Annotated in this window: 40 protein-coding genes and 1 pseudogene (1 of these 41 cut by a window edge); 13 read left to right on the forward strand and 28 right to left on the reverse strand. The window is 69.6% G+C overall.

All coding sequences use genetic code 11. The features are described 5' to 3' along the window. The 7 genes from ACH4TG_RS08330 to ACH4TG_RS08360 form a co-directional block, all read right to left on the reverse strand. Nucleotides 1–1,989, reverse strand: the 5' portion of a protein-coding gene (locus ACH4TG_RS08330) for a polysaccharide lyase family 8 super-sandwich domain-containing protein (RefSeq protein ID WP_398241378.1). It extends 981 nt beyond the left edge of the window; only the first 1,989 of its 2,970 coding nucleotides appear in the window; its start codon is at nt 1,987–1,989; its stop codon lies beyond the left edge, outside the window. Between the two features lie 114 nt (nt 1,990–2,103). Continuing rightward, complete coding sequence (locus ACH4TG_RS08335; RefSeq protein ID WP_398241379.1) at nt 2,104–2,892, reverse strand: sugar phosphate isomerase/epimerase family protein; 789 nt, start codon at nt 2,890–2,892, stop codon at nt 2,104–2,106. A gap of 61 nt (nt 2,893–2,953) precedes the next feature. Beyond that, a complete protein-coding gene (locus tag ACH4TG_RS08340; protein WP_398241680.1) occupies nt 2,954–3,961 on the reverse strand; it encodes a Gfo/Idh/MocA family protein in 1,008 nt (335 codons plus the stop codon). A gap of 5 nt (nt 3,962–3,966) precedes the next feature. Beyond that, entirely contained in the window at nt 3,967–5,073 is a 1,107-nt protein-coding gene (locus tag ACH4TG_RS08345; protein WP_398241380.1) for a LacI family DNA-binding transcriptional regulator, read from the reverse strand. Nucleotides 5,074–5,101: 28 nt separating this feature from the next. Next, complete coding sequence (locus ACH4TG_RS08350; RefSeq protein WP_398241381.1) at nt 5,102–5,983, reverse strand: carbohydrate ABC transporter permease; 882 nt, start codon at nt 5,981–5,983, stop codon at nt 5,102–5,104. A gap of 76 nt (nt 5,984–6,059) precedes the next feature. Next, complete coding sequence (locus ACH4TG_RS08355; RefSeq protein ID WP_398241382.1) at nt 6,060–7,034, reverse strand: carbohydrate ABC transporter permease; 975 nt, start codon at nt 7,032–7,034, stop codon at nt 6,060–6,062. After that, entirely contained in the window at nt 7,031–8,383 is a 1,353-nt protein-coding gene (locus ACH4TG_RS08360) for an ABC transporter substrate-binding protein (RefSeq protein ID WP_398241383.1), read from the reverse strand. Before ACH4TG_RS08360 ends, ACH4TG_RS08355 begins: the two co-directional genes overlap by 4 nt. A gap of 344 nt (nt 8,384–8,727) precedes the next feature. Between ACH4TG_RS08360 and ACH4TG_RS08365 the strand changes: the two genes are divergently transcribed. Next, the gene (locus tag ACH4TG_RS08365) at nt 8,728–10,152 is read left to right on the forward strand and encodes a sulfatase-like hydrolase/transferase (RefSeq protein ID WP_398241384.1); all 1,425 of its coding nucleotides are present in this window, start codon (nt 8,728–8,730) and stop codon (nt 10,150–10,152) included. A gap of 60 nt (nt 10,153–10,212) precedes the next feature. Here the strand turns inward: ACH4TG_RS08365 and ACH4TG_RS08370 are convergent, their stop codons facing one another. Then, entirely contained in the window at nt 10,213–10,653 is a 441-nt protein-coding gene (locus ACH4TG_RS08370; RefSeq protein ID WP_398241385.1) for a MarR family winged helix-turn-helix transcriptional regulator, read from the reverse strand. Nucleotides 10,654–11,332: 679 nt separating this feature from the next. Between ACH4TG_RS08370 and ACH4TG_RS08375 the strand changes: the two genes are divergently transcribed. Beyond that, nucleotides 11,333–12,760: an MFS transporter gene (locus tag ACH4TG_RS08375; RefSeq protein WP_398241386.1), complete on the forward strand. Its 1,428-nt coding sequence runs from the start codon at nt 11,333–11,335 to the stop codon at nt 12,758–12,760. A 37-nt stretch (nt 12,761–12,797) separates the two neighbouring features. Then, nucleotides 12,798–13,352 carry an isochorismatase family protein gene (locus ACH4TG_RS08380; protein WP_398241387.1) on the forward strand — a complete coding sequence of 185 codons (555 nt, stop codon included), beginning with the start codon at nt 12,798–12,800 and terminating at the stop codon, nt 13,350–13,352. A gap of 334 nt (nt 13,353–13,686) precedes the next feature. On the opposite strand, the gene ACH4TG_RS08385 is transcribed toward ACH4TG_RS08380, so the two are convergent. Beyond that, complete coding sequence (locus ACH4TG_RS08385) at nt 13,687–14,565, reverse strand: recombinase family protein (protein ID WP_398241388.1); 879 nt, start codon at nt 14,563–14,565, stop codon at nt 13,687–13,689. Between the two features lie 204 nt (nt 14,566–14,769). On the opposite strand from ACH4TG_RS08385, the gene ACH4TG_RS08390 reads away from it, so the two are divergent. Further along, nucleotides 14,770–15,534 (forward strand): Clp protease N-terminal domain-containing protein, encoded by a 765-nt coding sequence (locus tag ACH4TG_RS08390; protein WP_398241389.1) that lies wholly within the window; start codon nt 14,770–14,772, stop codon nt 15,532–15,534. A gap of 124 nt (nt 15,535–15,658) precedes the next feature. Beyond that, nucleotides 15,659–16,978: a serine hydrolase domain-containing protein gene (locus tag ACH4TG_RS08395; protein WP_398241390.1), complete on the forward strand. Its 1,320-nt coding sequence runs from the start codon at nt 15,659–15,661 to the stop codon at nt 16,976–16,978. A gap of 109 nt (nt 16,979–17,087) precedes the next feature. Here the strand turns inward: ACH4TG_RS08395 and ACH4TG_RS08400 are convergent, their stop codons facing one another. Then, the gene (locus ACH4TG_RS08400; RefSeq protein WP_398241681.1) at nt 17,088–18,395 is read right to left on the reverse strand and encodes a transposase; all 1,308 of its coding nucleotides are present in this window, start codon (nt 18,393–18,395) and stop codon (nt 17,088–17,090) included. A 65-nt stretch (nt 18,396–18,460) separates the two neighbouring features. Next, nucleotides 18,461–20,305 carry a DUF4158 domain-containing protein gene (locus tag ACH4TG_RS08405; protein WP_398241391.1) on the reverse strand — a complete coding sequence of 615 codons (1,845 nt, stop codon included), beginning with the start codon at nt 20,303–20,305 and terminating at the stop codon, nt 18,461–18,463. A 269-nt stretch (nt 20,306–20,574) separates the two neighbouring features. Between ACH4TG_RS08405 and ACH4TG_RS08410 the strand changes: the two are divergent. The 3 genes and pseudogenes from ACH4TG_RS08410 to ACH4TG_RS08420 form a co-directional block, all read left to right on the forward strand. After that, a pseudogene (locus tag ACH4TG_RS08410) lies at nt 20,575–21,005 on the forward strand (IS5 family transposase); the annotation flags it as partial. A 237-nt stretch (nt 21,006–21,242) separates the two neighbouring features. After that, nucleotides 21,243–24,449 carry a glycosyl hydrolase family 95 catalytic domain-containing protein gene (locus ACH4TG_RS08415; protein ID WP_398241392.1) on the forward strand — a complete coding sequence of 1,069 codons (3,207 nt, stop codon included), beginning with the start codon at nt 21,243–21,245 and terminating at the stop codon, nt 24,447–24,449. 322 nt (nt 24,450–24,771) lie between these two features. After that, nucleotides 24,772–27,228, forward strand: coding sequence for an NPCBM/NEW2 domain-containing protein (locus ACH4TG_RS08420; protein ID WP_398241393.1), 2,457 nt, complete (start codon nt 24,772–24,774; stop codon nt 27,226–27,228). Between the two features lie 147 nt (nt 27,229–27,375). Here the strand turns inward: ACH4TG_RS08420 and ACH4TG_RS08425 are convergent, their stop codons facing one another. Both ACH4TG_RS08425 and ACH4TG_RS08430 read right to left on the reverse strand, forming a co-directional pair. Continuing rightward, on the reverse strand, nt 27,376–30,207 hold the full coding sequence (locus ACH4TG_RS08425) for a PQQ-binding-like beta-propeller repeat protein (protein WP_398241394.1): 2,832 nt from the start codon (nt 30,205–30,207) through the stop codon (nt 27,376–27,378). Nucleotides 30,208–30,442: 235 nt separating this feature from the next. After that, on the reverse strand, nt 30,443–31,093 hold the full coding sequence (locus ACH4TG_RS08430; protein ID WP_398241395.1) for a hypothetical protein: 651 nt from the start codon (nt 31,091–31,093) through the stop codon (nt 30,443–30,445). A gap of 808 nt (nt 31,094–31,901) precedes the next feature. On the opposite strand from ACH4TG_RS08430, the gene ACH4TG_RS08435 reads away from it, so the two are divergent. Further along, nucleotides 31,902–33,641, forward strand: coding sequence for an RICIN domain-containing protein (locus ACH4TG_RS08435; RefSeq protein WP_398241396.1), 1,740 nt, complete (start codon nt 31,902–31,904; stop codon nt 33,639–33,641). Between the two features lie 338 nt (nt 33,642–33,979). Here the strand turns inward: ACH4TG_RS08435 and ACH4TG_RS08440 are convergent, their stop codons facing one another. After that, nucleotides 33,980–34,561, reverse strand: a complete 582-nt coding sequence (locus ACH4TG_RS08440) for a TetR family transcriptional regulator (protein ID WP_398241397.1) — start codon at nt 34,559–34,561, stop codon at nt 33,980–33,982. Nucleotides 34,562–34,690: 129 nt separating this feature from the next. Between ACH4TG_RS08440 and ACH4TG_RS08445 the strand changes: the two genes are divergently transcribed. Continuing rightward, nucleotides 34,691–35,041, forward strand: a complete 351-nt coding sequence (locus tag ACH4TG_RS08445) for an antibiotic biosynthesis monooxygenase family protein (RefSeq protein WP_398241398.1) — start codon at nt 34,691–34,693, stop codon at nt 35,039–35,041. A gap of 378 nt (nt 35,042–35,419) precedes the next feature. Here the strand turns inward: ACH4TG_RS08445 and ACH4TG_RS08450 are convergent, their stop codons facing one another. The 10 genes from ACH4TG_RS08450 to ACH4TG_RS08495 form a co-directional block, all read right to left on the reverse strand. Further along, nucleotides 35,420–35,869, reverse strand: a complete 450-nt coding sequence (locus tag ACH4TG_RS08450) for an ester cyclase (protein WP_398241399.1) — start codon at nt 35,867–35,869, stop codon at nt 35,420–35,422. Nucleotides 35,870–36,170: 301 nt separating this feature from the next. Beyond that, nucleotides 36,171–36,644 carry a hypothetical protein gene (locus tag ACH4TG_RS08455; RefSeq protein ID WP_398241400.1) on the reverse strand — a complete coding sequence of 158 codons (474 nt, stop codon included), beginning with the start codon at nt 36,642–36,644 and terminating at the stop codon, nt 36,171–36,173. Nucleotides 36,645–36,795: 151 nt separating this feature from the next. Then, entirely contained in the window at nt 36,796–37,419 is a 624-nt protein-coding gene (locus tag ACH4TG_RS08460) for a DNA-3-methyladenine glycosylase I (protein WP_398241401.1), read from the reverse strand. A gap of 4 nt (nt 37,420–37,423) precedes the next feature. Continuing rightward, complete coding sequence (locus ACH4TG_RS08465) at nt 37,424–38,095, reverse strand: alpha-ketoglutarate-dependent dioxygenase AlkB family protein (protein WP_398241402.1); 672 nt, start codon at nt 38,093–38,095, stop codon at nt 37,424–37,426. Then, the gene (locus tag ACH4TG_RS08470) at nt 38,092–38,622 is read right to left on the reverse strand and encodes a hypothetical protein (RefSeq protein WP_398241403.1); all 531 of its coding nucleotides are present in this window, start codon (nt 38,620–38,622) and stop codon (nt 38,092–38,094) included. Before ACH4TG_RS08470 ends, ACH4TG_RS08465 begins: the two co-directional genes overlap by 4 nt. Continuing rightward, nucleotides 38,610–38,900 carry an Ada metal-binding domain-containing protein gene (locus ACH4TG_RS08475; protein WP_398241404.1) on the reverse strand — a complete coding sequence of 97 codons (291 nt, stop codon included), beginning with the start codon at nt 38,898–38,900 and terminating at the stop codon, nt 38,610–38,612. Before ACH4TG_RS08475 ends, ACH4TG_RS08470 begins: the two co-directional genes overlap by 13 nt. Then, on the reverse strand, nt 38,897–39,637 hold the full coding sequence (locus ACH4TG_RS08480) for a 2OG-Fe(II) oxygenase (protein ID WP_398241405.1): 741 nt from the start codon (nt 39,635–39,637) through the stop codon (nt 38,897–38,899). The genes ACH4TG_RS08475 and ACH4TG_RS08480 overlap by 4 nt, the downstream gene beginning before the upstream one ends. Beyond that, entirely contained in the window at nt 39,634–40,242 is a 609-nt protein-coding gene (locus ACH4TG_RS08485; protein ID WP_398241682.1) for a methylated-DNA--[protein]-cysteine S-methyltransferase, read from the reverse strand. The genes ACH4TG_RS08480 and ACH4TG_RS08485 overlap by 4 nt, the downstream gene beginning before the upstream one ends. A 5-nt stretch (nt 40,243–40,247) precedes the next feature. Next, nucleotides 40,248–40,739 (reverse strand): RNA polymerase sigma factor, encoded by a 492-nt coding sequence (locus ACH4TG_RS08490; RefSeq protein WP_398241406.1) that lies wholly within the window; start codon nt 40,737–40,739, stop codon nt 40,248–40,250. Nucleotides 40,740–40,788: 49 nt separating this feature from the next. After that, nucleotides 40,789–41,301: a methylated-DNA--[protein]-cysteine S-methyltransferase gene (locus ACH4TG_RS08495; protein ID WP_398241407.1), complete on the reverse strand. Its 513-nt coding sequence runs from the start codon at nt 41,299–41,301 to the stop codon at nt 40,789–40,791. A gap of 280 nt (nt 41,302–41,581) precedes the next feature. Here ACH4TG_RS08495 and ACH4TG_RS08500 point away from each other — a divergent pair, with 280 nt between their 5' ends. Both ACH4TG_RS08500 and ACH4TG_RS08505 read left to right on the forward strand, forming a co-directional pair. Further along, nucleotides 41,582–43,108, forward strand: a complete 1,527-nt coding sequence (locus ACH4TG_RS08500) for a hypothetical protein (protein WP_398241408.1) — start codon at nt 41,582–41,584, stop codon at nt 43,106–43,108. Between the two features lie 140 nt (nt 43,109–43,248). Continuing rightward, the gene (locus ACH4TG_RS08505) at nt 43,249–44,481 is read left to right on the forward strand and encodes a M20 family metallopeptidase (protein WP_398241409.1); all 1,233 of its coding nucleotides are present in this window, start codon (nt 43,249–43,251) and stop codon (nt 44,479–44,481) included. Between the two features lie 49 nt (nt 44,482–44,530). Here ACH4TG_RS08505 and ACH4TG_RS08510 read toward each other — a convergent pair whose 3' ends face one another. Beyond that, complete coding sequence (locus ACH4TG_RS08510; protein ID WP_398241410.1) at nt 44,531–44,689, reverse strand: hypothetical protein; 159 nt, start codon at nt 44,687–44,689, stop codon at nt 44,531–44,533. A 58-nt stretch (nt 44,690–44,747) separates the two neighbouring features. Next, entirely contained in the window at nt 44,748–47,138 is a 2,391-nt protein-coding gene (locus tag ACH4TG_RS08515; protein ID WP_398241411.1) for a DNAJC11 domain-containing protein, read from the reverse strand. Between the two features lie 682 nt (nt 47,139–47,820). Between ACH4TG_RS08515 and ACH4TG_RS08520 the strand changes: the two genes are divergently transcribed. Continuing rightward, the gene (locus ACH4TG_RS08520) at nt 47,821–49,107 is read left to right on the forward strand and encodes a PucR family transcriptional regulator (RefSeq protein WP_398241412.1); all 1,287 of its coding nucleotides are present in this window, start codon (nt 47,821–47,823) and stop codon (nt 49,105–49,107) included. 138 nt (nt 49,108–49,245) lie between these two features. On the opposite strand, the gene ACH4TG_RS08525 is transcribed toward ACH4TG_RS08520, so the two are convergent. Further along, the gene (locus ACH4TG_RS08525; RefSeq protein ID WP_398241413.1) at nt 49,246–53,202 is read right to left on the reverse strand and encodes a carboxypeptidase regulatory-like domain-containing protein; all 3,957 of its coding nucleotides are present in this window, start codon (nt 53,200–53,202) and stop codon (nt 49,246–49,248) included. Nucleotides 53,203–53,618: 416 nt separating this feature from the next. Next, on the reverse strand, nt 53,619–57,548 hold the full coding sequence (locus ACH4TG_RS08530; protein WP_398241414.1) for a carboxypeptidase regulatory-like domain-containing protein: 3,930 nt from the start codon (nt 57,546–57,548) through the stop codon (nt 53,619–53,621). Nucleotides 57,549–57,671 lie beyond the last annotated feature (123 nt).

The raw sequence follows: 57,671 nt of genomic DNA on the forward strand, positions 1-57,671 counted from the left end.
GGGCGCGGTGCCGTGGGACAGGCACAGGGAGACGTAGTGCCGGGCGAGCGTGTCGGTGGTGCCGGATACCGTGTTGATGTCCCTCCAGGCGCCGGTGCGGGCGGTGCGGGCGGCCTGCACAGTTGCGCCGCCGGGGAAGAGGTAGCCGCCGACTTCCGCCAGGTGGGCCCAGGACGCCCCGGTGAGGGTGTCTGTCCAGCCGAGCGTGCCCGGTTGGGCGGTGCCGTCCACGGTGAGGGTGTTGCCGCCGTCCGCGTGCAGGTTGCGGTTCTCCAGGGTGGTGACGACCTCGCCGCCGCTGCCCCCGCTGATGCCCGCGCCGAGGCAGGCGATCGAGTCGTCCAGGAAGAACCAGGACTTCCGCGCGGTCAGGGTGGAGCCGTACTGCTGGAAGTCCATGCCCGCGCAGCCGTACGTGCCCGACAGGCTCGCCCCGCCGACCCAGGTCGCGGTGGGGAGGGTGCCGGCGCCGGCGGCGTCGGCGAGGGTGCGGGTCTCCACGGTGGTGCCGGGCAGGCGGTGCGGGTCGGCGGTCGGCCAGTAGGCGTCGGTGAAGTGCGCCGGGTCGGCGGCGAGGTAGAGGTAGCCCATGCCGTCGCCGGTGTGCCAGCCGTGCAGGTTCTCGCCGTTCATCGACTCGTAGCGGGCGATGCGGGCCGAGGACATCGCAAGGGCGTAGGCCCAGCCGTCACCGCGGTGCACGACGCGGTCCATGGCGGGGAACTGGACGTGCCCGGCGGCTTCCGCGGCGGCCGTCACCGAGGCGTCGTCGAGGACCGGCCGCGCCAGGGCGATCGCCGGGACGGACGCGGTGTCGGCGTACGGTGCGTATGCCTCGCCCCGGGTGATCCAGCCCTTCGCCAGGCTCCTGAAGTGGTCGGCCTGCGCGGTGGTCGGGGCGGACGCGGCGGCCCGCAGCACGGCCTGGATGACGAAGTTGCCGTCCTCGAAGTCGGTTTCGCCCGGGCGGCTGACAGCCCTGCCACGTACCGCGTCCATGCACAGCCCGTTCCATATCCACGGCCGGAACGCGGTGTCGACCGAGGTGTACACGTGGGCGGACAGCGGGTCGGTGATGGCCCAGTCGGAGCCGGCCAGGAGTTGGAAGAGCGCGGCGAGGTCGCGTAGCAGGACCATGCCGTAGGTGCCGGTGTAGGGGATGGTGGTGTGCTGGACGAACGACCCGTCGGCGTACAGCCCGTCGCCGGAGGTGACGTACGGGAAGGCGTCGGACAGTGCGGTGACGGCCGTGGCGATGCGCTCGCTGCTGCCGCCGAGGATGCCCCGCACGGCGACGACCTGGCACAGGTCCACGCGGTTGGCGCCGGTGGACGTCGACCGGGCCGAGCCGTACTTGTTGAAGGCCGGGTCGGGGACGAAGTGGTCGACCGCGGCGAGGTAGCCGTCCAGCTGGTCCGACGAGAGCAGCGGGTGGACGAGGACGGCCGCGCTGGTCAGCGCTGCGGGCGAACCGATCTCCCACTCCCACCAGTTGCCGGATTCGGCGGTGTCGGTGTTGTACACCTGGGCGTGGAGGAAGTCGAGGCCGGTGACGACGGCCGCGCCGAGCGCGGGGTTGCCGTACAGGGCGCGCGCGGTGCCGTCGGTGGCGGTGGTGCCGGGGGTGGCGTACGCGGTCGCCATGGTCGCCAACTGCTTGTAGCTGCTGGTCATGTTGGCCGGGGTGGTGAGGGTGAGGCCCGGCCACAGGCTGTTCGCGGCGGCGTCGGCGGACAGGGAGTTCCACTGGCCGGTGGCGCTGGTGGACAGGTCCTTCAGGGCGGTGGTGTAGGCGTCGTCGGTGGGGTCGATGGCACCGCCGGTGACGATCTCGGCCCACAGGGCGCGCAGGGCGGCGTACGCGTCGTCCGCCCGGGCGGGTGCGGCGCCCGGGCCGAGCTGGACCGCACCCGCCAGACCGCCGAGGGCGAGGGCGGCCGCCGCCAGGAATCCGCGCCGGCCGAGGTGTCCTGCAGGGGTGTCGTGCATGGTGTGCCTCCACGGTGAAAGGGGGTTTCCAGGGGCTCGTGCAGGAGGGTCCGCAGGGTGCGGCGTGGTGCTGTGCGGCGTGGCGTGGCGTGGTGTGGTGCGGCGTGGTGCGCCCTACGAAGGGGTGGCGTACGGCTGGGGCGCGGCCTCGTTCGCCGGTTCGCCGGGAGCCGGTTCGCCGAAGGCGTGGCGGAGGGCTTCGGAGAGCGCGGGTGCCTGCGGGAACCACCGCTTCTCCCACTCCAGGCAGAGCCAGCCGCGGTAGTCCTCGGCCGCGAGCGCGGCGTGCACCTCGGTCAGCGGGACCGCCCCGGTGCCGGGCAGTACGGGGCGGGGGTCGTCGCTGGTGGCCGCGTCCTTGATCTGTACGTGGTGCAGCCAGGGCGCCAGTACGGTGACCGACTCGGCCGGGCTCTCCCCCGCACGCCAGGTGTGCAGCACGTCCCAGACCGCGCCCACGGCGTGGTGGTCCACGGCTTCGAGGACCCGCGCCACGTCCGCGGCTGCGGGGTGCGAGTCGTGGGTCTCCAGCAGCAGCCGCGTGCCGGCGTCGGCTGCCCGCCCCGCTGCCGCACGCAACCGCCGTACCGCGCGGGCGTCCGCCTCCGGCCCGGGGCGCGCCGCACCGGCGAACACGCGCACGCCCGCCGCTCCCACGTCGGCGGCCAGGTTCAGCAGTGCGTCCAGCCGCTCCGCGCACTCCTCGTCCCGGCTCGCCTCCTCCGCGACCCGCACGTACGTGGACAGCCACAGGGCGCGCACCCCGGCCGCACGCAACCGGGCGGCCACCCGGACCCGTTCGGCCGGCGGCGATGCGGGGGTGAGCAGCCCCTCGGGCGGCGCGCAGCGCAGTTCCACGCCGGTGCAGCCGTACGCGGCGGCCAGCCGGGCCACTTCGCCCACGTCCGCGTCCGGGCAGCCGAGTGTGCTGAACGCCCGCCGTCCGCACGGCACTTCATGCCGCTCAGGCAACGGACGCCTCTACCGTGGGCAGCGGGACGACCCGGCCGCCCGCGGCGCAGGAGGCGTAGACGGACTCGACGGTCTCGATGACCTGGAGGCCGTAGGAGGCGGGTACGGCGGGGGGCTGCTCGCCGCGGACCGCCGCGGCGAACGCGGCGAGTTGGTCGAGGAACGCGGTGGGGACGTCGGCGGCGGTCTCCTCGGCCAGGACGACAGGTCCGGTGCCGTCGTCCGGGTGGAGCACCGCGCCGCTACCGCGGGACACGCGGATGGTGCCGCGTTCGCCGATCACGGTGAGTTCGTCGCGGGCGGGCAGTCGGGTGCTGGTGACCGTGATGTGCCCGGCGATCCCGCCCTCCAGTTCGATGCGGGCCAGGACGTCGGTCTCCACGGCCAGGTCCCCGCGGTGGACCGCGGTGGCCGCCACCGCGACGGGGCGCCGGCCGGTCAGCCACAGAAGCCGGTCCACGCAGTGGGTGCCGATGTTGATGAACACGCCGCCGCCGGAGACGGCGGGGTCGAAGAACCACGCAGGACGCGTGCCGGGCCCGTAGTCGGTGCTGCGCCAGTCGTGGACGGCGCGCACGGCACCGACGGCGCCCGCGTCGATCGCGGCCTTGGCGGCGGCGACCGGGGGCAGGAAGTGCTGGATGTGGCCGACGAACAGGACCACCCCGGCGTCCGCGCAGGCGCTCGCCATGAGGGCGCAGTCCGCGGCGCGCGTGGCCATGGGCTTCTCGACCAGCACGTGCAGGCCCGCGGCCGCGGCGGCGGTGACGATGCCGGTGTGCAGGGCGTGCGGGGTGTTGACGACGACGGCGTCCACCGCGCCGGAGGCGACGAGTTCGCGGTGGTCGGTGAAGACCGCGGCGTCCAGCGGCCCGGCGACGCGGCGCGCGGTGTCGGCGACGATGTCGCAGACCGCCGTCACCCGCACGCCGGGGGTGGCGGCGGCGGCTTCGGCGTGCAGCACGCCCACGGCGCCGGCGCCGATCAGGCCGAGCCTCATGTCGGTCACGTGGTGCTCTCCTCGGAGGTCGTGGTCCCGGTGTGCTGCGTGGCTCCGCAGGACTGCCGGACGATGATGGCCGGGCGCAGCAGGACCCGGCTGAGGGCGAGTTGCGGGTCGTCGAGGCGGCGCAGCAGGGTGCGTGCCGCGGCCTGGCCGAGCTGCCGTTTGGGGGGTGCGACGGCGGTCAGCGGGATGTCGGCGACTTCGGCGATCTCGTCGTCGTAGGCGACCAGGGCGAGGTCGCCGGGCACGGTGAGGCCGGCGCGGCGGGCGGCGCCGAGCAGCAGTGCGGCCTGCCGGTCGCCGAAGCAGACGGCGGCGGTCACCTCGGCTTCGCGCAGTGCCGCCAGGCATCGGTCGGCTGCCGCGGGGCTCCACTCCTGGCGGGCGGCGCGGAACTCCACGGTGGCCAGGCCCCGTTCGCCCGCCGCCTGGTGGAAGCCCTCGGCGACCGGGCCTGAGGTGGGGCTGGGGTCGCGCAGGACCAGGCCGATCGCCTGGTGGCCGAGGCCGGCGAGGTGGCGGACCGCGTCGTAGGCACCGGCTTCGTGGTGGGTGCAGACGTATTCGTTGGTGCTTTCCAGGGAGGCGTCGCGCCGCTCGACCAGCACGGTCGGCACGGGCAGTGCCGCGAGCCGCGCGAGGTAGTCCCTGGCCGGCTCTGGCCCGTTGAGGGTGGGGACGAGGAGCAGGCCGTCGACCCCGGCCTCCAGCATGTCGCGTACGTCCTTGTCCTCGCGCTTCTGGTCGTAGTCGGAGCAGGCGAACAGCAGCCGGGCGCCCGCGGCGGACAGGGTCTCCTCGATGCCGCGCAGGACCTTCGGGTAGTAGAAGGCGGTGTCGGGGACGCTCACGCCGACCAGGGCGCGGCCGGGGCCGGGGGCGCTGGGCGGGACGACGAAGGTGCCCGAGCCCTGCCGCCGGACCACCAGGCCCTCGGCGACGAGTTCGTCGACGGCGCGGCGCACCGTGCTCACCGAGGTACCGCTGCTCGCGGCGAGTTCCTTCTCGGTGGGCAGCCGTCCGTCGGCCGGCCAGACGCCTTGGCGCATCTGCTGCCGCAGCTCGGCGGCCAGTTGACGGAATTTCAGCTCGTGGGCTGCGGTCATGGTGTCCTCAATCCCCCTGTGGCTCGGCTCACTTGACGGAGCCGACGGTCATTCCCTCGATGATCCGACGGCCCAGCCATACGTAGCAGGCGAGCACGGGAAGGACGACGAGAGCCACGCCGGCGAACAGACCTCCCCAGTCGGCGCCGTTGTACTGCATCTGCTGGAGGAAGCCGAGCAGCGCCAGCGACAGGGTCTGGTGGTCGGTGGTCTGGATGAAGACGAGGGCGAAGACCGTCTCACCCCAGTGCTGGATGATGTTGAGGATCAGTACGGTGACCAGTCCGCCGCGCGCCATCGGCAGCATGATCTGCCAGAAGGTCCGCAGCGGTGTGGCGCCGTCCAGCGCGGCGGCCTCCTCCAGTTCGACCGGGAGGGTGGCGAAGAAGCCGGTGAGGAAGAACACGGCGAACGGCAGGGAGGTCGCCACGTACACGACGACCAGGCCGAACAGGCTGTTGACCAGTTGGAGCCGGTTCATGAACACGAACAGCGGCAGCATCGCCATCTGGGCGGGGATGCCCAGGCCCAGGGCGAAGGACAGGGTGAGCACGGAGTTGATCCGGGTGGTGATGCGGCTGAGGGCGTAGGCGGCGGGTGCGGCCAGCAGGACGGTGATCGCGGCGGTGCCGCCCACGACCACGACGGTGTTGAGCGCGGCGTGCCCGAACTGCCCGCCGGTCCAGGCCCGTGCGTAGTTCCCCCAGCTGAGGGTGTGCGGGAGCCGCCAGGGCGAGCTGAAGATCGCGTCGGAGGTCTTCACGGACGACAGCAGCAGCCACAGGGCGACGAAGACGTTGAAGGCGGCGAACAGCCAGACCAGGGGGACGCCGAACAGCCGGCCGGCGGTGAGCCGGCGCAGCCGGCGGGCGAGCGGGCCGGGTGAGCGGCCGGGACTGGCGACAGCCATCGGGAATGCCTCCGTGACGAGGGGGTGCGGAACGGTCGGGGTCGGGTCGGGGCCGCCCGGGACTGCTGGGGGCGGCTCAGTACTGCACGGAGTCGCGGCGCATGAGCCGGCGGATCAGGACGACGAGCACGCCGACGAGGGCGAGCATGACGACGGCGCTGGCGGCGGCGGAGCCGTAGCGGGGGACGCCGCCGGACGCGAACGCCTCGCCGTAGGTGTACAGCGCGGTGTTCCACACGCCGGTGTCGGGCATCTGGCCCGCGGCGCCGGCGAAGGCGTAGATGAACTCGAAGACCTTCACCGCGGAGATGGTCCACAGCACCGCGCACACGCCGACCACGTCCCACATCAGCGGCAGGGTGACGTGCCGGAACTTCTGCAGGGCGTTGGCGCCGGCCAGGTCGCAGTCCTCGTAGAGCTCCGGCGGGATCTGGTCGACGGCGGCCATCAGGATGGTGGTGTAGAAGCCGGTGGAGGTCCACACCAGGCCGATCATGATGACCTTGAAGAGGTTCTCCTGGCCGAGCCAGTTGACGGCGGGCAGGCCGGTGGCCTTCGTGACGGAGTCGACCGGGCCGCCCTGCTGGAAGAGGAATCCCCACAGGATCGCGATGACGACGCTGGGCACGATGTTGGGGAAGAAGAGGATGGAGCGGGCGGCCTTGCGGCCCTTCATGTCGCGCAGGACCATGGTCAGCCCGAAGGAGACCAGGAAGGTCAGCCCGCCCGCGCCGAAGATGATCCAGAGGGTGTTGGTGAAGGAGTGCCGGAACGTCGGGTCCTGGAAGAGCCTTCGGTAGTTGTCCAGGCCCGTGAAGGTCATGGGGCCGGCCCCGGCCCACTTGTTGAGGCTCAGCCAGAGGGTGAACAGCGACGGGCCGGCGAAGAAGACGACGTACACGGCGGCGGCGGGCAGCACCAGCGGCCAGAACAGCTTCCGGCGGCGGGCGGTGAGCGGGCTGTGCCGGATGCCGCCCGGCCCGGCGGTGGAGCGCCGCCGGGCTGCGGCGGGTGCGGCCCGGCCCGGGCGCAGCGTGTCGGTGGCCGTCACGAGGCCGTCTTCCAGTAGGAGGCGGAGTTGGCGGCGAGCTTGTCCGCGAAGGACTGAGCGGTGAGGTGGCCGGTGAGGAAGCTGGTGTTCAGCGGGAGGAACACCTTGGTGTACCACTCGGCGGCGGTCTCCTTCACACCGTCCAGGGTCTTGACGACGTTCCCGGCGGTGAGCGCCTTCTGCGCGTCGGCGAGTTCGACGGGGGCGGCGATGTCCGCGCGGGGGGTGATGTTCTTGGCCTGGGTGGCGATGCCCTGGAGGCGTTCCTTGGCGAGGAAGTAGGCGATGAACTTCTGTGCGGCCGCGGCGTGCCGGGCCTTCTTCGGGATGGAGAACCCGATGAGGGAGATGTCCTGGGAGGTGTCGCCGCCGGAGGTGAAGGCCGGGAACGGGAAGGAGCGGTAGGCGAAGGCGGAGGAGGCGAACGTCGAGGTCTCGCTGGGCGCGAAGGTGCCCAGGAGCAGGAAGTCGGACTTGCCCTTGGCCCACTTCTGCTGGACTGCGGGCCACTTGGAGCCGTCGTACCCCTTGGTGAAGTCGTCGGCCTTGACGAGTGCCTCGACGTGGCGCAGCGCGTCGACGAAGCCGTCCGCCTTCAGCAGTGCGCCGCTCTTGTCGGTGGCGGCCTTGCCGAAGGCGCCGGGGCCGAGGTCGCGCAGCACCGCGTAGTACGTCCAGTAAGCGGCGTAGTCGGGGACGTCGGCGTCCAGCGCGAGCGGGCCGTCGCCGCGGGACGCCTTGCGCGAGGCCAGCAGGTCACTGAACTCCGCCCAGGTGGCGGGGGGTTGGGCGGCGACGTCGGGGAGGGCGTGGCCGTCGTACCAGATCTGGGTGGTGATGATCTCGTAGGGGATCTGCCACAGGGTGCCGGCGGTGGTGCTGAGGGAGTGGTACTTGGCGGGGACGACGCTGCCGACGGTGCTGCCGCTCTCCCCCGGGATCGGCAGTTTCAGTACCGGGGTGAGGTCGAGGGCCTGACCGGTGGCCTGGAGCTGGGCGTAGGCGAAGCGGTCGGCGGAGTCGACCAGGTCGGCGGGGACGTTCCCGGTGTTGAGGGTGGGTGCCAGTTGCTGGATGACCTGGCGGCCCTTCCACTGGACGCTGACCTTGATGCCGGTGTCCTTGGTGAACTGCGCGATCGCCGCCTGGAGCACCTTGGCCTGGGGTTCGTCCTGCTTCCACATCGACCAGTAGGTGAACGAGTCGGCGCCGCCCCCGCCCGAGGCCGAGCCGGAGCCGCAGGCGGCGGTGAGCCCGGCGGCCGTGGCGAGGACCGCGCCGAGGACGGCACGGCGGGAGAAGGGACGGCCGGTCTTCGCGGCGTCCGTGGACTGTCTGGCAGCGGACATACCTGCACTCCTCGGGTGACGGTGACCCTGGGTCGGGGAAGGCGTGGCCATATGATTGCCTCAGGACATTGACGAGAACAAGCGGTGTCCGAGGGTATGAATTGCAGATGACTCGCGCGTTGCATGGATCGTTGCAGGAATGTTTCCGGCGCCAGAGTGAGCCGCACCATGATTCATTAGCGATTCATACGCTCGCAGCGATTGACTGCTCCCGCCGTCGGCACTGAGCATGTGAGGCGTCCAGGGGGCCGAACGTCCAGGGCCCGGCGGCCGTCGATCCGGCGCCCGCCCGGCGTCCGGCGCCCCTGTGTCCGACGCGTCACGCCCACGCCACAGGGAGAGCCATGGCCAGCCACGATCCGGACCGCCCCAACGTCCTGCTGATCCTCTCCGACGACCAGGGCCCGTGGGCCATGGGCTGCGCGGGCAACCACGAGATCCGCACCCCCCGGCTGGACGCGCTGGCGGCCGGCGGCGTACTCCTCAGCCGCTTCTTCTGCACCTCGCCGGTCTGCTCACCGGCCCGCGCCTCGCTGTTCACCGGCCAACTGCCCTCCCAGCACGGCGTCCACGACTGGCTCTCCTACCACCACGCGGGCCGCACCGGCGTCGACTTCCTCGCCGGCCGGACCCTCTTCACCGACCTGCTCGCCACCGCCGGCTACCGCCTCGGCCTCAGCGGCAAGTGGCACCTGGGGGCCAACGACCGGCCCCGCCCCGGCTTCGTCCACTGGTACGCCCACGAGAGCGGCGGCGGCCCGTACCGCGGCGCGCCGATGTACCGCGACGGGGAGCGTACCGAGGAACCCGACTACCTCACCGACGCCCTCGCCGCGGACGCCGAGCGGTTCCTCGCCGCCGAGGCCGAGCGCCCCGAACCCTTCCACCTCTCCCTGCACTTCACCGCGCCCCACAAGCCCTGGAAGGGCCAGCACCCCAGCCGCTACACCGAGTTGTACGAGGACTGCGCCTTCGAGACCTGCCCGCAGGGCCCGCCGCACCCCTGGCAGCCCTTCGCCGACGACGGCTCCCCGGTCGGTGGCGAACTCGACACCCGGCAGGCCCTCATCGGCTACTTCGCGGCGACCACCGCGATGGACGCCGCCATCGGCCGCGTCCTGGACCGGCTCGACGCGCTCGGCCTGACCGAATCGACCCTGGTCGTCTTCACCAGCGACAACGGCTTCAACGCCGGCCACCACGGCATCTGGGGCAAGGGCAACGGCACCTTCCCGCAGAACATGTACGACAGCTCGGTACTGGTGCCGTTCATCGCCGCGCAGCCGGGCCGCATCCCCGGCGGGCGCGTCTGCGACGCCCTGCTGTCGCAGTACGACGTGCTGCCCACCCTGGTCGACCACCTCGGCCTGGACCACGTCCCCGACCCCGAACTGCCGGGCCGCTCCTTCGCCCCCCTGCTCGCGGACGCCGACCACGCCTCCGGCCACGACCGCGTCGTCGTCTACGACGAGTACGGCCCCGTCCGCATGATCCGCACCCGCGACTGGAAGTACGTCCACCGCTACCCCCACGGCCCGCACGAGCTGTACAACCTCGCCGCGGACCCCGGCGAGGACCGCAACCTGGCCGACTCCCCCGAGCACTCCCGCACCCGCGCCGACCTGGCCGCCCGCCTCGACGAATGGTTCGCCCGCTACGTCGACCCCGCCCTCGACGGCGCCCGCCTGCCCGTCTCCGGCGCCGGCCAGCGCACCCCGGTCACCCCGGGTTCACTCGCGACCGCCTTCGACCCGCCGCCTGGAACGTGAGAGGGACCGGTTGCCGGCGACGCACCGCGAGGGCTGAGTCGGTCAGCCGTGGTGCACCTGTCAGAAAGACTGTGCGAGGCGTTCGAGGAGCGGGGCGGCGGCGGCGAGGGTGGCGACCTCGTCGTCCGTGAACGACTCGCCGAGCGCGGCTGCCATGAGGCCGGAGACCGCGTCCCGGCTGGAGTGCAGCATGTCGCTGCCCGTGCCGCTCACCGTCAGCAACGATCGGCGACGGTCATGGGGGTCCGGGGCCCGGCTCACGAGTCCGTGCTTCTCCAGTGACGCGACGGTCGAGCCCATCGCCTGCGGGGTGATCTGCTGCAGGCGGGCGAGATCGGCGATCGTGATCGGACCGCTGCGGTCGATCTGCGCCAGCACGGTCAGCTCGGGAGTCGTCACATCACCGTCCATGTGGGCCTCGCGGGTACGCCGCTTGAGCATCCCGAGCGCCACCTGAATCGCGGTGGCGGTGGAGAGATTCAGGGCGTCACGCGAGTCCATGGAGAGAACCGTAATCTCAGAAGGTGGGCCTTGCAACGTTGACCTTCCTCAGCGGGACGAGGGCGGGATCCTCGACCACCGGGCCCGCGCCCTCGAGCGAAACTAGGAAGCTCAAGCTTGCAAACATGAGTTTCGAAGGTTAACCTTCTATTCATGGGAGTCCGCGATGCCTTGACCCGCTCCACGGTGACGCCGATCCGTGGGGCGCTGGGAATGCCCAAGCGGCGCTCCCACGAGACTGCCGCCATCGCGCTCCTGACGGCTCCGGAGCTGACCGTCCTGGCGCAGATCGACCGCGAGAGACCGATCACCCCCGCCGGCCCGGCCCGCTCACAGCGGCTCACCCCGCAGGCGATGGTTCGGCCATCGCCTCCCTGAAGACGTACGGATCCGTGAGCCGGGCTCCGGGACCCCGCCGACCGGCGGCGCTCGCTGCTCACCATCAACGAGGCGGGCAGCGACGTGCCGCACTCCGGCCGCGCGGCGGTCTCCGATCGCCCGGCCGTCACTCTCGGCGAGTCGTTCAGCGATGGCGAAGCCGTCGTCCTGGCCGCCGAGGCCACGCTGCCGGAGCCTCCCGCCCGGCGTTTCCGACTCCGTATCCACATCCGAACCAGCCCACACGCCGAGCGTGCGGGGCCGATGGCGTGCGGCCTCGACCGCGAATGAAGGAGTGCGCATGTCACTCACCGAAGAGCAGTCAACGGCCGTTCCCGCGCCCGGCGGCAACCCGTTCTCCTGGCGCTTCACCACGCCTTTGTTCCTGGGCTCGGCCCTCAATCCCGTCAACAGCTCGCTGATCGCGACGGCGCTGCTGCCGATCGCCCGCGACATGGGCATCCAGATCGGCCAGACCGCGGCGCTGGTGTCCGCCTTGTACCTGGCCAGCGCGATAGCCCTGCCCACCGCGGGCAAGGCCGCCGAGGTGTTCGGGCCCCGGCGGGTCTTCATGACCGGCATCACCCTCGTCGTCGTCGGCGCCGCCTTCGGCGGCTTCGCGCAGAGCCTGTGGATGCTGCTCGCCAGCCGGATCGTGATCGGCCTGGGCACCGCGTGCGCGTACCCGACCGCGATGCTGATCATCCAACGCAGGGCGAGGGAAGCCGGCATGGACAAGCCGCCGGGCGGCGTCCTCGGCGGGCTCATGATCGCCGGGATCGCCACCGCCTCACTCGGCCTTCCCCTCGGCGGCGTCCTGGTGAACGCCCTGAGCTGGCGATCCATCTTCTTCGTCAACGTGCCCGTCGCCGTCGTCGCGTTCATCGCCGCGGCCGCCTGGATCGAGCCCGACCCGAAGCGCACCGAGCCGATGAGCGCGCGGGAGATCGCGTCGAAGCTCGACGTACCCGGCATCCTCGGCTTCGTCGGGGCGATGCTGACGCTGCTGATCTTCCTGTTCGGACTTCCTACCGCGCACTGGTGGGTCATCGCACTGTCCGCGGTCTTCTGGGCCGGGCTGGTGGGGTGGGAGCTGCGCGCCGGCACCCCGTTCCTGGACGTGCGGCTGCTGGCGTCCAACTCCGGGCTGGCCTACACCTACGCGCGGTTCGGACTGACCCAGTTGTGCGTGTACGTCGTCCTGTACGGCATCACCCAGTGGGTCGAAAGCGTCCGCGGCTTCAGCGAGTCCGCTTCCGGGCTGCTGCTGCTGCCCATGACCGTGGTCTCGGGAGTGATCATCGTGCCGCTGTCCCGGCGCCGGCTCGTCCGGGGCCCGGTCATCACGGCCTCGGCCGCCGTCCTGATCGGATCGGTGGGCGTGCTGCTGCTCAGCTCCACGGTCTGGATCGGCGTCGTGATCATCCTGACCCTGGTCTTCGGGCTCGCCATCGGGTTCTCGACCGCGGGCAACCAGACATCGCTGACCCAGCATGCGCCGGCCGAGCAGATGGGCACCGCGTCCGGGCTGCTGCGCACCTTCGGGTACGTCGGCTCGATCGGCGCCAGCGCCGTCACCGGCCTGGTCTTCCACCACAACGTCACCGACCACGGAGTCCACCAGATCGGCTGGATCATGACGGCCGCCGGCGTCCTCCTGGTGGCCCTCACCCTCGCCGACCGCACCCTGCGGCCGGGTCGACACCCGCTCACCCCTTCCGCCGAATGATCCCCCTCACCGACTGACCAAGGAGACAGAGACAGCCATGCCCATCACCACCATCGACCCCAACACGGCTCTCATCGTCGTCGACCTCCAGGCCGCCGCCCGTCACATGTCGACGGTGCATCCGTTCGACGGCGTCCTGGCCAACGCGGCCCGGCTCGCCGACGCCTTCCGCGCCAAGAAGCTCCCCGTCGTGCTGGTCAACGTCGCCGGCGGCGCGCCGGGCCGCACCGAGCGGGGCTTCGGGGCGAGCGCGCTCCCGGCCGACTGGACGGAGCTCCTCCCGGAACTCAAGCAGCAGCCCGGCGACAAGACCGTCACCAAGTACACCTGGGGCGCCTTCCACAACACCGATCTGGCGGGACACCTGGACGGACTCGGCGTCACCCAGGTCGTCGTCTGCGGACTGTCCACCGCCATCGGTGTCGAGTCCACCGCCCGGCAGGCCCACGAGCACGGATTCCACGTGGCGCTGCCCGTCGACGCCATGACCGAACTGGACGCCGCCGCGCACGAGAACTCGGTCGAGCACATCTTCCCCAGGCTCGGCGAGACCGGGACCACCGCGGAGGTCCTCGCCCACCTCGGCTCCTGAAAGCCCGCCGCTCGCCGGACGCGGAGCGTGGCGTGGCCTCCTTCGAGTGCAGGACGCGTTGAAGCAACGCCTCCGGTGCGAACGCTGGGTCCGGACTCCCTGCCGGGGAGCCGGGCCCAGCCGTGGCGGGCCGGCGTGTGCGACTCGCTCACCATGGATCCCAGGCGGACGGGTCTGGCCCTTGTCGGAGTATCCGGGGCGCTACTGACGGTGTACCGGGTCGGGTTCGGGGTGTCCGGTGTCCGCCGGATCGGAGTTGCTTCCCGGGGTGTCGCCGAGATACGGGTCAAAGGGGCAATGAGTTGATCTTGAAGCCCCTGACGGGCGTCCGGGCTCACTCTGCGCCGTCGGCGTCCTCGGCGAGGATACGGTAGACCGTGGCGACCGAGGGGCGTTGACCCTTGTTCTTGCCCGAGGTGATGACGAGCTTGCCGGCGATCTCGGGGACGGGTACGCCGCCTGCCCGCAGGCTGCGGGCGTAGTCGGCCATGTCGTCGTCGACGACCTTGGGGCGTCCGCCGTGTCGGCCGCGCTCGCGGGCGGATGCCTGGCCCTCCAGGGACTTCTCCCGGATGTACTCGCGCTCGGACTCGGCCATGCCGGCGAAGAACGCGAACAGGGCGGCGCCGTGCCCGGAGGGGTCGTAGACCCCTTGGAGGGGGCCGGTGAGGAGTTCGAGCTGGATGTCGTGGTGGCGCAACTCCTCGGCGATGGCCAGGAGCTCGGCGGCGCCGCGCCCCAAACGCTTCATCTCGTGCACCGTGAAGATCACCCGCTGGTGAGGGACGGCCTTCTTGATGGTGCGGGCGAAGTCCATCGCCTTGACGAACTCGGGCCGGACCTTGATCCGGGTGCTGATCTTCTCGGAGAAGACCGGGTCGCATCCGGATTCCGCCAGGGCGTCGAGCTGGCTCTGGAGTTCTTGCTGGGCGGTGCTGCAACGGGCGTACCCCACTCTCGTGGGCTTGGTGGTGGCCTCGGGCACGGCGGCGTCGATGGCCGGGCCCATCTCCCACGCGCGGCCGGGGCCGCGGTCGGCGGGGGTGCGGACTTCGAGCTCGGCGCGGAGTTGGGGGACGAGCATGAAGCGCGGGGTGTGGTACTTCGGGGCGACCTTGCCGCCGCGGGTGCGGCAGGTGCTTCCGGCGGGCACTTCACAGGTGGGGCAGTCGAACTGTTCGACGGCGGCGGCCGGTTCGGCGAGCTGGGGCATGTCGCAGAACCTATCGTGAGGGGCCTTGTGCGAAAGCTGTTTTGCGAGAGGTTGTGAGAACGAAGATCAGGGGCAAACCGGACACGGCTCGGTGGGGGTCTCCGGTCTCTCAGAACTACTCATTTCTGCGAATGCGGAGCGTCATCTGGCGCCGGAGTGGCGCACCCCTGGAATACCTAACCCCTAGGGGGTTACATTGGGGGTATGCCAAAGATCAACGTCTACCTACCCGACGATCTCGCCGAGGCCGTCAAGCAGTCCGGTGTACCGGTGTCGGCGGTGTGCCAACGGGCCCTGGAGCAAGCCGTACGCCGGGTGACCGCCATCCGGGAGGCAGCCCTGGCCGATCTCGATGACCGACCCACCGGGGCCCTGGCGCACTTCGCCCCGAGGACGCGGGCCGTGCTCAAACTGGCAGGGGCCAGTGCGCGGGACGCAGGCGCCCCGCGGACGGGTACCGAGCATTTGCTGGGGGCCATGCTGAAGGAGGGCACCAACCTGGCCCTCCACGTGCTTCGCGCCATGGAGGTTGAGCCGGAGCAAGTCGCACGCGACCTATCCCGCCGCCAGGCCGAAGTACAGGCAACGGCCCCACCGGACAGTGATCCTCGCCAGCTCGACGGGCCCGCGGCCAACGCTCTGGAGCTGGCGGTCACCGAGGCGACTGCCCTCGGTCACAACTACATCGGGTGCGAGCACCTGCTGCTCGGTCTGGCCGTCGAACCCGACGGAGTCGCCGGACAGGTACTGCGAGCGCTAGGAGCCGATCCCAAGCCCGTGCGTCGCACCATCACCGCCGCGCTGGCGGGCTACGTCCACCTGCGAGCCGAAAGCGGGCAGGGGCGGCCGACTGCGGCGTCCGCCAGCGCGCCGCCGGAGCTTGCCGGTGTCCTCCGCGCTGAACTCGAACCGCTGACTCGGCGTATCGCACGACTGGAGGAGCACCTCGGCCTGACCCTCGAAGACTGACCGCCATGGTCGACCGCCAACGCAGGTCGCCCGGCCAATCGTGGCGCTCCCGCCCCCGTCTCCTTGCGGTCTGGCAGCGGCTCCTGCCGGCCGTCTTCATCCTCCTCGTGTTGGGATTTCTGTGGTGAACCCTGCATTGAACGCTCTCAACAACGGCGTCTCGAACCCCATTGCTGCCCTGGCCGCCGATCCGCAGGCGGCGGCGGAACGGTTGGCGGCGTTGCCGTCGGTGGCGGGCGTGCAGGTCGCCGGCGTCGTCGACGGCTCGCTGGACGTCGGCGCGGCGGGCGTGGCCGACGCGGAGACCGGCGAGCCGGTGACCGCCGGGACCGGGTTCCGGATCGGCTCGATCACCAAACTGCTCACGGCCCACCTGGTGATGCGCTGCGTCCTGGATGGCCGCCTCAGCCTGGACGACCCCCTGACCCGGTTCGTCCCCGGCCCCTGGGACGGCGTCCTCGTGCGTCACCTGCTGTCGCACTCCACCGGGTTGGACGCCGGCGACATCTTCGTCGACACCGGGAACGACGACGATGCCATCGCGCGCTACACACAGATGCTGCGGGACGTGGGCACACTGTTCTCGCCTGGCGCGACGTTCTCCTACTGCAACGGTGGCGTCATCCTCGCCGGCCGACTCGTCGAGGTTGTGCTGGGCAGGACGTGGCGGGAGGCGCTGCGCGAGAAGGTGCTCGACAGGGTGGGCATGCGCGAGACGCGTTTCGTCACCGGTGTGGACGCCGGACATGATCTGAGCACTGCCCGCGGTCATGCGGTCCACGGCGGCGAACTGGCCGCGCTGCCCCGGCGGATCGACAACCCGATGTGCACGCGCGGCCTCGACCCGGCCGGCGGCACCCTGGTGTCCACCGCGGCCGACCTCGGCCGTTTCACCCTGGCGCACCTGCGCACGCCCGGCACGGACGTCATGCGAACGTTGCATGCGCCGGCCCCGGGAGGCGTGGCCACCATGCGCGGGGCCGGGCTCGGCTGGATGATCTGGGCCAACGCCGCCCAGTCCAGCGTGCGCGTCGGCGGCGCCAACCCCGGCCAGTCCGGCCTGATCGCCGCGGACCCCACCACCCAGACCGCCGTTGTCGTGCTCACCAACTCCGATCAGGGGATCAACGCCGTCAACGCACTGCTTGACGCGCCAGGGCCAGCGCCTGGCCCCGAGCACCACCCCGCGCCGGCCGACCTGTCCCGCTACGCCGGCCGGTACGTCTCGCACGCCGTCACCATCGAGGTCACCACAGCCGGCGACGGCCTGCTCGCCCGCGCCGACGGATATCCCGACATTCCGCTCACCCCGCGCGACCGCCAGACTTTCGACTCGCCAGGCGGGCCGGTGGTGTTCCTCGACTCCCAAAACCACGGCACCCCTGACAGCTTGCGCTTCCGGATGCGCGTGATGAACAGGGACGACACTGGAGGACCCCGGTGATGGAACAGGGTCCGCGCTTGGCCGACCGGCACGCGGCTCCGGCCGGACAACCGTGACATGCCCTTCCGTCGGTTACCTGACGCGCTGTTGAGACGGGCAGACGGCCAATTCAGGCCGCTTGCCCGAAGGTGGTAGCCGTCTGGTCCCCGTCGCGGAGCGGGGTGAAGTCCACGTCCAGCTTCGTCTCGTACGCCTCGGGCTGGATGCCGAGATCGTGCGTGGAGTACTCGCCGAAGCGGTTGATGTGCTCGGTCAGGTACGGCGAGATATGGACCAGATCCTCCGGCTCGATCGTCCACCCCTCTTCCAGCAGCTGCCGCACGATCTCCGCGATGTCCAGGGCATTGTGGAAGATCACCGCGTTCGTGAGCAGCGCGTTGAACTTCATGACCTTCTCCTGCTCGACCGGGTCGTTGTCCGCGATGACGCCGCGGTTGCCGAAGCCGATCCACTGCGAGAAGCCGTTGAACGCTTCGGTCTTGTTCGTCGCCGCGGTCACCCGCCGGCGAAGCGCCGGATCACAGAGGTAGCGCAGCAGCTGGACGGTGCGGATCACGCGGCCAACTTCGCGGAAAGCGGCGTAGGTGGCGTTCTTCTTGGAGCCCGAGCGCAGCCGCTTGAGCAGCGTGGACGAGGAGATCGCCCCCTCCCGTACGGAGACCGCGACCTTCATCAGGTGCCGGAACTGGGACTCGATCAGGTCCCAGTCGATGACGTTGTTCCCCACCTCGCCGAACTGCGCGTCGATGTGCACGTACTCGGTGGTCTTGCTGGGCCGGTAGAAGGTGAGGCCCTTCCAGTTCCTGATCCTGGGCATGAGATCGAAGCCCAGCAGGTGCGCGAGCGCGAACACCGGCTGGGACTGGCCCTGCGTGTCCGCGTGCACGGTGGTCGGCTTGACCTCGGAGGAGTTCTTCAACAAGCCCTCGATGATGTAGACGGCCTCCCACACCCCGCACGGGATGAAGTGCGTGAACAGCGCGACATAGGTGTCGGAGATGTGGTGGTAGGCGATGCCGCCGGGCTTGCCGTACCGGACGGAGGTCTCGGCGAGCAGGTTGTCGAGGTAGGTGTCCATGTGGGTGCCGTCGGCCGCCACGGTGGTGCCGTCGCCCCACGCCTGGGAGATGTCCAGGCGGGCGTGCGCGTTGACCAGATCGGCGATCGCCTCGTTCAGCAGCACGATGGAGAAGTGCCGGTTCGCCGTGTATGCCAGCTCGTGTCCGCTCACGCCGGGGATATGGCGGGCCGCCTCGTGCGGCCCCATGTTGGTGCCCTTGACGAAGGTGGTGAGCACGTAGCGACCGAAGGGATCGTCCAGCTTCGCCTCGTTGCCGGACGCCGGGCCGAAGCGCTGCCACCAGTCCACCCAGTACGCGGTCCTCGCCACGATCCCCATGCGCGAGCGCTCCGGCATCCTGGCCTTGATCTCCTGCTCCAGGCGCCTCGCCGAGGGCCGCTGCCCCTTCGAGCGATGCGGCTTCAGCGACGGGACGCCGGTCTCGGGGTCGATGACCAGGCCCTCGTTGTCCGGGTAGCCGGCATCCGCCGCCGCGGCGGCCGCGGTGAGCTTGTCCTGAAGCTGCCGGCGGAAACAGGCCGCGTCGAATCCGTCGGTCTCGCCCTCCTCGCACAGGCCGACCTCGACCAGATAGGTGCCCAGCTTCTCCTTCCAACCTCCCATTCCAGCAGCTGCTTGGACCAGTCCGCGTACTCCTCCGAGCCGACCACCGCGACATCGCCGGTGCGCAGTTCCTCGGCGAGCGCGGTGAAGACCATCGCCTCGAAGGGCTTGCGCACGAACTGTCCCGTACGGGTCTTGTCGACCACGGCCTTGCGCCAGTTCTGCGTGGCGAAGGAGATATCCACCTCCTTGCCCTCCTCGTCGAAGGCGGTGATGTACTCGCCACGGGCGCCCTGGTGCCGCATCGCGTGCCCGAGCGCGTCCAAGACCCGCCGGTCCTCGGAGGTCTCGGTGAACTCCAGCTTCTCGGCCAGGTCGAACATCACCGCGCGGTCCCGGCCGATCTGCCCGTACAGCAGCACCTCCCAGAAGTTGCCGTGATGGGCGGAGACCTTCTCGATCTGCTCGTACTGCTGGTCGAACCCGCCGAGTTCCTCGACCGCCTTGGTGACGGCGCCGAGCCCGCCGGCCTGCACCAGCAGGGCCTTGGCCATCGCCAGGACCGCCGGGGAGACCTTGCCGCCCAGGCGCTGGGCGACCTCGTCCACCGGCGCCGTCTCGTCCAGGCCCTCCAGAGCCTCACGAACTTCGGCGGTCATGGCCGCGGCCTTCGACACGGCCTGATGGGCGGGGCCACCGTCGTCGATGTTCTTGAGCACGGTGCGGTAGTTCCCGATCAGGGCCTCGACGATCTCCCGCTCGGCGAGCCGGATCGCCTCCAGCTCCTCCTTGGCCCTCTTGATCTTCGTCGCGACGCGCTTGGTGAACATCGTCGCCAGGTCGTCGCGGACCCGCATCCTCGCTTTGTGCGTCAGGCACGCGATCAGCGCGATCTGCTTGATGGGGGCATAGTCCCGCAGCTCCGAGGCGTCCGCCGCGTCCGCTTCCCCGGCGAAGTCGGTGATCTTCCCCGTGGCGACCGACTCCATCCACACCGACGTGTCGCCGAGCTCGTCCAGCCAGTCCAGGCGCTTGGCCAGGTTCTTGAAGTGCGACCAGGTCGGCCCCTTGGCGGGCTTCTTCAATCGGTTGAACAGCGTCGTGCCGTCGCTGTCGCGTTCCTCCAGCAGCCGCAGCAGCCCGGCTCGCTGGACGGGGCTCATGCGGTCGTGGATACCCTCGCGGATCGAGGAGTTCACTTCGGTGCGGATCTTCGAGGCCATCTTGTCGAAGGTGGAGAACCCGGGCAGTTCCAGGCCGGCCTCCACGACCTTCTCCAGCGCGATGTTGATGAGGTCCGCGGGCCGGTTCTTCGCGGCGGCCTCCTTGCGGATCGACCGCTCGGCGATCCTGCGGGCCTCGCCCTGGTCGTACTTCACGCCGACCTTCTTGCGGACCACCAGACCCCGGTGGTGCTTGGCGGTCCGCTCCGCCCGGTACAGCGGCAGCGTGCCCTCCGGCAGCTCCACCTGGCGCCGTACGAACTCCACCACCTGCTCCGGCACGTCCGCCAGCGCGGGGAAGCAGCCCATGCGCTGGTACGACTTCAGCATCAGCGGCAGAGCCAGCAGATGCTCGTCATTATCCGTGGCATCGGCCGCCCACTGAAGCTCATCGCGGGTCGGCGAGAAGAACAGATGCAGTTCGTGCGCGGTGATCAGCCGCTTGAACCGCGGGTACGCGGTCCGCTCGATCGAGGTCACAAACCCGCCCCGGGCCCAGACGACAACAACATCACGACCAACGACACTGAGCCGAACGGGTGACGGGTCGGGGCGCTCAGAGCTTCAAGATCAACTCATTGCCCCTTTGACCCGTATCTCGGCGATACCCCTTCCCGAGCCGTTGGCGCCGCCCGCGGAGAGAAGCCCCCGGACGGGTGGAGGACTCAGTAGGGACTGGCGTCTCCGTACGCATAGGCGCCCACACCGTTGGCAGATGTCGTCTCATTTGGCGAGTTCGGTAGTCTGCGGTGGTGGGGATCGTTGAGCGCCTTGTGCCGGATGAACTGTGGGAGTTGTTCCAGAGGGTCGTGCCGCCTGCGCCGTCACGGCCGCAGGGTGGCGGTCGGCGTCGGTATGGCGACCGCGAGGTGCTGGCGGCCATCGTGTTCGTCGCCACCTCCGGCTGTACTTGGCGGCAGTTGCCGCCTTCCTTCGGCCCTTCGGGACCCACGGCCCACCGCCGGTTCACCGAGTGGAGCAAGGGCCGGGTGTGGGCGAAGCTCCACCGCCTGGTCCTGGACGAACTCGGCGCGCGCGGTGGGCTGGACTGGAGCCGTTGCGCGATCGATTCGGTGAACATGAGGGCCGTGAAGAGGGGGATCTGACAGGTCGGAGTCCTGTCGATCGGGGCAAGTACGGCCCGAAGATCCACGTGATCACCGAGAGGTCCGGCCTGCCCGACCGCTTCATCGCCTTCACCGGCATCGCCTGCACCTCGTCTGCTACCGGAGCTCACCAAATGAGACGGCTTTCAAGAGGCCCCTGCACCCGGCTCCGTGCCAGCGAACGCAGGGAGTAGACATCCCATCTTTTAGCTGCCATTCTCCCGTCACGTTGAACCGAACAGGAGATGTGTCGCCTTCTTCGGGATTGCGCCGACGAAGAGACCCGACCGCTGAAGCCTAGGAGTTCGTCGATGGCCCAGTACCAACCCAACCGGCGTCAAATCCTGCATCTCGGTGGCGCATTGGCGCTGACCCCCCTCGTCACGAGCCTCGCTTCGGCGCCGGCGTCAGCTGCTTCGGCGGCGGTGCCCGCGGGGACGACGTTCGGACCGGCCGCGGCGTCGGTGCGTCCACGCTCGCTCGCCCGCCATTCATTGTGGTACCGGGTTCCCGCCGCGGACTGGCAGTCCCAGGCGTTGCCGATCGGCAACGGACGGCTTGGGGCCATGTTGTTCGGGCAGCCCGACCGGGAGCGGATCCAGTTCAACGAGCAGAGCCTGTGGGGCGGGGTCAACAACTACGACAACGCTCTCGCCGGCCAAGGGGACGACGCCTACGACACGAGCATGACCGGCTTCGGTTCCTACCGGGCCTTCGGTGACGTCGTGCTCTCCTTCGGCGCCCGACCCGAAGTCACCGCTCCCGGTGGTCCGTACACGACCTCGTCGACCGAGGGCCTGGACAAGAGCGTCGACGGCGACTCGGGAACGAAGTGGTGCATCGTCGGACCCCCGGCGGAGGTGGTCTGGCAGGTGGCCCTGACCGCGCCCGTCGAGGTGTCGGCCTACCGGCTCACGAGCGCCAATGACGTGCCGGAGCGGGACCCCCAGACCTGGACCTTCCAGGGGTCGGCGGACGGGTCCGCGTGGACCACGCTCGACACCCGGTCGCTGCCCGGCCCGTTCGAGAGCCGGAAGCAGACCAAGGAGTTCACCTGCTCCAACAGCGCCGCCTTCGACTTCTACCGCTTCGTCTTCACACCCCGCCCAGGGGTGAGCCACTTCCAGGTGGCCGAGATCGCGCTCGCCGGGGTCGACCTCGGCGGACGCAACCTCTCTTACGTCTCCTCGCCCTCAGGTCACGCCGACGGCGCCGGCAACGGGCGGGACATATCGCGGAGCGTGGACGGGAATCCCTCCACGGTGTGGCGGGCGGGCGACGCGACCGGCGGAGTGCTGTGGCAGGCCGACCTGCAGTCGGCTGCGACGGCCTCCGGCTACAGCGTGACGGCCGCGCCGGACGCGCCCGAGGAGGATCCCGGTTCCTTGACCTTCGAGGGCTCCACCGACGGTCAGGCGTGGACGCTGCTCGACCAGCGCGACGTCCAACCCGCCCTCGGCCGTGGTGAGCGGCGGCAGTTCGCTGTTGGCACGCCTGGATCTTTCACCAGCTACCGCTTGACGCTGAAGCCGAGATCCGGATCCTCAGCCGTGCGTGTCGCCGAGATCGGCCTGACCGGCACGAGACTCGATCCGGCGGAGCTGAGTCCGGTGATCGAGTACGGCCGGGCGCTGGATCCGGAGTCCGCAGTCCACACCACGTGGTTCGGCGCCCCCGGACAGAAGGTCCTCAGAGAGGCGTTCGCCAGCCGGTCCGCCGATCTGATCGTGCTGCGCTACGAGGCCGAGCACGCCGGCGCGCTCGACTGCGACATCACCCTCACCTCCGCGCAGGATGCGCCCGCGTCGGCCGACGCTGCGGCGAGGACCGTCGGGTTCGGTGGCACCATGGGCAACGGCCTGAAGCATGCCGCCGTCCTGCGGGTGAGCGACACCGACGGCTCGGTGACCGCCGCGGATTCCGGACTGCGGGTCCGATCGGCGACGCGCATGACACTGCTCCTGGACGCGCGCACGAACTACACACTCGACGCCGCCGCAGGGTGGCGCGGACCGGACCCCCAGCCCGCCGTCGCGGCAGCCCTCGCCCGGGCGGCCGGGCAGTCCTACAAGGCGCTGCGCAAGGCGCACGTCACCGAGGCCAGGGCCGTCGCCCAGCGCGTGTCCGTGAATTGGGGGAACACCGACGGCACCGTCGCCGCGCTCCCGACCGACGCACGGCTCGCCCGTTACGGCGCCGGGAATTCCGACCCCGGGCTCGAACAGAGCATGTTCGTCCTCGGCCGCTACCTGCTCCACAGCTCTTCCCGACCGGGCGGCCTGCCCGCCAACCTCCAGGGGCTGTGGAACGACAGCAACCAGCCCGCGTGGGGGTCGGACTACCACACGAACATCAACATCCAGATGAACTACTGGGGCGCGGAGACGGCCAACCTCAGCGACAGCCACGAGGCACTGGTCGAGTTCGTGCGCCAGGTGGCAGTGCCCAGCCGCGTCGCGACCCGCAACGCCTTCGGTGCCGAAACCCGAGGCTGGACGGCACGCACGAGCCAGAGCATCTTCGGCGGCAACTCCTGGGAGTGGAACACCGTCGCCAGCGCCTGGTACGCCCAGCACCTTTACGAGCACTATGCCTTCACCCAGGACCTGACCTACCTGCGCACCGTCGCCTATCCGATGATCAAGGAGATCTGCCAGTTCTGGGAGGACCGGCTCATCCAGAACGCCGCCGGCCAACTCGTTTCCCCCGACGGGTGGTCGCCCGAGCACGGCCCGCGCGAAGACGGCGTGATGTACGACCAGCAGATCATCTGGGACCTCTTCCAGAACTACCTCGACTCCGCTGCCGCCCTCGACGTCGACCCCGACTACCGGGCAACCGTCGCCGAGATGCAGGCGCGGCTCGCACCCAACAAGATCGGCCGGTGGGGCCAACTCCAGGAGTGGCAGGAGGACATCGACGACCCCAACGACATCCACCGCCACACCTCCCACCTGTTCGCGGTGTTCCCGGGCCGCCAGATCACCCCCGCCGCGTCGCCGGAGTTCGCGGCGGCGGCCCTCGTGTCGCTCAAGGCGCGGTGCGGTGAGAAGGCGGGGGTCCCGTTCGACGAGGCCACGGTCACCGGTGACAGCCGCAGGTCCTGGACCTGGCCCTGGCGGGCCGCTCTGTTCGCGCGACTCGGCGACGCCGAGCGGGCGCGGTACATGGTCCGGGGTCTGTTGCGGTTCAACACGCTGCCGAACCTCTTCTGCGTCCACCCGCCGTTCCAGATGGACGGCAACTTCGGCATCACCGGTGCGATCTCCGAGATGCTGCTGCAGAGCCACGAGAAGGTCATCCATCTCCTGCCGGCGCTGCCGCAGGACTGGGCCGACGGCTCGTTCACGGGTCTGCGGGCCCGCGGCGGCTACGAGGTCAGCTGCACCTGGCGCGGCGGGCGCGTCACGCACTACACGGTGGTGGCCGACCGGGCGCCCCACCATGACAAGGTCACCGTCCGCGTCAACGGCAAGGACGTGCGGGTCGAACCGGAGAAGCGGCACACCGGTAGCTGAGCCCGGCGCGCGCCACTCCCACCCCGGGACCGCGGCCGCCGTCCGGCGACCGCGGGGGTGAATCCATCAACGCGAACTCTCTTCCGCTGCTGACGGAAGCCCCAGGAAAGGCATCCACTTGCGCCGACCACCCTCAATGCGCATGCCCTTCACAAGAGCCGTCCGCCGCGCCGCGGGCACAATCGCCGTCGGGGTCCTCCTCGGCTTCCTGCCGGCGCCTGTCGCTACCGCGCAGGCGGCGTCACCGACGGTCGTACGCGTGACCGACTTCGGCGCGGACCCCACCGGGCGATCGGACAGTGCGGGCGCTGTGGCCGCTGCCATGAGGCACGCCAAGTCGATCCACGGCCCGGTCCACGTGCTCTTCCCCCACGGCACCTACCAGCTCTACCCTGAGCGGGCCGAATCGCGCGAGCTCTACATCTCCAACACCACCGGCGCCAACCTGGCCTACAGCACCAAGCGGATCGGCATCCTCGTCGAGGACATGAAGAACGTCGTGATCGACGGGGACGGATCGCACCTGCAGTTCCACGGCCTGATGAGCGCATTCGCCGTCATCCGGTCGCAGCACGTCACCGCGATGGACTTCAGCTTCGACTACACGACCCCCAAGACCATCGACACCACGGTGGCCGATACGGGCACCGCCGACGGCAGGGCCTACCGGATCCTCAGTGTCCCGCCGGGGACGCTGTACCGCGTCGCGGACAACCACGTGACCTGGCTCGGTGAGACGAGCCCGACGACCGGCCAGCCCTACTGGAGCGGCGTCGACGGGATGCAGTACACCCAGATCCACGACCCCGTGGCACAGCGCACCTGGCGCGGCGGAAACCCGCTCTTCGGGAACGTGGCGGCGATCACCGACCTCGGCGGCGACCGCATCCGCATCGACTACACCTCGTCCACCGCACCGTCCGACCGGGGGCTGGTCTACACGATGCGGGAGACGGATCGGGACACCGCGGCCGGGCTCATCTGGGAGTCCGGCAACGTCACCCTCCGCGGGATCGCGGCCCGATATCTGCACGGCTTCGGCATCGTCGGGCAGTTGAGCGAGAACATCACCATCGACCACGACCAGTTCCGCACCGACCCCGCCACCGGGCGCACGACCGCGGCCTTCGCCGACATGATCCAGATGTCCGGGGTCAAGGGTGCCGTGACCATCACGAACAACATCTTCGACGGTCCGCAGGACGACCCCATCAACATCCACGGTACGTACCTCCAGGTGACCCAGCGCCTCGCGCCGGACACGCTGGTGCTGTCCTACATGCACAACGAGACCGCGGGCTTCCCCCAGTACCATCCAGGCGACCAGGTCGAGATCGTCGACAAGCGCACCATGGTGGCCGTACCCGGCGCCACCGCCACGGTCCGCAGCGTCGACGGACCTTCGGGTCAGGACCACAGCAAATCCCTGACGGACATGACCGTGACGTTCGACCGGGCGATCCCCGACATCGTCACCCCGGGCGGTTTCGTCGCAGAGAACACGACCTACACGCCCTCGGCCCGGATCGCCGGCAACACCTTCCGGAACGTGCCGACCCGGGGCATCCTCGTCACGACGCGCCGCCCCGTCGTCATCGAGAACAACGTCTTCGACAGCATGTCCATGGCAAGTGTGTACATCTCCTCCGATGCCTACCAGTGGTACGAGTCGGGGCCGGTGCGCAACGTGCTCATCCGGCACAACACCTTCCTCCGACCCGCCAGCCCGGTGATCTTCGTTGATCCGACGAACCAGGTGCTCGACCCCGCGAACCCGGTGCACCAGGGGATCCACGTCGAGGACAACCAGTTCAGTGTCGGCAACGTCCAACTGGTGAACGCCAGAAGCGTCCGCGACCTCACGTTCACCGGCAACGTCGTCAAACGGTTGGACCGCGACCAGCTCATCGCCGTGCATGCCGCGAACCCGTGTCCCGCTGTGGGCACCACGACGCCGGTCAGCGCCTTCACGATCAAGGGACCTGACACCTCGTCCCTGTTCAGCTTCCACGGCGCGACTGACGTCACCATCGCGGACAACAAGTACGACAACGGGCTGAACCTGCGGGCCGACCTCGACGCCACGCAAGCCGACCAGATCACGGTCGTCGGGGACGACATCCGGTTCGGACAGGACAACGTCCTTCCGATCGTTCCGGACCCGACGTTCCGGTCGAGCAAGCCTCAGGTGCTGAGGGTCGGACCGGACGGAACGGCGAGGGCGATCGCCGCGGGCAGCGCGGAGGTGACAGCGACTGTCAAGACGGAGACCGGCAAGCTCGTCTCCCGCGCCGTGACGATGACCGTCGGCGGCGATCCGGCTTCACCCCAATGCGACAAGACCGCCTTTGTCAGCGACCTGCCTTTCGCGGCGGAGTCCAACGGCTGGGGCCCCGTGGAGCGTGACCTCTCCAACGGCGAAGCCGGCAGCGGAGACGGCAGCGCCCTCCAGATCGACGGCACCCGATTCGACAAGGGCCTCGGAGTGCACGCCTTCAGCTCGGTCTCCGTCCGACTCGGCGGCCAGTACAAGCGCTTCACCACCCAGGTGGGCGTGGACGACGAGGTGGGCGGCAACGGCTCGGTCACCTTCGAGGTGGTCGCCGACGGCAAAGTGATCGCGAGCACCCCGGTCGTGCATGGGAACGACCCGGCGCGCACCATCGACGTCGATGTCACCTCGGTGCAGGAGCTGACCCTTCGGGTCACCGACGGCGGCAACGGAAACTCCTCCGACCACGCCGACTGGGCCGACGCGCGCCTGGTGCCGACTGACTGACACCCGGCATCAACAGACACGCTGCCCCGGCCGATCCCCGGCCGGGGCAGCACCGTCCCGCCAGCCAGTTGCCACGCCGGACAGCCGACAGCGTCCCAGGCCCGGCTACGCGTCAACCGTCGGTTCGGGTCGGGTGCGGTGGGAGCGTCAGTCCCGGGCGGTGAAGGAGTAGAGGTTGCCGTCCCAGGCGCCGATCAGCAGCGTGTTGCCGGTGATCGTCGGGGTGGAGAGGAGGGGAGCGCCGAGGTCCAGGTCCTGGATCTTGGCGCCGGTGGTCTTGTCCAGGCCGTACAGGTGGCCGTCGGTGCCGCCGATCCACACGGTGCCACCGCTGATGGTCGGCGAGCCGACGAAGGCCCGGCCGCTCTGGAAGTCCCACAGCTTGGTGCCGGTCGCGGCGTCGAAGGCGCTGACGCGGCCGTTGGTGAAGCCGGCGTAGACGGTGCTGCCGTCGACGGCGGCGGACCCTCCGGGCTGGGCCGCGTCGTCCTTGGAGACCCCGGTGCTCTCGTAGCGCCACAGCTCCTTGCCGGTGGTCGCGTCCCGGGCCAGCAGGACGTTGCTCATGTCGGTGGTGAACACCCGCCCGGCGGCCACCACGGGAGTGGAGTGGTGGACGCCACCGACGCCGCCGGCGGAGACGAGCTGCCTGCCGGTGGCGGCGTCGTAGATGCGCAGACCGCCGCGGCTGTCGTGGACGTAGACCTTGCCGTCGGCCACGGTGGGCGTACTGCTGTCCCACCATCCGCTGTCCACCGGGGAGTTCCACAGTTCCTTGCCGGTGGCGGTGTCCACGGCGACGAGGTGGCTGCCCGTGGTGGTGTAGCCGAAGTAGTAGACGGCGGAGCCGGAGACGGTCGCGCCGCCGTAGGCGTAGCCGCTGTACGGGCCGGTCTGCGTGGAGCCGGGGAGGGTGTGGGTCCACTTCTTCGCGCCGGTCGCCGCGTCCAGTGCGCTGAGGGTGCCGCGCATCTCGGTGACGTAGACGGTCCCGTCGTGCACCACGGGCGTGGACTGGACGAGGCTGTCGGTGGCGAAGTGCCACGTGGTCCGGCCGGTGGCGACGTCGACGGCGTCCACGCCGTTGCCCTTGGCCCCGTCGGTGTCCCAGGTGCCGATGTAGGCGGTTCCGTTCGCGACCACCGGGGAGGACATGCCGATGGTGGCGCCGCTGCGGTGGGTCCAGGCGCTGGTCAGGCTGCCGGTGCCGAGGCTGCCCGGCTGCACTCCTGTGTGCAGGGCGTCGCCGTGGAACTCGGGCACGTCCGCGCCCGGACGCACCTGGTCGGCCTTGGGTGCGACGGTGAACCGGCTCGTCGTGGACCAGCTGTTGCCCGCGTCGTCGAACGCCGTGACCTTGGCGGTGTGGTCGCCGAGCTTCAGGTCGCGGGCGTTCCACGGGGCGGACCAGGAGAACTTGCCGGTGCGGCGCAGCTCTTGCTTCGCGCGGCCGTCGACGCGGACCTCGACCCGCACCACGTGGCTGGAGGTGTTGTAGGCGTCCACCTGGAACTCGGTGCGGTCCTGGCCGATCTGGGAGCCGGGCGCGGGCGAGGTGACCGCGACGGTGTGCTCCTGGTTGAACATCCGGAACTCGGCCTTCAGCTTGCCGTCGTGCAGGGTGACCTCGCGGAAGCCGATGGGCGAGTGGTCGTCGTTGTAGGTCGCCGAGGCCGTGTTGTACTCCACCGCGCCGTCCATCAGATGCGGGTCGGTGAAGTTGGTGTGCATGTGGCCGTTGAAGAAGGCCTTGACGTCATAGCCCTTGAGCAGTCCGAGCAGGGAGTCGATCTGCCCGCCGGAGCCACCGGGGTCGGGCGTGTCCAGCGGCTCGTGCATGCTGACCACGATCTGCTTGCTGCGGCCGTCGGCGTCCCTGCCGTTCAGTTGCAGGTCCTGCTTCAGCCAGGCGAGCTGCACCGGATCGCCGAGGCCGCCGTTGTCCTCGAGCTGGACGAAGTGGGTGTCGCCGTAGTCGAAGGAGTACCAGGAAGGCCCGAGCAGCGACCGGTAGGTGCCGACGCCGTCGGTGTCCCCGCCGCCGTGGTCGTGGTTGCCCGTCACCGGCCAGATCGGGAGCTTGGAGTTCGCGGTGCCCTTGAGCCATGCCTGCCAGTGGGAGGGCTGACCGTCGCCGCTGAGGTCTCCGGTGGCCAGGACGAAGGCCGGCCGGGTGGGCAGTGCGGCCATGTCGTCCAGCTGCTTGGCGAGCTTGCCCGGGGTGACGCCGTCACCGTCGGCGGGCGCCTCCGGACCGTCGGGGCTGGTGACGTGGGTGTCGGTGATCTGGGTGAAGGTGAAGTCGGGCCGCTCGCTGCCCTGGTCGCGCCGCAGGTCGAAGTTCTCGGTGAGGGTGCTGCCGGCCTCGGGCGAGCCGAGGTCGCGGTAGAAGCGCGGCACGCGGTTGCTGCCGAGGGGGGCCGAGTAGCCGCGCGGCATGGTGATGTCGACGATGGTGCGGTTCCACTGGTTGAGGTCCGCGGAGAGCGTGTAGTGGCCGGTCCGGTCGGTACGGGAAATGGTCGCGCCGTCCGAGACGGACACACCGGCGAGCCCCCGCTCACCCTTGTCCTGGACGCCGTTGCCGTTCCTGTCCTCGAACACCGTGCCCTGGACGGTGGCATGGCGCGGCGGACGGGGCGCGAGGTCGAAGTTCACCGGCGCGGCGAGTGCCTGGTATCCGTCATTGGCCAGCAGCCACGCGGAGTACGAGCCGGCGCCCAGGCCGGAGGTGTCCAGGGTCACCGTGCCTCCGGCGTTGGGGACGTAGACCCAGGTGAGCGAGGCCCCGTCGCCGGGCTGACGGCCGGCCGGGTAGATGCCGATCCAGTTCGTGGCACTGGGAGCGTTCGTGGTGTAGCTGAAACTGAGTTTCTGGCCGACCTCGGGCTGCTGGCTGACCAGGGTGAGCGTGGACGCGCTCACGGCCGCCTGGGGGCTGCCGGCCGGCGCGGCGGACGAGACCGGTGTGCCCACCACGGCGAGAACGACGGCACAGGATCCAGCCACTACTGCGGCACGGACGCGGGAGGATGGCACGAGCTGCACTCCTAGCGATCAGGGAAGTTGGCTATACAACTTTGCTGATCACAGGACACCCGTGCCAGGTGTCCAGCAGGTGTAGCGACGGAATACCGGGCACGATCATCAGGTGTCGCGGCGGCCTCAGTGTGCTGATCCGTACGGAAGGGCCCCGCGGCGTCGCCGGGCCAGATCATCCCGCTTGGGTCGTCGTCAGACCAAGCGCTGCGCGCACGGCTCGCTCCTGGGCCGTAGTGGTCTGTGTCCGGGCGCTTCGTACCGCACCCTCGATGGCTGTCAGGAAGGGGGTTTGGGAGACCTTCCGCCAGACGGGGATGAGGGCCTCGACCCGCTGCAGGAGCGCGTTCACGGGACCTTGGGCGGCGACCGGCCAGTGATGGTTCTTCAGCAGCTGCACTTCGGTGGTGTAGGAGTCGGCGACTCCCCCTGCCCAGTTCTGGTAGTCGCTCAGGTTGGAGTCCGTCTGCTGTGGCGGTTCCGCGAGAGGCGACTCGGGCCGCTGCGCGGCGTCCAGGTAGGCGTACTGGTCGGCGGTCAGGGTGGTGGAATCGCGGCGAAGACGGTCGGTGGCCGGACCGGAGACCGGCACCCAGTAGCAGACACCATCGTGGTCGCCGGCCGTCCACTGTGCCCGGGGCGGCAGGAAATAGCGGACGCGGGCGACCGAGGGACCGAGGGTCCAGCTGTCCATGTCGTACCGGGGGACGAGATTGGCGCAGTAGAAGTCCGCCGAGGAGTTCCAGTCGTCCTTCGTCAGATAGTCGGGGCCGGGAACGGTGAACCGGCCGAACACCTCGGCGTCGTGCGGCCCGGTGCACGCCACGACCCGTACGATCGGGCGGTCTTGGATCCCCCCGCGCAGGGTGCCGCGGTCCGCAGTGAAGCACTCCCCCAACACCAGATGCCGGCCATTCGGATCGGCAGGCGGCACACGAGCCGGGCGGCTTGCGACCACGCTTCTACCGCCGGATGGCGCAGTGCCATCCGGACCGCTTGGACTGCCGGAACAGGCAGCCAGGCTGGCAAGTACCAATATTTGTACCGATATTGACGTTGCGAAAGCCCGCCGACGACCAAGCCCCATGCCCATCCCCCTACGCCTCGGCCCGCACGAACGAGCTTCGCCTCTGGTGTGAACCAGCCGCCCCCAGCCTCCCACCCGAACCGGAAGACACGCACGACGGAGAGGGTGAGCCGCTCCCCGGCGGAGATCGGCCCATTTGGCGCAGGTGACTACATGTCACTCATGGATCGCCCTCAATTCACCAGAACCGCACATGGCCACTGCTCGAAGTGTTGACAGCACCCACAGAAGCGCGCACTATCTGTCCAATGTAGTGAGCCAACGTGCGCAATAGAGGCAGGTTTCGCGCAGTTTCGTGCACCACGAGTCCGTGTGTGCAGGAAGGTCCGGGCACGGCGATGCACACCACACGCATCCCCCGTCATCTCCTGCACCGACTGAGACGACCGTCCCGACCAGCTCCGCCAGCTCGAGGCAGCACAGGCATGCAGCAAGCCGTGACACCCACCCCCATACGTAAGGCGGACATATCTTGCCAACCTCCCGAAACAGAAGCCTTGGTGTCGTCGTCGGTGCGCTCGCTGTCGTCGCCGGCGCTCTGACGGCCATGCCACCCGCTTCGGCGGCGGACTCCGGCTCCTACACCGTCACCGTCGGCGCGAAGGGCGCCTGGACCCAGCCGGACGACACGCCCGCCGCCCCTTACACCGACAAGGACGGCACCTTCTACTTCCAGGAGTCGGACTCCCTCTACGGCGCGAACGACCCCCGCACCTGGACCTTCTTCTCAGGCAGCAACTTCGACACCGCAACCCGCTCCCGCATCAGCGATGCGAGGAACCCGGCCCATCACGAGGACCGGAACAACGACACCACCTGGCGGTGCAACAACAGCCCCACGGGCGTCGGAGCCAGCTACGCGCCCGCCGGCTCCGGCTACTCCCAGCGCAACTTCTGCGACCTGTCAGGGGTATGGGTCGATCCGGACACCGGTGACTGGTACGGCCTGGTGCACAACGAGTTCACCCCGCAGCCCTTCGGCGACGGCCTGCACTACGACGCGATCGACTACGCGGTCTCCACCGACCAGGGCCGTACCTGGACCATCAAGGACCACGCGATCACCTCCCCGTACAGCACCAAGCGCGGGGACAACGCTGCGTTCCCGAGCCAGACGTACTACTACGGTGACGGCGACCAGCGGCTGTACGTGGACACCGCTTCGGGTTACTTCTACGTCTTCTACGGTTCCCGGCTGGTGGACAAGAACGGCGGCTGGAAGGCGTTCTACGAGCATGTGGCCCGCGCCCCGATCTCCGGGAAGATGGCGGCCGGCTCCTGGCAGAAGTGGTACGACGGCGCCTGGGCGCAGCCCGGAGTGGGGGGCAAGGAGAGCAACATGGTGCCGGTGACGTCGCCGGGCGACACCGGGTACACACCGCCGTCCAAGGAGTACAGCCCGGCCAGCACCGGCACCGTGGACCAGCAGGTCGCGGCGGGCAAGACGCCGCCGACCTCGCCCCTGTTCGTCATGGACATCACGTACAACGCCTACCTGGGCCTGTACATCGGCGAACCGCAGGCCGTCGACCAGTCCGGCAACGCGCCGCAGCAACTCTACGCCACCGACAACCTGGCCACCCAGAAGTGGACGCTGCTCGGCGACACGGGCAGCTACCACACCGCGTCCTGGTACCGCTGGTTCCTCGACAGCGCCAACAAGACCAGCTCCACCGTCGTCGGCAAGGACTTCCGCTCCTACTGCTCCTATGGCTGCTCGGACGGCTCCGACTCCGAATACGTCAACGTCACGATCGGTTCCTCGACGCCGGCGGCAGCGCCGTTCGCCCCGGGCAGGTCGTATCGGATCGGCAGCGGGGACGGCCGGGTGCTCGCCCAGGTCCGCGGAGGCTCCGCCACCACATCGGTGGCCGCGCCCACCGGATCGGGGCTGGACGCGTGGACCTTCACCGCCAACGGTGACGGCTCGTACCGCATCGCCAACGCCGCCACGGGACGGCTCCTCGGTGTCGGCACCCGCTCCACCTCCACCCGGGCCTGGGGAACGGCTCCTACCGTCACCACACCCGGATCAGGCGGCCCCACCGTCGGACAGCAGTGGTTCGTCATCCCCGGAACATCGGCCGAAGGCACCCCGAACGGCACGTACCGCCTGGTCAACCGCTACAGCGGCCTGGTGATCGCCATGTCGTCCCATGCCGGCCGGCTCGCCGAGACCACCGCCAGCCGCTACTGGACCAACACCACCGGTGACCCGGTCGGCGGATCACGCACCGCGCGAGACCAGACCCTGACCATCACCGCGGTCGGCAGCGACAACGGATAAGGGGCCAGAACCGGCGGTCCGCCGGGGAGCCCGAAAGCACCTGGCACCTTCGCCGGTCCCCAACGAGTCGGCGGTGACGGGCCTCGCCGCCCGCCACCGCCACCGCGGTGGCAGCCACTTCGACCGCCATCAACGCCGGCGGCCACGACTCCGGGCTGGACTTCGACGGGGTCGGCGCTATCAGCGACGGCGGCGGCTACTCCCGGCCGCGTGCCCGCCGGCTTCGTGATGCTCGGCGACAAGTCCCGCAAGCCGCAGCAGGAGGGCTGATCTTTCAGCTCTCCCTTTGAGGGCATCCGCCGTGACCGAGGGAGCGGTGGGTGCCCTCTACGGGTTCATCAGGGCGTGGGTGCGGTGAGATATCGCTGGATCGTGGGTCCGAGCCAGTCCACGATCTCGTCCCGGTCGAGGGCCACGCTTGCCGGGAACCGCAGCACGTAGCGCGTCAGCGCGAGCCCCAGCACGGTCGAGGCGCACAGCGCCGCCCGCGTCGACGCCTGCTCCGGATCGGGGCCCACCTGGCGGGCCAGCGGGATCAACTGCTCGCGCAGCACACTCTGCATGCGATCGGCGGCGGCCGCATCAGTGGCTCCGACCCGCATCAGTGCCGTGAGCTCACCGTTCTCCTCCCACAGGGTGAGGAAATGGCTCACCAGCGTACGGCCGATCGCCTCGCGCGGTTCGACGGGCAGGTCGGGCAGTCCGGGGTCGATCGCGACGGCAGCTGCGAACAGACCCGCCTTGCTGTCGTAGTAGCGCATCACCATCGACGGGTCGATCTTCGCGTCGCCCGCGATGGCCCGGATGGTCGCCTTCTCGTAGCCGTCCTCCGCGAACCGCTGGCGGGCCGCGGTAAGGATCGCGGCGCGGGTGGCATCGGAACGCCGTACGGCCTGCTGGTTCTCCGTGGTGCCGGTCATGCCTACGAATGTAGGTCAACGGCTGTTGACAGTCCAGGGCCGCACCTCTACGTTTACCAACACGCGTTGCCAACGCGTGTTGCCAACACGCGTTGGACGGATAGCCGCTCACGAGGGGACGTACCGAAGATGGCCAAGCTCCAGAGTCTCGACCCGCGCACGCCGATGTTCGCCCAGTTTCAGGAGAAGACCGGGCCCATCGTCCTCGCCAACACCTTCGTCGTACCGAAGGAGACGTACGCGTCGTTCCTGCCTCTCTTCCGGCGGCAGGCCGAGTTCATGAAGGCTCAGCCGGGATTCGTCTCCCTGCAGATGCACAAGGGGACGGCGGACAGCCAACTCCTGATGAACGTCGCGGTCTGGGAGTCGACCGAGGCGCTCGCCACAGCGTTCGGCAGCCCGGAGTTCCAGCGCATGGCGGCAGAGTTCCCCGACGACATCGTGTCGTACCCGCACATCTTCGAGCAGATCGACGTATGACGCGGCAGCTGTGGCCAGGGGAGGCGGCAGGAGAAGCCGCGCCCTCCCTCCCCTGAGCACCTACGCACCATCCCGGCGCTGCTGACGGCGCGTTCGGTGCAGGTCGTCGTCCCCGAGCTGCGCAAGGCCAAGGCGACCCATCTGGTGAGGCAATCGGGCTCACAGTGGCGGAGGTTCGGCGGCTCCTGGCAGCTTGTCGGCCCCGGCCCCCGCACCCTTGGTGGGCGCCGGGGCCGACCCACGCACTGAGCCCCAGGTGATCATCGAGGGCGTGCCGCATCACGTTCTTCACGTGCGCGGCTGGCATCTTGAGATTGCGGGAGGGACCCGCATGCAGGTAGGCCCCTCCGGCGCGCTGCTGGATGCCGGCGCTCTGGCTCAGGCGGTCGGGATGATGCCGAGCTGCTGGAGGACCTTCACGCCGTCGTCGAGCCCGAGCTCCTCGACGATGAGGCCGTCCTGGACCTTGAGCACCGTCTTGCCCGTGAAACGGAGTGTCTTGCCGGACGCCGCGGGCACGGCACCGATGGGAAGGTCGTCGAAGACGATCGGCCCGGTGTGCGTGCCGCCGCCCTCCCACTGCCCGACGACGTAGTCACCCTCGGCGATGAGGTCCGAGGTACCCCAGAAGTTGAGGTCCGGGAACGCGGTACGGAAGTTGGTCGCGAACGCGCGCACCTCGTCCCGGCCGCGCATGGGCTTGTGCAGCGAGTACTCGAACCGGATTTCTGGGGCGGCGAGTTCGTCGATGATGTCGGGGTTGAACGGGTTGCCCCAGAACTCGGTGAACCACCGGCCGACGATGGCCTTGTTCTCTTCGAGCGACATGGCTTTGTCCTTTCTGTTGTTGTCACCGGTTCGCCGTCGGCGTGGTGACATTCCGAAGACGTTCACCGGGTCCGATACGTGAGATCGGAGGTCGAGATTGAGGGGATCGAAACGGAGGGACCAGCGATTTGGGTGTGCGAATTTTCTTCCCGGGAGAATCCGAGGTACTGCTGCGGGTCGTGCCGGGATGGGTCTTCGTGGCGGTCGCCGCAGGGCCGGCGAGTTGGCCGGTGGTACGGCGGGGGCGAAGGCCGCCGGTGGTGCGACGCGAAGGCTGCGCTGCGGGGGCATGGTGCCCCGGTCAGAGGGCTGCTCCGATGGGGCGCAGGCCGAGGGCCTCGTAGATGGACTGTGCCGTCGTGCCGCTTTGGACGATCACATGGTCGATGCCCGCCGCGCGGGCGTTGCGCAGGAGTTCGATCTTGAGCGCGTGCGCCACCCACGTCTCCTGGGTGGGTTCCAACCACGTCACGACATCGCGGGCGAGGTCGCCGGTCGGGTCGATGACCGTGATCCCGACCGTGTCGTAGGCCCGGCACGCCACGACGACGAGGCTGTCGTCGCGGATGGTGAAGGGCATCGTGTCGATTCCACCGAAGTACATGGCGGACTGGAGCAGATCTCCGACCGTCTCGCCGAGTCGGTCCGGCCGGGCGCTTTTCTGCGCGAGGTTCGGGAAGGAGTATGTGGCGGCAATCGCGCGCTGCGTCTCCCTCCAATAGTTGTCGGCATCGAAGTCGGTCAGGTCGTACTTCTTGCTCGATCGATCGGCCATGTGTTTCCTCCTGCACGCCTCGTGTAACAGCGGTGCCCGTGGCCGTCGGGCGCGTGACGGCCACGGGCACGCTGAGCTGACCGAGGTCAGCGGCGCCGGGCGATTGCCTCCCGGCACAGTGAAGACGCTGGCTCGCACGGAAGCGTGAGATTCACGATGTCCAGATTCCGGAGCTGCCGCGCCGGTGCGAGCCCAGCAGGTGGGTGTCGACGATGCCGATCGCCTCCATAAGCGCGTACATGGTGGTCGGGCCGACGAAGGCGAAGCCGCGCCGTCGCAGGTCCTTCGACAGCGCGATGGACTCGGCGGACTTCGTGGGGATCTCCGCGAAGGTCCGGGGGCGGGGGGTGGTCTCGGGCTGGAAGGACCACACCAGGCGGGCCAGGCCCATGTCCTGGCGCGGTCTGATGGTGGCATGGGCGTTGGTGACGGCCGCTTGGATCTTCTGCCGGTTGCGCACGATGCCGGCGTCGGTCATCAGCCGTTCGATGTCGGTCTCGGTGTACGCGGCGATCACGTCCGGGTCGAAGTCGTGGAACGCCTCGCGGAACGCGGGTCGTTTGCGCAGGATCGTCGCCCAGGACAGACCCGCCTGGAAGCCCTCGAGACTGACGCGCTCGTAGACGCCGCGCTCGTCGGTGACCGGCATGCCCCATTCGCCGTCGTAGTAGTCGCGCAGCAGGGGGTCGGCGGCCGCCCATGCGGGCCGGGCGAGTCCGTCCTCTCCGACGACGACGCCCGGGTCGGCGATGGTGCTGCTTGCTTCGTGTGTCATGCGATCACCCGTCGAGACCTGTCATGCGCATCGTGATGTTGATCCGGCCGCTGCTGATGCCGCACCCCTCGGGCGCTGTGTCCTGGTGCACCTTGGTGACACCGTGGTAGGCGAGGCGGGCGGGTCCGCCGAAGACGAAGAGGTCACCGGAGGCCAGCAGCAGGTCCGTAGAGGGTTTTCCGCGGCTTTCGGCGGTGCCGAAACGGAACGTGCAGGTGTCGCCGATGGACAGCGACACGACCGGGGCGCGGGAATCCTCGTCCTTGTCCTGGTGCATTCCCAGACGGGCGTTCGTGTCGTAGTAGTTCACCAGCGCGGTGTCGGGCGTGTACGAGCCGATCGTGGCCGTGTCGTGCCCGGTGGCCTGAAGGGCCCGGCGTCCCAGCCGGACCACCCAGTCGGGGAACGGAAGGACACGGGCGCCGTTCACGTCCGTGGCTGCTCTCGTGTACCGGTACGGCTGCCAATGCCAGCCCAGGCACACGGTGCGCACGGACATCCGGTGTCCGCGGACCGTTGCGGCCCGGAGGGGAACGGGGCCTCGCGCCCACTCGTGGAACCGGTGTGCGATCCACTCCTGCTGTTCCAGGGGCAGCCAGTCCGGGACGTGGGTGGCGCCCGGGGTGATCTCTCCCGCGTCGCGCTCGGGGGGTTGTGGAGTGAACAGCGCTGTCATGGCTGGTCCTGTGTGCGGGTGGGGTACTGGAGGGAGTCGTCCGCGACGAGCCAGGTGGCGCCGTGGGCGGTTGCGCCGGCCAGGCCGTTCAGATTGATCAGGCCGGCGAGCGCGAGCGTGCGTGGATCACCGATCGCGGCGGTGGCCAGGGTGCGTTCGGGGCGCCACGGGGTCGACCACAGCAGCCGCCGGGTCATCTGCGCCCAGCCGGTCGCCGGGCCGGCCATCACCCACAGATCGGGGTTGGCGTCGGCGAACCGTGACGCGTGGCGCAGCCAGGAGGCCCCGGTCTCGGGCCAGGTGATCGTGGCGAGGGTTGTGCCTCCCGCGCGGCCCCACGCCGATTCGATCAGGCGTGAGGTCTCGACAGCGTGCGGTGTGCGGCCGGAGCCGATCACGATGGTGTGGGCGCGGCGGTCTTGAGCGAGTTGGACGATGGCCGCGACCTCGGCGTCTGTAGCCGTCAGGTCTGCGTCGTGGCTTTGGCTTGCCGGCCTCTTCAGCAGGGGGCTGGTCAGGGGGTCCATGGTCGGCCGTTCTCTTCGGCGGTCTTCCATCGCTGATAGCGGTCGTTGCAGCAGGCGCCGCAGGGGCGGAACCCGGCGGCGACCGCCGTGGCCTCGTCGGCGAAGAAGACCCGGTGTCTCACATAGCCGCCGCGGGCGATGGCGCACAGCGCGGTGGGGCAGTCGAGTCGTCCGTAGATCTTCGAGCCGAGGTGGCCGCCCCACTCTCCCTTGACCGGCGACCGGTAGGGACGGCCGTCTGCCCCGAGAAGGGTGTAGGTGTTCGTCGCGTTGTTCATGCGGCGTCGTGGAAGACGAGGGCAAGGGTGTGGCGTGCGCCGGATCGGATGGCGGACACGCCGTGGCGAACCGGCGCGGCGGACCATCCGCGGGCGGACCTGACGGGCCGGTCGCGTGTGGTGAAGAGGTATCCGTGTCCGTGCGGGAGCAGCGTGGATGTGCCCCGGGACTGGGCGCGCGGGCGCTGTTCCAGGAGCAGGAACTCGCCGCCCGTGTGATCCACGCCGGGCTCGTTGAGGTTGATCACGACCTGCAGCGGGAACACGAGGTCGCCGTACAGGTCGCGGTGCAGGGCGTTCCAGTCCTTCTCCCGGTAGCGGAGCAGGATCGCCGTGGACTTCGTCTGGCCGGCGTCGTGGCACATCTGCAGCCATTCGTCGAACGAGTCCGGCCACGGCGCGGGCCTGCCCAGCCTGGTCCACCAGTCGCGGGCGATGGGCAGCAGCCGCGGGTACAGCGCCTGCTTGAGCCGTTCGACCGGTTCCGGGTAGGGCGTGTCGAAGTACCGGTACTGGCCCTCGCCGAAGCGGTGGCGGCCCATGTCGACGGTGCTGCGGAACAGGCCGTCCTGCTCGTAGAGTTCCCTGATCTGCGCGGTCTCCTCGGAGGTCAGCAGCTGCGGCAGCAGCGCGCCGCCGTACTCGTCGACCTCCGCGGTGATCGCCTTCCAGTCGCCGGACTCGACACGCCGGTGCCACCGGTCCCTCTCCTGCTCGGTCACTTTCGTGGTGCTCATGCCGCGGCCTCCAGGTGCAGCAGCGCGGTCTTGGCCTCGAGACCGCCGATGTAGCCGCCGAGGGTGCCGTCGGTGCGCAGCACGCGGTGGCACGGGACGACGATCGGCAGCGGGTTGGTCGCGCAGGCGGTGCCCACGGCCCGGACGGCTTTGGGGTTGCCGACGAGCTCGGCCATGTCGCGGTAGCTGCGGGTCTGTCCGTACTCGATCTCGGGCAGACGGGCCTGCACCAGGCGTCGGAATCCGTGCGACAGGGACAGGTCCAGCGTCACGTCGAAGACCCGGCGGCGCCTGGCGAAGTACTCGTCGATCTCGCGGGCGGCCTCCTCCAGCCGCTTCGGGGCGCGCAGGATCCGCGGGCTGAGACGGTGGCCGAGGGCTTCCAGTACCCGGTCGTGGTCCTCGCCGGGGTACGCAACTCGGACCAGTCCCTTGGGGGTGGCGGCGAGCAGCAGCTTGCCGACGGGCGAGTCGATGGTCGTGTAGGCGACATCGATCAGGTCGGCTTGCTCCGCGGCCTGCTCCAGACGGCGGTGGAGGCGACCGAGAGTTTCGGTGTCCACAGGCGTCGCCAGCAGGACGGCCATGTCGTCATCGTTGTGCATCTCGCTCACGGCGATGCTCCTTTCGTGATCGCGCCCGGATAGTGCTTCCTGAGATTCTTGAGTCCGTCCGCGGTGGCTCTTCGGGCCGCCTCGACGGTGCCGCCGACGATCTCCGCGATCTCGGCGTACGTCAGCCCCGCCACATACCGGTAGGCGACGGCCTGGCGCTGCTTGCTGGGGAGTTCCTTCACTGTGGCCCACAGGCCGGCGGCGTCGGCGTCCGGGACGCCCTGCCCTGCCGGGGTTTCCGGTACCTCGTCGACCGGCAGGGGATTTCTCTTCGCGGCACGCAGCACGTCGATCGCCTTGCGGTGCGCGATCGTCACCAGCCACGCTTCCACGTTCGCCGTCTCCGGCAGATCGGGATAGGCGCGCATGGCGGCCAGGAACGTCTCCGACCATGCGTCGTCGGCATCGTGCGGGCCGAGAACGACCCGGCAGACGCGCAGCACCGTCGGTCCGTGCTGCGCGACCACGCTCTCGAACGGTTGTTTCATGTCCATCCCATGGAAGACGTACGTGCGGTGGCAAACGTGAGATTCCCGGTCAGCACAACCACCCGGCTTCGCCCGCGGACGGCTCCTCGAGCTCCAGCAGCGCCTGCTTGCGCTTCCGCCCGCCGGCGTACCCGGTCAAGGCGCCAGTGGAGCCGACAACACGGTGGCAGGGGACGAAGATGCACAGCGGGTTCGCGCCCACGGCCTGCCCGACCTTCTGTGCGAGATCGCGGCCGCCGACCTGTTCGGCGACCTGGCCGTAGGTGGTCGTGTCCCCGCACTGGATGCCCTTCACGATGTCCCAGACGGTGCGCTGGAACGCGTCACCCTCGGCTTCGAGCGGAAGATCGAACCGCCTGCGCCGCCCCGCCAGGTAGTCGCACAGCTGGCGGACCGCTTCGTTCAGCAGCGAGTCCGTCGAGTCGCTGATCTCGGGTCCGAACGTCTCCTGCGAGGGCCGGCGGACCTGGTGCCTGAAGTACAGGCCGGTGATCGTCTCGTCCTTGGCAACGATCGTGATCGGCCCAAGGTACGTCTCGATCACGACGTGTCGGATGCTCATCTGCGCCTCCCCTCTCCTACCCGGTAGACGGTCGCCGCCCGCGGAACGTGAGATCTGGATGTGGGCCGCCGCCAGAGGCCCGTCTGGACGCGTTCCGGATGGCCGACCCGGGCAACCCGGCGGCACCTGGCGGGGCTATCCCGTCGGCGTCTGGATGCCCCGGCCGCACCGGGGGATGAGGGACTCGGCGGCTCGCGCCCCGGCGGATGCCGCTGCGGGTCCGAGGGCTGTCGCAGAGGCCGCACGTCCGTTGTCTGTGGACGGTGTTACGTTCCGTGGCATGACCGATCACGCGCTGCGGTTGCTGCGGCAGGACCGCCATCTGGCCGAACTGGCGGCCTTCCCCTTCGACTTCGACCTCGGCCGCGCCGTCCACGGCCATGTCGAGGAGGTCCGCCTCGCCTCGGGCGGGCCGTTGGACACGGTGGCCGGGGACGACGCCGGGGGTACGTACTTCGTCTGCGCGGACGGCTCGGTGCTCTACGCCGACTCGGAGGGCGCCGCGGGGATCATCGGCTCCAGCGTCGACGAGGCCCTGGAGCTCGTGATCGGCCTGCCCGGCTGGCGCGACTACACGCGTCTGTCGCCGGACGACGGCGAGCAGAAGATCCTGGCGTGCGTCGCGGAGACCGAGGACGAGATCCGTGAGTACTACGGAATCGACGAGGAGCGGGCCGAGCTCCGTGCCGCGCTGGGCTTCCGCAATCGCTCCCCGGTCGAGCTGGTGGGCCGGCTGCGTGCCGCGCTGCTGCGCACCGAGCCGGACTTCGTCCTGCTCAACGCGGACGAGGGGTGCGCGTACGACCGGATAGGCCCGGCCGGTCCCCCGCTGTGGGAGTCGGTGCTCGCGGCGGGCCGCGCCGATCTCGCCCGGTTGAGGGAGGGCGACCGCACCGCATGGTGCGAGGTCGCCGAGGACCCGGTGCGGCGCCGGCTCACCCTGCGGGCCGCGCAGTTCGACCGCGCCGAGGGCGACCTGGAACTGCTGCGGCATCTGCTGCGACACGAGACACGGTCCTCGATGACGGACGAACTGCGGCTCGCGGCCGTGCTGGTGGGGCTGTACGGGGACACCGGGGATCTGCCCCTGCTGCGTGAGGTCCGGGACACGGACTTCGACACGGCGTGCGGCCTGGGCGGCATCCCGGAACCGGGCGCAAGCGCCGGCGAGTTGCAGCACTGGGCGCGGACCCTCGACGAGTCGATGTTCGGAACGGACCCCTCGGACGAGCCGGTCTCCACGTGGACCGACCTGGCGCGAGACCTGGGGATGACGAACCTTGCGCGGGTGACGCTGATCCGCGAACTCGACAGCATCGTCATGGACCAGAGCAGGCTCCGCCGCCCCGAGGCGCCCCGCACCCTGGCCACGGCTCCGCTGAGCGGGCTCGCCCGGGACTTCGAGGAACTCGGCGACCTTCCCCAGGCGCTGCGTGCCCAGCGCCTGTACACCGCCCTCCAGGAGACGGCATGGGACCGTGCCTCGGCCCGGCACACCCTGGCCCGCCTGGAGCGGGAGGCGGGGCAGCTGCCGCAGGCGGCGGACACCCTGGCCGCCGTGCGGGACCTCCTGGCCACCCCGGGCGACGACTCGCTGCGCCACTGGCAGCAGGTGAACCTCGGCCGCTTCATCGCCGAGGAGCACTACCGGCTCACCCTCGCCCTGGCCGACGCGGGCCGCACCGAGGAGACCCGTGCTCTCCTCGCGGCCGCCGATGCCGTGCTCGGCGAACTCGCGGAGAACGCCGCGAACTTCGTCCGCGAACTCGCCGAACGGACCGCCGCGCGGGTACGAGAGGTCAACTGAGCTCCGTCGGCCGCTGACGGCGAAGGCGCGTGGTCGATGCTGCGGGCCGCGCACCCCCGCGGCGGGGACGCGGTGTGCGCCGGGACCGCGGGCTGTTCTTGGGGGTGCGCGGAGCCGAAGTCTGTGCGCACGATGGACCGGTGACGCTTCTTGACGAGGAAATGATCGAGCTGCGCCGGGAGATCCACCGCCACCCCGAACTCGCCGGCGAGGAACGGGAGACGGCCGGGCTGGTCGCGGAGCAACTGCGCGCGGCCGGGCTCGAGGTGACGACCGGTGTCGGCGGGCACGGGGTCCTCGCGGTGCTCGACGGCTCCGCGGAGGGCCCGACGGTGGCGTACCGGGCTGACATGGATGCCGTGGACGCGCAGACGAACGTGCTGCCTTTCCCGCGGTCGGACAGGGTTTTCGACGAGGGCTTCGCCTCGCGCGTCGCCGGCGCCGCGCATCTGTGCGGGCACGACCTGCACACCGCGATCGGCGTCGGCGTCGCCAGGGCGCTGGCCCAGGGTTCCGAACCGGTGCGCGGACGGCTGCTGTTCGTCTTCCAGCCGGCCGAGGAGAACCTGCAAGGCGCGCGGGCGATGCTGGATACCGGTCTGGTGCAACGGCTCGCGCCGCGCGAGTTCTACGCGCTGCACTGCGGCCCGTTCCCCTCCGGCACTATCGGGGTGTCTCCGGGGTACGGCCTGCCCGGGCTCGACCACTTCCGGATCGTGCTGCCCGGCGGCGACGACGCGGCCGCCGCCGCCCTGGCCGTCGAGGTGGCGAAGCTCGGCACCGTCGACTTCCCGCGGAGCATCGCCGAGTACCGCGCGGGCTTCCATGCGGCGCTGGACCCCGAAACCGCCGCGCCGTACCGGGAGTTCGTGTGCGTCGCCCAGTGGACCGAGCAGACACCCGACGCGCGGCCCGTGCCCAACGGGCTGCTGCGGGTGTGGCCGCAGCAGCGGCACGCTGAACTGCGCGCGCAGGTGGAGCAGTTGGCGGCGGCTGCGGGCGGGCACGTCGAGTTCCCCGGCGATCCGTTCCCGGCCATGGTGAACTCGGCGGAGCTCAGCACGGCGGCCGGGCGGTACCTGAGCGCGGCGCTGGGCCCGCAGTCCGTCGTATGGGCCCAGGGCTCCTGGCCCTTCAACTGCGAGGATTTCGCGCTGTTCCTCGGCCAGGCGCCGGGCGCGCAGTTCTACCTCGGCGTCGCGGACGCCGAGGCGGGGATGAACGGCGCGCCGCACACCCCCGACTTCGCCGCCGACGAGCGGGCGATCGGCCACGGCATAAGCGCCATGGCCGGCCTGTTGACCGAGCGGCTGGCAGCCCGACCGGCCGCGATCGACGACATCCACTCCCCGGCCTGGGGTGCCCCGCGTTGACGGCGTTGCCGCGATCGCAGGCCCGGACCGGGCGCCGCTCCGGCGCACTTCACGCGGCTGCCTCGTCCCCGCTGACGGTGGGCGGAAGGGTGACGTAGGCGAGGGTCCTGCCCGCGGCCAGTGGCACCTGCGTCGCGTAGACGCTGACCGCGATGCCGGCCGGATAGCCGCTGCCTGCCGGCCGGTTCCAGGTGGGCGCGGTCGTCACCGGGTCGTTGCCCGGCAGCGGGGTGCTCGGGGTCCAGTTGGTGAGCGCGAGGGCGAACTCACAGGGCCGGCTCCAGCCCTTCGAAGCGTACCGTCCAGCGCTGGCCCGCTGGGAAGCCCGGCGCGTGCCGGCCGGGTGCGCCGTCCCAGCCGGCGGCCATGAACGCGATGGCGTACAGCAGCGCGGCGTTGCTCGGGAAGTACGGGAACGGTCCGCCGGTTGCCAGGCCCGCATCGTCGAACTGGAAGCCGGCGGCCGGGTGAAGCAGGAAATCCACGGCGTCGTCGGGACGTCCGAGCCGTGCGGCGCACATGGCGAGCATGGGGAAGTCCCATCCCCAGGTCTGGTCGAACTGCCAGCCGGTGAAGACCTTCTCGGCGGTGCGGGCCATCGTGGGGACGTCAACGCCGTCGCCCGGCAGCCAGCCGTAGGGGCCGATCAGGGCCGGGTGCTCGTAGTTCCACTGCGTCCACATGTTCTGGACGCCCTCGTGCAGGACGTAGGTGCCGTCCTGCACCGGCAGCGCCGCGAGCCCGTCGTGGACGCGCTGCCACCCGGGGTCGGGGTGCAGGCCGAGGCGTTCGCGCCACTGCTGCGCGACGCGCAACCCGAAGCGCCAGTAGGCGAGTTCGAACGTCGGGTTCTGGGTGGTCCTCGGGTCGGTGTTCTCCGAGACGATGTACATGGGCGGGCCGAGGATGTAGCGGCTCGTGCCTTCGTCCCAGAAGGCCCAGGAGGAGAGGAAGTCGGCGGTGTCGAAGACGATGTCGCGCCACTTCTGCAAGGTGCTGTCGTCGGGATGCGCCCGGTAGTCCATCTCGGCGAGGAAGATCGGGTGCGGCTGCTGCCACACCAGCAGGGCGTGGATGGCGTGCGGCGACTCGCGCCCGTCTGCCGTCGTGCACTTCGGCCACCGCGCTCCCCGGAAGCCCTGGAACTCCGCGCGTTCGCGGGCCGACCGGTGGAAGCTCTCGTAGACGTCCAGGCTGCGGTCGAGCATCGGCCAGCGGTTCCACAGCGCCCAGTGCGCGCTGTGCCACCAGTACATCTCCATGTGGAACTTGCCGTTCCAGCCGTTGTTGACGAGCCCGGACTCCTGCGGCGGCAGCGAGCCCGCCTCGTTGGCGCGCATCAGGTACTGAGAGAGCACGACGCGGCGCTCCAGTTCCTCCCAGCGCGGGTCGGTGCTCGCGGACAGGTCGATCGCTCCGCCGGAGAGCCAGTACTGCCGCCAGGCCCGGGCGCTCGCCGCCAGGGTCGCGCTCGACGTCGGCGCCGAACCTGCGGGCGTGGGCGCGAACGCGCAGGTGAACCGCAGTTGATTGGTGTGGCCGCCGGCAGCGAGGCGGTAGCGGTGCCGGTTGGCCACCGCTCCGATCGACAGGGTCTGGTTGTCGGGGACCACTATGTCGTGCTCCTGGCCGGCGTACGTGTAGCCGAGCACCAGACGCTTGGACATGCCGGGCGCCGGGTCGCCGAGGTGCAGGTAATCGACGGGGAGGACGAGCGAGTTGTCCGCGACCAGATGGGCGAGCATGCCGGTGACGTCGGCCCAGTGGCCGTCGGTTCCGTACTGCGCGGTGCGGATCACGAGTTCTCCCGTCGCGGAGGCCAGGCCGGTGAACACACCGTGGCCTTCCCAGGCGAGCGCGACGTGGTACTCAGTGGAGTCCAGGCGGTGCGTGATGTCGACGCGGCTGCTGCCCCGCGTCGTCGCCGTCGTCTCGTGGGCGTCCGGGGCACCGTAGTTCCCGACATATGCGGCGAACTCCTGCCCGTCGGCGTAGGGGAAGTCGAGAAATACCGTCAACCGCTCGGCGGCGACGAGCGGCGAGTCGATCTGGACGGCGACCGCGTCGTGATCGGGGTGACAGCAGGTGCGGACATGCACGGGTTCACCGGCGATCTCGAACCGGCTGTCGATGACACCGGTCCACAGGTCGAGTTCCTGGCGGATTCCCTTGATGTCGCCGGCGACGGCGGCACGACCGTCGGGCATGGCCAATTCCAGACCGATACGTCCGAGGTTGATGCGAGCCGGGTTGGCGTAGAGCCACGACGACAACTCGGGCTGGTCCGGATTCGGGATGGGGTAGTCGACGGGGCGGCCGTGCGTGTCCCAGACCTGGCCGCGGAAGTCCGACGGCTGCTGGCCAGGCGGCAGCGGGAAGTTGTGCCATCCCCAGTCGGACATGGTGTTGAAGGGCACGAACGTCTGTAGCCCGGTGACGTCGACACCGAATGCGAACCCGCCGTTGCCCACCTGTAGCGGGCTCTGCGTATCGAGTTTCCCTCGCACCACGCGGTGGCGGGCCACGAGGGCCTGACGGTCGATCGGACGCACCGACGCGGCTTCGGCCGGCGTCCGGGCCTCGGCCGCGGGCGCCGCGGCGACGCCGACCACCGCCGCGGCCGCCGAACCGGACAGGAACGTTCTACGAGTGACCACCCTGTGCCTCCTGATTGAGAAATGGAATGGCCGCCCGGTCTCGGCACTGTGAGCGACGTGCCGGCGGTTTCCCCACCCGTGACGGGACCGACGCGCAACCACGGACGGGCGGAGTACCCCGGTCCATGCATCGCGCGCCCGGTGAAAGCACTGGCCGGCCAACGCGGCTGACTGACTGGTGCCCGTCGTCCTCCTCCGACTTCGAACGTTGGACAGCGCACGGGATGACCCAACACTGTTGATTCGGTTCAACTTTGAGCGACAAGCTAGACCCGTTGTTTCGACTTGGCAATGCACCGGAGGCACATCATCTGGGCTTTCCATCGGCATATGACCCGGCACGGCCACGTCCGTCATTATTGAACGTTTCAACTCCCTCCCTCTGATGAGGTGGAGGGCGCATGGCAGTTGGTGCGCTCGGCCCGGACGCCGTACGCCGCGTCCCCGTCGACGGTGTCCACGCTGCGCCCCTGTCCTGGCGAACCGCTCGCTCCCCAACGCGGTGCGGCGCTCGCCGTGGATGATCCGGCCGATCATTGCGGCGGTTTTGCGTCATGGAGGAAATACGGCACCGTCAATCAGTTGCCCGATTTCTCTTTGGTCGTCAGCATCTGTCATGCACGCGAGGAGGATCACGACCGCTCCGGAGGCTTGGACACGCGTAGGAAGCGTTGCCACACCCGTGGCATCGAGCGCGCTCGACGACCAGTTCGGCTGCACTGCCCGGAGGTGTTCGATGTACCCGGAGCTCCAGTATCTCGTTGACTCGCTGGCGACCAAGCTGTCATGCCCCGCGACGGTCGAGGACCGCAGGCAGCGGCTGGTGGTCTACAGCCGGCACAGCGAACCGCCCGACCCCGTGCGCCATGCGTCGATTCTGCAGCGCTGCGTGTCTGCCGAGGTGCTGGCATGGCTGCGACAGATCGAGCTGGCCAAGGCACGACACCCGGTCCGCATTCCCCGCAACGTCTCGCTCGGCATGCTGCCCCGGGTGTGCGTACCGATCCGGCGCCGCGCCCTCCTCCTGGGGTATCTGTGGCTCATGGATGTCGACGGGTCGATGAACTCGGAGCAGATCGCGCTCGCCGAAACCGCCGCCCAGGACTTCGCTCTTTCGCTGTATCGCGAGGTGCTGGCCGGCGAGCTCGCGTCGAACCGGGAAACCGAGGCGATCAGGAACCTGCTGCTTTGCGGCAGCGATATCCAGTCCTGTGCGGCGCGCACCCTCATCGACGGCGGACACTTCGACCCGTCCCGCGCTGCCGTCGTGCTGGTGGCCCGGCCGATGCTCACCCCCGATGCCGAGCCGGACGACCAGGTGCGGCTCGCCCTCGAACAGGCACTCGTCAACACTCGCCACCGGCTGCCCGCACGGCAGGCCGTCCACCTTGTCTCTCACAGCGACGGGGTGCTTCTCCTCGGCACGGAGGGAGAGGCCGACGAGCTGGCGGTTGACCGCTGCGTGTCCCACCTCGACAACGCCCTGCAGAGCGCAATGTCCGGGCTCGAGCAGGTGTCGTCGTTCGTGATCGGCGTCGGACAGCCACGGTCGGAGCTGGCGCAGGCACGGGACTCCTACCTCGAGGCCGGCCAAGCCGCTCGTATCGCTGCTTCGATGCCCGACGTCAGCCGGATTGCCCGCTGGTCCCAGTTCGGCATCTACCGGGTACTCGCGCAGCTGTTCAGTCAAGACCTCGGCGAGTTCGTGCTTCATCCCGGGCTCGAGCGGCTTTTCACCGATCCGGAGGCGCTGCCTCTGCTTCAGACGCTGGAGACCTATCTTGATCTCTCCGGCAACGCACTGGCGACATCCGAGCGTCTGAAGCTGCATCGCACCTCGCTGTACTACCGCATCCAGCGCTTTGAGCACCTGGCGGGCGCCAACCTCAAGGACGGCAACGAACGGCTCTGCCTGCACCTCGGACTGAAACTCGCGCGATTCACCGGCCGCTATCGGCCGGTCTGCTGAACTCCCGTACGGTGACCCCCCGCTGCCCCGCCCCGCGGGACGGGCGGCGGAGGAGGGCGACGGCCCCGCCATCCGATCGGTGGCGGGGCCGCGACCTGTGTGTGCGGGGCCGGGGTCGGCCCCGCACGAAGCGTCACATCAGGTGCAAGCGTGGTCGGGTCGGAGAGAGAAGTCGACGGTGTTCGCCATGCTCTGCTTGATCTTCACTGATTGGGTCTGCGACGCCCAGCCGTCCTTGGCCGCGATCACCCTGAGCGGGTTGTTGCTGACGTCGAGCCAGAGCACGTACTGACCGTTCCGGTCGGTCCGCAGGGTGTAGCTCGCCGTCTTCGAGGTGATCTGCACGGCGGCTCCGGGCAGTGGCGCCGAGATGCCGGTGCAGCCGACCCCGGTGACCGTGCCGGTGATCTTTCCCCAGGTCTTGGGCGGGTTCACCGTGAGCGCCACCGGCACCGGGGGGACCGCCCCGTACGGGGTCTGCGCGCTGACCGTGAACTCCGCAGTGAACGTGCCCGGTTGGGTGATATCGGCGACATTCGCGTTGAAACTCGCGTTGACGTCGACGCTCTTGCCCGGCTGGATCGTCACCTCGGTCTTGTCCACCGAGAGCCAGGGGATCGCGGTGCACTGCTCATAGCCGGGCAGCAACTCCGCACTCCTGCCCGCGGCCAACCCTCCGCTGGAACCTCCGATCCTGTAGAAGCCGCAGGCGGAGCCGCCGCGGTAAACGGTGTTGTTGGAGTTGGGCAGCGCGGTCCAGGTGTCGGAACCCGGGTCGTAGCCGAAGCCCTGGTTGGTGAGCGTGCTGGTGCCGTTGGTCACGCCGCCGGACATGAGGAACGTGCCGTCTGCCGCCGAGTAACCCATCCCCCACAGGTCGATCGGCAGGTCGGCAACGGCGGTCCACCGATGGGACGACGGGTCGTAGCTGTAGGCGTGCTTGGTGGTGCCACCGGTCGCCGTCGCCCCGCCCGCGCAGTACAGCTTGCCCGCGATGGCACCGCAGCCGAGCCAGGAGATCGGTTCCGGATACGCCGTGCCCGAACTCCAGGTGTCCGAGGCCGGGTCGTACGCCTGCACGTCCGTCCTGCCGCAGTCGCTGTCCGTGCAGCCGCCGACGACGTAGATCTTGCCGCCCAGCACGGTCACGGCGGCGCCGGCGTAGGGTTTCGGCATGTCGGCGCCTGCGGACCAGGTACGGCTCGCCGGATCGTAGATCTCGGTCTTGGCCGTCGGGGTCCCGGAGATGTCCCAGCCGCCGAAGACGTAGAGCTTGCCCCCGTAGGCGGCTGCCTGGGCGGCCGACCGGGCGACGCCCAGGTTCGGCAAGGCGCTCCACGCCTGGGTGCCCGGGTCGTAGGCATAGGCCTTGTTGACAGTTGACTGGCCGTTCGTTCCGCCGACCGAGTAGACCGTGCCGCCGATGGTCGCCACGCTGTTGTCCATGATCGGCACGGGGTAGTCGGCCACCGTCGTCCACGGCGCCGCGTACGGCGTCACCGACGGCTTGGCGACCGCCCGCGGGGTCTTTCCGGGCCGGAAGCGCAGGGGACTGTAGTTCCCCTTCACCTCCTGCAGCGGAGCACCCTGCGGCCTGGCACCCTGCTGCGCCGCGGCGGGCTGATAGCCGCCCGGCTGCTTGCCGATCTCGGCGGTCACCGGGGCGGTTCCGGTGTTCTTCACGGTCAGGGTGGAGGTGCCCTGGCCTTGCCAGCCGACCGTCGTGCTGAGCTGGGCCTGGCCGACCGCGAGCCGGGGTGCCGGGAGCGAGAACGTGCCGCCGTCCGTTGCCTGGTCCGAGGCCACGTCGACGGTGGCGTCCTGTGCGCTGTAAGCGTTCCCCGCCGTGGCGGAGAACGTGTGCTCGCCGGTGAGTGAAGAGAACACCTCGTAGAAGCCGTCGTCCAGGTTCGGGTCGTTCGGTGTCGCCACCGAGGTGGTCGTTTCCGCGGGATTGTCGGCCGACGTCACCGTGGCGCCGTTGATCCCGGCACCGGTGTTCTTGTCGGTCACCCGGCCGACGACCAGGCCACCCGGCGTCGGCTCACATGTGCGGTCGCCGAGAAAGACGTCGTCGACCTGCCACCAGAGGCCGTAGTGGGCGGTGAAGTGGAACCTCACCCGGACGTTGGCCTGGCCGGCGGCCCGGGAGAGGTTCACGATCTCGGTCCGCTGCCCCCGGGCGCTGTCGCCGGCGTGGTGCCAAGCGTTGGTCCACGTCTGGCCGCCGTCGAGGCTGAGATCGACGTCCCCGGTCTGGCCCGAGTAGCCGTTGTAGTCGGTGCGGAAGGTCAGGGCCGGGTGGGTCCGCCGGCTGAAGTCCATGACCGGGCTGATCAGCGAGCTGTCCTGCGCCTTTCCGGTGCCGTATGCCGCACTGTCGATAATGGCGAAACCACCGGACCCACCGGTGGTGTTGCCACGCTTGCCAGGATCGTCGAACACCCAGGTCTGGCCGTTGCCCAGCCTGTCGTCCGTGGTCCAGCCCGCCGGCCTGGTGCCGCCGTCGAACGACACGGTGGTGCCGTCGGAGTGGGGGCCGTACCCGGCCGCGCTGCAGGTCGTCTCGTCGACCGGCGGGTTGACGTCATGTGTCACGTCCGCCGAACCCACCTGCACATCCTGAGATTCCTGCTGGTAGCCCGGGTACATCGGGTCGACCTGCAGGGTGTAGGTGCCGGAGACGGGCACGCTGAGCGTGTACTTCCCCGTCTTGGGGTCGGTGTAGGCGACCGCCGTCGGCTCGTCCTTGACCCGCACGGTGGCGTACAGCGGCCAGCCGTGACCCGAACCGTCATGCACTGCACCGGTGATGTCGACGCGCGACTTCGCGGTCAGCACGAAGTCCTCGGTCACCGTCTGCCCGTCGGCGATCGCGACACCCGAAACGGTCCTGGTGTCGTACCCGAACTTGCTCGCGCTGATGTCGTGGGTTCCCGGTGGCGCGGTCAGGGTGTAGTGCCCCTGCCCGTCCGTCATGGCCGTGACGTCGCCCACGGTGACCTCGGCCTCCGCCAGTGGAGCGGTGCCGTCGGTGACAGTTCCGCTGACAGTGCCGTGCGGCTGGGAGCGGAACGCGGCGAGCCCGTTCGGGGTGCCGAGCCCGGTCGGCCCGTCATACCCCGGCCCTGCGTTGCACAGGTACCCAGGGGTGCAGCCGCCGTTGCTTCCGGACGTCACGTCATTCAGCGCGGACGGCTGGGCATACGGGTAGGAGTTCGGCGCCGTACCGGCCGCCGGCGTCCCGGCCAATGCGTAGACCGAGGCGATGATCGGGGCGGACACGCTGGTGCCGCCGAAGACCTTCCAGCCGCCGTTGTAGACCGCGACACCGGTGTTCGGGTCCGCGACCGCGGACACATCGGCGACCGTACGAAGCGCGCAGCCGGTGTCCTGCTGGAACGACGGCTTGGGTGAGAAGGCGGAGCAGCCACTGCCCGCACCACTCCATGCGCTCTCGGCCCAGCCGCGGGTGGTGGAGGTGTCCTTGACCAGTGAGGTGCCACCGACCGCCGTCACGTACTGCGACGCGGCTGGATACTCCACCCCATAACCGGAGTCGCCGCTGCTGACGGTGATCGCGACACCGGGGTGGTTGAAGTAGGCGTCGTCGAACTGGGTCTGGCCAGAACCCTCGCTGCTGCCGTAACTGTTGGAGACGTACCTGGCGCCCTGGGCAACCGCCTGGTTCACGGCCGCGCCGAGGTTGGGCAGGTAGCTGTCGTCGGCCTCGACCAGCAGGATCTTGCAGGTCGGGCATATCGCGCTGACCATGTCGATGTCCAGCGCGATCTCCCCAGCCCACCCGGAGTTGGCCGGCGGATAGCTCGTGCCGCCGCGCTGGTCGATCTTCTTGAAGCAGCCATTGGCCGTGGTGCACGCCGGAAGCCCGTACTGCTGGCGGTAGACGGCCAGGTCGGCTTCGGCGTTCGGGTTGTCGTACCCGTCGACGATGGCGACCGTCTCCGTAGGGCCGGCAGCGGGCAGGTTGTACGCGCTCTGAAGGTCGGCCGGACCGAAACCGGAAGGAACGGCATCAGCCTGGAGACCCTTCGCTGCGACAACATCCGTGCGGACCATGGACAGGCAGGACATCTCGCCGGCTCTCGACGGCGTGCCGCACACCTGATGGGTGGGGTGCCGGCCAGGCGAGACGGGGCTGGTCGCCCTCGTCGCCGGAACAGGACTCGTGGCTGAGGTGGCGGAGGTGGCGGGACCGGTGGAGGCGGTGGCCGCGGTCGGCGCAGCGATCACCGTGAGCGCTGCGACGGCGAGCGACACGATCAGCGCCCAGGCCCGTCCGACCGCCGTGGCAAACGGGACCGGATGGGACCTGCGGCGTGCCGGCCGCGCAGAGGGGGAATGAGACATGTACACCTCTCCTACGGGGTGCATGCAAAACCAGACCGTGAATTCTTCATCAGGCAGATCTCGGCTCAGCCGTACTTCTTCGACCGCTGTGCGGGCCGGGGCCGTGCCCGGCCCGCACAGAGCGTCAGATCAATTGCAGATCAGCTGCAGATCAGGTTGAGCGGGAAATCGGCCGTGGCCGCCTTGCCCGGTTTGATCTCGACCGGTCGGGTCTGCGGCGCCCAGCCGTCCTTGGACGCGGTCACCGTGAGCGGGTTGTTCCTGACGTCGAGCCAGTACGCGTACTGACCGTTCCGGTCAGTCTTCAGCGGGTAGCTCGCCGTATTCGAGGTGATCTCCACGGTGGCTGCGGGCAGTGGCGCCGACGTACCGGTGCAGCCGACCCCGGTGACCGTGCCGGTGATCTTTCCCCAGGTCTTCGGGGGGTTCACCGTGAGCGCCACCGGCACCGAGGGGACCGCCCCGTACGGGGTCCTCGCGCCGATCGTGAGTTGCGCGGCGAACGTGCCCGGCTGGGTGATATCGGCGATGCTCGCGTTGAAACTCGCGTTGACGTCGACGCTCTCGCCCGGCTGGATCGTCACCTCGGTCTTGTCCAGTGAGAGCCAGGGGACATCGCCCGTGGCGGCGCACTGGTCATAACCGGGCAACAGCTCCGCCTTCTTGGAACCGTAGTTGTTTCCGGCGGTACCGCCGATCTTGTAGAAGCCGCAGGCGGAGCCGCTGCGGAAGAGAGTGTTGTTGGAATTGGGCAGCGCGGCCCAGACATCGGCTTCCGGATCGTAGGCGAAGCCCTGGTTGGTGAGCACGCTGTTGTGGTCGGTCACGCCACCGGAGACGAGGAGCTTGCCTGCTGACACCGAATAGCCCATCCCCCACAGGTCGATCGGCAGGTCAGCGACCGGAGTCCATGCGGCGGACGCCGGATCGTAGCTGTAGGCGTGCGTGCTGCCGAGGCCATTCCACCCGCCCGCGCAGTACAGCTTGTCCTCGATGGCACCGCAGCCGAGCCACGCGATCCGCTCCGGATACGCCGGGCCCGAACTCCAGGAGTTCGCCGCCGGATCGTAGACCTGCACATCCGTCTTGGCGCAGTCGCCGCCCAGGCAGCCACCGACGATGTAGATCTTGCCGCCCAGCACGGCCACGCCGGCGCCGTCGTACGGTTTCGGGTTGTCGGCGCCGGTGGACCAGGCGCCCGTCCGCGGGTCGTAGATCTCGGTCTTGGCCACCGCGGTCCCATCCGGGGCCCAGCCGCCGAAGACATAGAGCTTCCCGCCGTAGGCGGCCGCCTCGGGCGCCTCCCGGGCGACGCTCAGTTTCGGCAAGGCACTCCACGCCTGGCCTTCCGGGTCGTAAACGTACGCCTTGTCGACGTAGTTGGTGCCGTCGAATCCGCCGACCGAGTAGACCTTGCCGCCGAGGGTCGCCACAGCGTTGTCCATGATCTCTATGGGGTAGTCGGCCACCGTCGTCCATGGCGCCGAGTACGGCGTCGCCGACGGCTTGGCGGTCGGTGTCTGCGTGGTCCTGCCGGGCTGGAACGGCAGGGGACTGTAATGTCCCTTCACTTCCTGCAGCGGAGCGCCCTGCTGCGCCGCTGCAGGCTGGTTGGCGCCCGGCCACTCACCGATCTTGGCGGTCAGCGGTGCGGTTCCGGTGTTCTTCAGGGTCAGGGCGGAGCCGGCCTGGCCCTGCCAGTCGACGGTCTTGCCGAGCTGGGCCGGGCTGACCGCGATCCGGGGCGCGGGCAGGGCGAACGTGCCGTCCGCTGCCTGGTCCGGGGCCACGCTGACCGTGATGTCCTGCGGGCTGTAGTAGTGCCCCACCGCGGCGGACAACGTGTGCTCCCCGGCGCGCGAGGAGAACATCCAGTAGAAGCCGTCGGCCAGGTTCGGGTCGTTCGGTGTCGCCGCAGAGGTCGTCTTCTCGGTGGGGTCGTCGGCCGACGTCACCGAGGCGCCGTTGATCCCGGCCCCGGTGTTCTTGTCGGTCACCCGGCCGACGATCAGGCCGCCCGGTACCGCGTCGCACGTCCGGTTACCGAGAAGGACGTCGTCGACCTGCCACCACATCCCCCAGTTGGCGGTGAAGTGGAACCTCACCTGGACGCCGGCCTTGCCGGCGGCCTGGGACAGGTCCACGACCTCGGTCCGCGGCCCCCAGGCTCTGTCGCCGCCGTGGTGCCAGAGGGTCTTCCACGTCTGACCGCCGTCAACGCTGAGATCGACGTCCCCGGTCTGGGACACGATGCCGTAGTAGTCGGAGTGGGAGGTCAGGACCGGCTGGGCTTGCCGGCTGAAGTCCATGAGCGGGCTGATCAGCGAGCTGTCCTGAGAACTGGCACTACCGTAGTAGTCGCTGTCGAGGATGGCGAAGCCGCCGGACCCGCCGGTCCTGTTGGGGCGATGGTGGGGGTTGTCGAACGCCCAGGTCTGGCCGTTGCCGATCTTGTCGTCGACGGTCCAGCCCGCCGGCGCGGTGGTGCCGTCGAAGGACTCGGTGGCGCCGTGGTAGTGGAAGCCGTACCCGGCGGCAGTGCAACTCATCGGGTCGACCTGCACGTCGACGTCATGCTTCACGTCCGCCGAACCCACCTGCACATCCCGGGAGTCCCGCTGGTAGCCCGGATACATCGGGTCGACCTGCAGGGTGTAGGTGCCGGAGACGGGCACGCTGAGCGTGTACTTCCCCGTCTTGGGGTCGGTGTAGGCGACCGCCGTCGGCTCGTCCTTGACCCGCACGGTGGCGTACAGCGGCCAGCCGTGACCCGAACCGTCATGCACTGCACCGGTGATGTCGACGCGCGACTTCGCGGTCAGCACGAAGTCCTCGGTCACCGTCTGCCCATCGGCGATCGCGACACCCGAAACGGTCCTGGCGCCGAACCCGAACTTGCTCGCGCTGATGTCGTGGGTTCCCGGTGGCACGGTCAGGGTGTAGCGCCCCTGCCCGTCCGTCAAAGCGGTGACGTCGCCCACGGTGACCTCGGCCCCCGCCAGCGGAGCCGTGGCGTCGGTCACCGTACCCGCAACAGTGCCGTGCGGCCCGGAGGGCACGGGGCGGAACGCGGCGAGCCCGTGCGGGGTGCCGAGCCCGGTCGGCCCGTCATAGCCCGGCCCTGCGTTGCACAGGTACCCAGGGGTGCAGCCGCCGTTGCTTCCCGACGTCACGTCATTCAGCGCGGACGGCTGGGCATATGGATAGGAGTTGGGCGCCGTACCGGCCGTCGGCGTCCCGGCCAGCGCGTAGACCGAGGCGATGATCGGGGCGGACGCGCTGGTGCCGCCGTAGACCTGCCAGCCGCCGTTGTAGACCGCGACACCGGTGTTCGGGTCCGCGATCGCGGACACATCGGCGGTCGTACGGTTCGCACAGCCGGTGTCCTGCTGGAACGACGGCTTGGGCACGTACCTCGAGCAGCCGCTGCCCGCCAACTTCCATGCGCTCTCGGTCCAACCACGGGCGGTGGAGGTGTCCTTGACCAGTGACGTACCCCCGACCGCCGTCACGTACCGCGACGCAGCCGGGTATGCGACGCGGTAACCGCTGTCACCGGTGGCAGCGGTGATCGCGACACCGGGGTGGTTGAAGAACGCTTCGTTCTGCATCTCGCTGGAAGACTCGATACTGCCCCAGCTGTTGGAGACGTACCTGGCGCCCTGGGCGACCGCCTGGTTGACGGCCGCACCGAGGTTGTTGAGGGTGGGGTCGTCGGCCTCGACCAGCAGGATCTTGCAGCTCGGGCATGTCGCGCTGACCATGTCGATGTCCAGCGCGATCTCCGAGGCCCACCCGGAGTTGGCCGGCGGATAGCTCGTGCCACCGCGCTGGTCGATCTTCTTGAAGCAGCCATTGGCCGTGGTGCACGCCGGAAGCCCGTACTGCTGGCGGTAGACGGCCAGGTCGGCCTCGGCGTTCGGGTTGTCGTACCCGTCGACGATGGCGACCGTCTCCGTGGGGCCGGCAGCGGGCAGGTTGTACGCGCTCTGAAGGTCGGCCGGACCGAAACCGGAAGGAACGGCATCAGCCTGGAGACCCTTCGCCGCGACAACATCCGTGCGGACCATGGCAAAGCAAGACATCTCACCGGCTCTCGACGGCGCGCCGCACACCTGATGGGTGGGGTGCCGGCCAGGCGAAGCGGGGCTGGTCGCCTTCGTCGTCGGAACAGGACTCGTGGCGGAGGTGGC

Source organism: Streptomyces sp. NPDC020917, from assembly GCF_044333795.1.
In the GTDB taxonomy this organism is placed as follows: Bacteria; Actinomycetota; Actinomycetes; order Streptomycetales; family Streptomycetaceae; genus Actinacidiphila.

Excerpts from the sequence above, each read along its gene's own strand:
- ACH4TG_RS08490 (WP_398241406.1), bottom strand. The coding sequence starts at position 40,739 with ATGAAACAACCGTTCGAGAGCGTGGTCGCGCAGCACGGACCGACGGTG.
- ACH4TG_RS08375 (WP_398241386.1), top strand. The coding sequence starts at position 11,333 with ATGTCACTCACCGAAGAGCAGTCAACGGCCGTTCCCGCGCCCGGCGGC.
- ACH4TG_RS08470 (WP_398241403.1), bottom strand. The coding sequence starts at position 38,622 with ATGGACCCCCTGACCAGCCCCCTGCTGAAGAGGCCGGCAAGCCAAAGC.
- ACH4TG_RS08445 (WP_398241398.1), top strand. The coding sequence starts at position 34,691 with ATGGCCAAGCTCCAGAGTCTCGACCCGCGCACGCCGATGTTCGCCCAG.
- ACH4TG_RS08455 (WP_398241400.1), bottom strand. The coding sequence starts at position 36,644 with ATGGCCGATCGATCGAGCAAGAAGTACGACCTGACCGACTTCGATGCC.
- ACH4TG_RS08460 (WP_398241401.1), bottom strand. The coding sequence starts at position 37,419 with ATGACACACGAAGCAAGCAGCACCATCGCCGACCCGGGCGTCGTCGTC.
- ACH4TG_RS08345 (WP_398241380.1), bottom strand. The coding sequence starts at position 5,073 with ATGACCGCAGCCCACGAGCTGAAATTCCGTCAACTGGCCGCCGAGCTG.
- ACH4TG_RS08365 (WP_398241384.1), top strand. The coding sequence starts at position 8,728 with ATGGCCAGCCACGATCCGGACCGCCCCAACGTCCTGCTGATCCTCTCC.
- ACH4TG_RS08435 (WP_398241396.1), top strand. The coding sequence starts at position 31,902 with ATGCCACCCGCTTCGGCGGCGGACTCCGGCTCCTACACCGTCACCGTC.
- ACH4TG_RS08450 (WP_398241399.1), bottom strand. The coding sequence starts at position 35,869 with ATGTCGCTCGAAGAGAACAAGGCCATCGTCGGCCGGTGGTTCACCGAG.
- ACH4TG_RS08400 (WP_398241681.1), bottom strand. The coding sequence starts at position 18,395 with ATGCCGGAGCGCTCGCGCATGGGGATCGTGGCGAGGACCGCGTACTGG.
- ACH4TG_RS08475 (WP_398241404.1), bottom strand. The coding sequence starts at position 38,900 with ATGAACAACGCGACGAACACCTACACCCTTCTCGGGGCAGACGGCCGT.
- ACH4TG_RS08385 (WP_398241388.1), bottom strand. The coding sequence starts at position 14,565 with ATGCCCCAGCTCGCCGAACCGGCCGCCGCCGTCGAACAGTTCGACTGC.
- ACH4TG_RS08480 (WP_398241405.1), bottom strand. The coding sequence starts at position 39,637 with ATGAGCACCACGAAAGTGACCGAGCAGGAGAGGGACCGGTGGCACCGG.
- ACH4TG_RS08525 (WP_398241413.1), bottom strand. The coding sequence starts at position 53,202 with ATGTCCTGCCTGTCCATGGTCCGCACGGATGTTGTCGCAGCGAAGGGT.
- ACH4TG_RS08390 (WP_398241389.1), top strand. The coding sequence starts at position 14,770 with ATGCCAAAGATCAACGTCTACCTACCCGACGATCTCGCCGAGGCCGTC.
- ACH4TG_RS08465 (WP_398241402.1), bottom strand. The coding sequence starts at position 38,095 with ATGACAGCGCTGTTCACTCCACAACCCCCCGAGCGCGACGCGGGAGAG.
- ACH4TG_RS08440 (WP_398241397.1), bottom strand. The coding sequence starts at position 34,561 with ATGACCGGCACCACGGAGAACCAGCAGGCCGTACGGCGTTCCGATGCC.
- ACH4TG_RS08420 (WP_398241393.1), top strand. The coding sequence starts at position 24,772 with ATGAGGCACGCCAAGTCGATCCACGGCCCGGTCCACGTGCTCTTCCCC.
- ACH4TG_RS08415 (WP_398241392.1), top strand. The coding sequence starts at position 21,243 with ATGGCCCAGTACCAACCCAACCGGCGTCAAATCCTGCATCTCGGTGGC.
- ACH4TG_RS08380 (WP_398241387.1), top strand. The coding sequence starts at position 12,798 with ATGCCCATCACCACCATCGACCCCAACACGGCTCTCATCGTCGTCGAC.
- ACH4TG_RS08485 (WP_398241682.1), bottom strand. The coding sequence starts at position 40,242 with ATGCACAACGATGACGACATGGCCGTCCTGCTGGCGACGCCTGTGGAC.
- ACH4TG_RS08360 (WP_398241383.1), bottom strand. The coding sequence starts at position 8,383 with ATGTCCGCTGCCAGACAGTCCACGGACGCCGCGAAGACCGGCCGTCCC.
- ACH4TG_RS08350 (WP_398241381.1), bottom strand. The coding sequence starts at position 5,983 with ATGGCTGTCGCCAGTCCCGGCCGCTCACCCGGCCCGCTCGCCCGCCGG.
- ACH4TG_RS08495 (WP_398241407.1), bottom strand. The coding sequence starts at position 41,301 with ATGAGCATCCGACACGTCGTGATCGAGACGTACCTTGGGCCGATCACG.
- ACH4TG_RS08370 (WP_398241385.1), bottom strand. The coding sequence starts at position 10,653 with ATGGACTCGCGTGACGCCCTGAATCTCTCCACCGCCACCGCGATTCAG.
- ACH4TG_RS08530 (WP_398241414.1), bottom strand. The coding sequence starts at position 57,548 with ATGGTCCGCACGGATGTTGTCGCGGCGAAGGGTCTCCAGGCTGATGCC.
- ACH4TG_RS08340 (WP_398241680.1), bottom strand. The coding sequence starts at position 3,961 with ATGAGGCTCGGCCTGATCGGCGCCGGCGCCGTGGGCGTGCTGCACGCC.
- ACH4TG_RS08500 (WP_398241408.1), top strand. The coding sequence starts at position 41,582 with ATGACCGATCACGCGCTGCGGTTGCTGCGGCAGGACCGCCATCTGGCC.